This is a genomic window from Amycolatopsis taiwanensis DSM 45107 (genome assembly GCF_000519205.1).
Classification (GTDB): domain Bacteria; phylum Actinomycetota; class Actinomycetes; order Mycobacteriales; family Pseudonocardiaceae; genus Amycolatopsis_E; species Amycolatopsis_E taiwanensis.
In genome coordinates this window covers 1-57099 of record NZ_JAFB01000047.1, presented here as the reverse complement: position 1 = coordinate 57099, position 57099 = coordinate 1, and the positions used below count along the sequence as shown (strand labels likewise).

Genomic DNA, 57099 nt, shown 5'->3' with positions numbered 1-57099 from the left:
CCGAGGTCGGTCCCGCGCCCCGGGCCCGGCACGGTCACCTGACCAAGGTGACCCACGACGGCAGCGACCTGTTCGCCGGCCTGCCCGAGACGTTCACCGCGGTGCGCTACCACTCCCTGCGGGTCCCCGAGCCCCTGCCGGCCGGCCTGCTGGCCACGGCATGGGCGGAGGACGGCGTGGTGATGGGGCTGCGGCACCTCGAGCGCCCGTTGTGGGGCGTGCAGTTCCACCCCGAGTCCGTGGCCAGCGAGTTCGGGCGCGAGCTGCTGGCGAACTTCCGCGAGATCACCCTGCGGCGCCAGGGCGCACCGCGGACTCCCCCGGTCCGCGTGGCCTCCTCCGCGACAACGCGAGTACGGATCGCCGAGAAGTCCGCGCGCTACCGGCTCCAGGTGAGCGAACTCGACTTCGCCGTTGACACCGAATCGGCGTTCACGGCGCTCTTTTCCGGCTCAGGGCGGGCCTTCTGGCTGGACAGTGCGCACATCGAACCCGGGCTCGCGCGGTTTTCCCATCTGGGAGATGCTTCCGGCCCGCTGGGCGAGTCCGTGCGCTACCGCGTCGGCGACGGCCGCGTGACCGTCCAGCGGACCGGCGCTGCCCCACGCCACGAACCCGGCACGATCTTCGACTACCTTGGCCGCGAGCTGTCCCGCCGCGCTATCGACGCCCCATCGCTGCCGTCCGACTTCAAATGCGGCTACGCCGGCTACTTCGGTTACGAGCTCAAAGCCGACTGCGGCGCGGCGCCGGGACACGTCTCGGCTTACCCGGACGCACAGTGGATCTTCTCCGACAGGGCGCTGACGGTCGACCACGAGCAGCGCCGGACCTATCTACTCGCGTTGGACGACGGTTCCACGGAAACCGAGCACGCCGCCGCGGCCTGGTTACGGCGGGCGGAAGCGATCGTCAGAAACTTCGCCACCGCGACCACGGATGCGCGCTCGCTACACCGACTCCGGCCCGCCGCGGATCCGGGGATGCCCGAGCCGTGGCTGGTGCGCGACCGCGGCCAATACCTCGACGACGTCGAAGCCTGCAAACGGCAGTTGCTGGCCGGGGAGAGCTACGAGATCTGCCTGACCAACGCCGTTCGGATCCCCGCGGCCGGCGGTGGCTACGAGTTCTACCGTGAGCTGCGGCGCCGCAACCCCGCGCCATACGGCGCCTACCTCAGGTTCGGCGACATGCACGTCGCCTGCTCGTCCCCGGAGCGCTTCCTCCGGGTCGACCACGAACGAATGGTCGAGACCAAGCCGATCAAGGGCACCGTGCGCCACGGAGCGACCGTGGAGGAGGACGAGCGGCTACGCAACGAGCTCGCCACCAGCACCAAGACCTTCGCCGAGAATCTGATGATCGTCGACCTGCTGCGCAACGACCTCGGCCGCGTCTGCGAGGTGTCCAGCGTGCACGTACCGAGCCTCATGGCCATCGAGACCTACGCGACCGTGCACCAACTGGTGTCCACTGTGCGCGGTCGCCTGCGGCAGGACGCCACTGTCCTCGACTGCGTGCGCGCGTGCTTCCCGGGCGGCTCGATGACGGGGGCGCCGAAGCTGCGCACCATGGAGATCATCGACTCGCTGGAGAAGCAGGCGCGCGGGGTGTACTCCGGGTCCATCGGGTTTCTCGGCTGCGACGGCACGGCTGATTTGAACATCGTGATCCGCACGGCCGTGCTGTCCGCCGGGGTGTGGCACATCGGGGCGGGCGGCGCGATCGTGCTCGACTCCGACCCGGTCGAGGAATACGAGGAGATGCTGCTCAAGGCATCCTCCACACTGCGGGCGCACCCGCGCGCCGGGCAGCTTCCCGCCGAGAGAGGTGGTCACCTTGACGCATGACCTCAACACATCCACCGCGACACTCCACAATGGATCGGTTCACAATGGACGATACTGTTTCGCGGCCGGGCTCGAGGATCTCGCGTTCCGCAACGGCTGGGGCGACCACGCCGCGTACTTCACCGAAGACGGAACCTGGACCTACAGCCAGGTGCACGACACGGCGGCGCGCGCGGTCGCGGTCCTGAGGCTGTTGGGCGTGCGGCCGGGCGACCGGGTGCTGATCGCGCTGCCGGACGGGATCGGATGGGTGGTGGCTTTCCTCGCCGTCGCGCGCGCCGGGTGCACGGTCGTGCCGGTCAACCCGGAACTCACCGCGGACGACCATGCGTTCATGGCAGGCGATTGCGACGCGCGGCTTGTGATCACCACCCCGGAGCTTTCCCTCCGGTTCGGTTCGTGGCAGTGCCTGACCGTCGCGGAACTCATGGCCGGCGCGGCGGACGCGGACCGCTCGGTGCCGGTCGCCACCGACGTCCCCCTGTACGTGCACTACACGTCGGGAACCACCGGGCGGCCGAAGGGAGTCGTGCATCCGCAGAGAAATCCCGCCGCTTACCATCATTCGGTCGGCCGGGCGCTCGGGGTCCGCGCCGGCGACACGACGCTCTCGGTGTCCAAACTGTTCTTCACCTACGGTTTCTGCAACGCTCTGGTGTTCCCATTGTTCTCCGGTTCGGCCGCCGTGCTCATCGGCGGCAGGCCGACACCGGAGGTGGTCGGCGAGCTCGTTGCCCGCCACCGGGTTTCGCTGCTTTACGCGGTGCCATCGTGGTTCGGCAGAGTGGTCGCCGAAGGGGATCAGGGCAAGTTCGCCTCGGTGCGTGCCGCGGTGTCGGGCGGCGAGCGGTTCCCCCGTGACATGACCGAACGGGCCGCGGAGTTCCTGGAAGCCCCCGTACTCAACCAGTTGGGCGCCACCGAGGTGGGTTGCGCGGCCACGGCGAACACGTTGGCGCACAACGTGCCGGGCACCATCGGCCGGCCCGTCCCCGGGTACCGCGTCGAGGTGCGCGACAGCGAGCTCCGTGCGGTCGGGGACGAGGTCGAAGGGAGCCTGTGGGTGCGCGGCCCGGCGCTGATGTCCGGGTACCTCGACCGTCCCGAGGCAACCGCCGAGGTGCTGGTGGACGGCTGGCTGCACACCCGCGACCGGGTGGTCCGCCACGCCGACGGCACCTACACACACGTGGCCCGCAGTGACGACCTGGAGATGGTCGGCGGGATCACGATGTCACCGATGGATGTCGAGGACGTGCTGCGCACCCACCGCGAGGTCAGGGAGGTCGCCGTCGCGGCCGTCCCGGACCAGGTCGGTGCCACCAAGTTGCGCGCCTTCGTCGTGCCGGAGCCGGGGTACACCGAAGCCGGCCTCGAGGCCGAACTCCTCGTCCTCGCCCGGGAGAACCTCGCCCCCTACAAGGTGCCGCGGTCGGTCCGGTTCGTCAGTGCCCTGCCCCGCACTTCGACGGGCAAACTCCGCCGCTTCGCGTTACGGGCGGGAACCGCCGACCTCCAGCCAGCCCGATCCACAAAGGATGGAAGCCATGCCGAACGAGACCGCTGACAGAAGCTTCGAGATCGGCCGGATGTTCTCCGACGCGGCCAAGCGCAACGGCGGCGTCCGCATCTACCTTGACCAGCCGTTGCAGCTTGATCCCAGCCGTGGCACCGAAACGACCGTCGGGGAACTCGCGGACGTCGTCGGCGAACTGTCCGCGCGACTATGGGCGGCCGGGGTGCGCCCCAGCGAGCGGGTCGCGATCTACAAGACCAACAACTTCGACATCGTGCTGCTCGCCTGTGCGGCCGCGCGGATCGGTGCCGTGCCCGCGCTGCTTTCGCCGGCACTGCCCGCGCCCATCGCGACCGAGTTGCTGCGGCGGCTGGACCAGCCGTGGCTGCTCACCGACACCGACAAGATCGACTCGTCGTTCGGCGGGAAAGCCCCGGCCGAGGCCGCGCACCGGGTCCTGGTGACCGCGGGCCAAGAGATCGACGGCACCACTGCGTTGTCCGACTACGCCGGCGCCGCGCGCCGCGAGCCGGTGCGGCTGCACCCGCGGCAGCCCGCGTTGATCACGCACAGTTCGGGCACCACCGGGGTGCCCAAGCTCGCCGTACACTGCGGCGACTCACTCTGGCACCGGATGCTTCCGCAGAAGATCATGGCCTGGCCGATCCGCCGCACGGAGACCGCCGCGCTGTGCATGACCTTCGTGCATTCGCGGTTCTACAACGCGCTGCGCGTCTTCCTCGATTACGGCAACCCGATGGTGATCGCGACGGACCACGACCCCAAGCGGATCGCACGGCTGTTCGCCCACACCCGCCCCGGCTACGTCGAAACCCATCCCAACACCTACATCGACTGGGAGGAACTCACAGACGCGCCACTGGCGCCGCTGGCGAACGTGCGCTGCTTCGGCGGCACCTTCGACGCGATGCACCCGCGTACGATCCAGCGGATGCTGGGCGCGTCGCACCGGCGGTTCCCGATCTTCCTGCAGCTCTACGGCCAGTCCGAAACCGGACCGGTGTGCGTGCGCTTCTTCACCCGGCGCGGCGCCGCCAAGACAGCCGCCCGGTTCATCGGAATCCCGGTGCCGTGGTTCGTCCGGCTGCGCGTCACCGGCCACGACGGCAAACCCGTGCGGCGCAAGGAGATCGGCCATCTCGAGGTCAAGATCAGCAGCCGGATCCTCACCTATCTCGGCGAACAGGACCGGTATGCCGAGCAGTTGCGCGGCAAATGGTGGCGGATGGGCGACATGGGCTCCCGCGACCGCTGGGGCCGGGTCTATCTGATGGACCGTGAGGTGGACCAGATCGATTCGATGGACAGCAACCTCAAGACGGAGGACATCCTGATGTCCCGGCTGGAGGAACTGCGCGAGATCGCCATCGTGGCCGGTTCCTCAGGCGAGCCCGTCCCGGTGATCTGCACCAAGGGCGAGCAGCCGCTCGACATGCAACGCTGGCGGTTGGCCACCTCCGACCTGCCGCCGATGGCCGCGCCGGTTCAGTTGCCGTTCGACGAGGTGCCGCGGACCTCCACCTGGAAGGTCCAGCGGTCCGAGCTGACCCGCTTGCTCGGCCGGGCGAAATCCGGGCAGGCTTGACGGTTGTGGCCCCGGCGCCCGCCGGGGCTTCTCACTGGAACAATTGGGGAGCCACACATGTCGAACATCCGGATCAACCTCGGCAAGGCCTGGCCGGAGGGCAAGGCGCCGCTGCTCGCGCTCAACGCGGCCATTGCCGACTCCGGTCTGGACCGCGGCCTGGTCGATTTGATCAACATCCGCGCCTCCCAGATCAACCAGTGCGCGTTCTGCCTTGACATCCACACCAAGGACGCTCGCGCGGCCGGCGAAACCGAGCAGCGGATCTACGCGCTGAGCGCGTGGCGCGAGACGTCGTTCTTCACCGATGAGGAACGTGCCGTGCTGGCGCTGACCGAGGAGATCACCCTGGTCGCCGACGGTGGTGTCGACGACGAAGTGTTCGCCGAGGCGGCCAAACTCTTCGACGAGGCAACGCTGGGCAAGGTGATCATGGCGATCATCGCCATCAACGCCTGGAACCGGCTCGGCGTGACCCAACGGCTCCCGGTCGGCGGCTACCAGCCCGCCGCAGCCGCCGGCTGAACATGCCTGCCCGTCATCGCGGAGGGAGCGGCGAGACACCCCTTGTGTCAACCCGCGGCAATCACCGTGGGGTCGCGCGCAAACTCGCGGAGGACACAGCATGAGCCCGACGGAAATCCCCGTGGTCGTGGTCGGCGCCGGACCGGCCGGTTTCGCCGCCGCGCTGCAGCTGCGGGCGCGAGGACTGCCGGTCACACTGTTGGAGGCCGAGCCGGAGGACCGGGTCCGGCCGGGCAGCCGCGCGCTGTTCGTGCATCAGGAGTCCCTGCGGCTGCTGGACGAGACCAGCCCTGGGCTGGCCGAACGGATTGTCCGGCATGGCACGGTCTGGCCGACCAAGCGGACGTTCTACGGGGGCCGCCAGGTCTTCGCCAGGACGTACCCGCCGGCCAAGCCGGGCCGGCTGCCCCGGTTCACCAGCCTCAGGCAGATCGAGACGGAACGGCACCTGCACGCCGCGTGCCTGGCCGCCGGGGTGGACATCACCTGGGGAGCCAGGGTCGTGACCGCCGTGCCGGACGAGCACGGGGTCTCGCTGGGCGGCGCCGAAGGGCAGGCATGGCGTGCCCGGTACGTCGTGGCGGCGGACGGCGCGCACTCCGCTGTGCGCAAGGCGATCGGGATCCTTTGGCAGGGCAAGCGGTCCGAGGGGTTCCACGTCGTCGTCGACATCGCCGACCGCGGCCCCGGGGCCATGCCGCCGGAGCGGGTCTTCCACTACCGGCATCCGGCGCTGGGCGGCCGCAACGTCATGCGGGTGCCCTTCGCCGGCGGCTTCCAGGTCGACCTGCAGTGCGGTCAGGAGGACGACGTCGCGGAGTTCGCCGAGCCGGACGCCGTGCGGCAGTGGCTGCCGGAAGTGGTCGACGCCAAGTACGCCGACGCCGTGCTGTGGGTGTCCAAGTACCACTACCTGCACGTGGTCGCGGAGTCGTTGGTGGACACCCACCGCCGGGTGCTGCTGATCGGTGAGGCCGCCCACCTGTTCCCGCCCTTCGGGGCCCGCGGCATGAACAGCGGGTTCGCCGACGGCTCGGCGGCCGCGGAGGCGGTGGCCACGGCGCTGGCCACGGGCGGCGCGGCGGCCACCAAGGCGGTCGAAACCTTCGATCACGCCCGTGGGCTGGCAGCGCGGTACAACAGCGATGCGGCCCGGACCGCGCTGTCGCACATGCGCCCGACGTCCCCGCTGATGCGGTGGCGGCAGCGGGCGGCGGCGGCGTTGTCCCCGGTGATCCCCCGCATGGGGTCCTGGCTGGAGCACGCACCCTACGGCCCGCGCGCCGGCGCCACCCCCAGCGGCAAGTACTGACTCCGACGTCGTGCCGAAGGCCGCCGTGAGGATGCCCGCACGGCGGCCCGAGTGGTTCAGCGTGGGCTCAACGTGGACACCGCCGGTCGGCGGCCAGCACCAGGGCGGCACCGGCCAGCTGGCTCCCGGCGATCGCGATCAGCACGACCGTGAAGCCGTGCCCACCGAGCAGCGATACCAGCTGCGGGCCCAGACTGGCGCCGACCAGCAGGGCGAAGGTGTACAACGCGACACCCGCGCCCCTGGCAACGCCGGAGAGCTGGCCGACAAGCTCGGTCAGTCCCGGGGAGACCACTGCGACCTTCCCGACGAACAGGAACATCAGCGCGCCGACGACGAACGCCGACGACTGGCCCACCACTGCGAGCACCACCACGGTGCACGCCGCGCTGGCCAGTGCCAGTGCGGCCCGCAGGGCGGGCCGCACCCGGGCCAGAACCGGGGCGAGGAGCGGGATCGCCACCAGCGCGGGCAGCGAGCTGGCCCGCAGGGTGAGCATCGCGCCGGGATTACCGACCAGTTCCGGCGGCCCGAGCAGCTGCAACGCCGTGTAGATCGCGACGAACGCGCTCAGCACGCTCAGCGCTCCGAGGTAGATCAGGACGAGCACGGGGCTGGTGAGCGGCCCCTTCATGGCACGAAAGAAGGCGCCGGGCGAACTGCCCGCCTGCCGCTTCAGGTCGGGCAGCATCACCAGCCGCAGCACCACCACGAGCACCGCGACGAATCCGGCGTTGAACCCGAAGATCCCGCGCCAGCCCGCGACCGCATCGAGCGCCTGCGCGACCAGCTGCCCGGTGACCGTGGCCGCGACCATGGCGGTGACCAGGCAGCTCACCGCCACCGACCGCCGGGCGGGCGGGATCCGCTCACTGAGATAGGCCAGCGCGGCCGGGGAGAACCCGGCGGCGCCGATGCCCTGGACGATCCGGCAGGCGATGAGGACGGGCAGTGTGGGAGCGAAGGCCGCCGCGATGGTGGCCACCGCCAGCAGGCTCAGCCCGGTCACCACCACCCTGCGACGGCCCAGCAGGTCCGAGAGCGGCCCGGTAATCAGAAAGCCTGCGGCGTAGGCGAATCCGAACGACGTGGCCGTCCAGGTCACCGCCGTCGCCGAGGTGTGCCAATCCCTGGCCATCGCCGGCAGCAGCGGGAGAACCAGGTACATCTGCCCGACCACCAGCAACCCGGCGACCGTCATCACGAACACCGTGCGTGCCACGGGTGCGTCGGTCACCGGGTCGCTGCCGCGCAACGCGGGTTTGGTCATTGGGTGCCCTTGTTTACCCACACCACGAGCGACTCGTCGGCGAGGTTCGCCCCAAGGAGGTCGGTCTTGCCGTCGTTGTTGACGTCTGCGGCCTTGACCGCGGCGACGGTGCCAGCCATCGAGTAGAACGTGTTCGGTGCGAAGGTGCCGTTACCCTTGCCCAGTAGCACCGAGACACCCGCCCCCTTCGGGTCGCTGGGCGGCGGCGCGCTCGGGTCACGGTTCGAGTCGGGCGATACCGTGGTGACGACGTCCGGCACGCCGTCGTTGTTGAAGTCCGCCACGGTCAGCTCGTTGAGACCGGTGCCGGTGGCGTAGGTCTGCGGCGGGCCGAAGCCGCCATGGCGCCTGCCGAGCAGCACCGAGATGCGGTTGTTGACGAACTCGCCGACGACCACGTCGGGAATGCCGTCCCGGTTGAAGTCCGCGACGGCCACGTCGTTGACCGACTCCCCGGCCGCATAGCTGCGCTGGTCGGCGAAAGTGCCGTCGCCGCGGCCGATCAGCACGGTCAGCGAGTCCTCGATGCGGCCGAAGTTGCCGGTGAGGATGTCGGGGACGTGGTCGCCGTTCACGTCGGCGATGGCGATGCCCTGCGGGCCGGGGCCGACGGAAAAGCGCCGCTCCGGTCCGAAGGTGCCGTTCCCGTGCCCGAGCCGGACCGAGACGTTCGCGGCGAAGTTGTTGGCGGTGATGAGGTCCGCTTTGCCGTCGTGGTTGAGGTCAGCGGCCGCCACCTGGTTGGGACCATAGCCGACGGGGACCGGAAGCGGGTCCGCGAAGGTGCCGTCACCCTTGTTGAGGTAGATGCCGACGTTGCCGATCGGGTTGCCGCCGCTCACCGCGATGTCGGGCTTGCCGTCCCCGTTGAAGTCGGCGGTGGTGAGGTCGAAGGTGAGGAAATAGGGCATTTTCGGGGTGGCGTAGTCGGTCCGGGCGGTGAAGGTGCCGTCGCCGTTGCCCTTGAAGACCGACAGCGAGTTGCCGCCGTTGGCTGTGGCGGCGTCGATCTTGCCGTCCCCGTCGAAGTCGGCATAGGCCACCGACCAGGACCGCTTGCCCGCCTTGAACTCCACGGGGTCGGCGAAGTCGACCTTCGCGGGCGAGCCGATGACAGGGGCGCCTCCGCCCGCACTGCCGGTCTCGGTCGCCTGGGCACTGGTGATCACAGTGGCGGTCAACGCGGCCACCGTCAGTGGTGCCGACCATTTCCAGATGTCTCGTCTCTTGATCATGAACCTCTCCTCGTTTCCTTCCGCGGTCATTGCCGGATGTCGCTCTCTCAGTGCTTGTCCGGCGAACTCTCCACGGCACGTTCGCGCACTCACCTTGATCAGGAATCTCACGGTTCAAACGGCCTCGCAGGGGTTCTGGGCAGGGCCACCGCGGCGGCCGCCCACCACCGCTGCCAGTGCGGGGCACGGACGGAAGGTCCGGCTTCGACCGTGCTGCCGACCCAGCCGGACACCGGCCGGATGCCGTGCAAGGCGTTGGCCAACCACACTTCGCGGCCTGCCAGGTCGGCGAGCCGCCGCCGGCGGGCCGCCACGGTGATTCCCTGGCGGGCCGCGGTGCGCCGGATCAGCGCAACGGTGACGCTGGGCAGGACACGCAGGCGGGGGCCGGGCACGCATAGCGTGTCGTCCTCCCACCACAGCAGGCCGGACTGGGATGACTCGAGCACGAGACCGGATGGCGTGGTCAGCAGTGCCTCGCCGGCACCCACTTCCGCGGCCTCCCGCCTCAACCCACCGAGAAGGTCGAGGTCCGGCCCCTTCCGCTGGGGAACCGCACGCGGGTCACCGCGCCCCGCCCAAACCGCGACCTCGGTGGTGCGGGCCGGCGCGGGCCGTACGCGCAGCCGCAGGCGATGGCCGTCCGCGGCGGAAACAAGTTCCACCCGGGGAAACCAGTCCCCCCGCCGGGGCAGGAGACCGAGCATCGCGGACCAGAAACTGTCCACTTCGGACAATTTGGCCTCGCCCGTGCCGGCGCACCCAGCGGTGAACCGGGCGCGGTGCAGGTCCAGTCCGCGCGACGCGCCGTCCTGCACCAGCCACGAGTCCGCGACCAGAAGCCGGGCGGCCTCATCGCCATCCGGCCGCAGGCCGGATCCGCGCCGCCACGCGTAGAGTCCGGTGGCCGGGCCGGTCATGGTGCTCACGGCCGGGCCACGGGCCGGGCCTCGACGAGGCTGAAGGCGGTGTCGGTGGGCAGGACGCTGGTCAGTTCGTAGCCGCCCTTCTCGAACACCGTGGCGTACTGGGCTTCGGTGCGGATGTTGCCGTTCATGGTGATGGTCATGATCAGGTCGAAGTTCTTGACAAACCGCGATGCCTTGGTGTCCCGCACGAACTCGGCGGCCACGAACGTGGCCTCCGGCGAGGTTTCCCGGCACCGCCGCAGCAACCGGATTATCGAATCGTCATCCCAGCTATGCATAACCTGCTTGACAACATAAACATCGACCCCCGACGGGACCGCCTCGAAAAAGTCACCACCATGCAGGCCCAACCTGCCGCTCGCCAACAGTTCCGCCAACTCCGGGCTGGTCTCGGCCTGCTCGATCACCGCCGGCAGATCGGCCAGGACCCCCCGCTCAACACTGGGGTAGGTCCGCAGAATCGCACGCAGATAGGTACCGGTGCCGCCACCGAGATCGGCAACCACACCACCGTCGGTGAACGCCGGATACGACGAGGCCACCAGATCGCTCAACGCCTCGGAAAAATCGCGCATAGCATCGTTGAAGACCACGCCCGCCGCCGCATCACCCGCCAGATAGGCCCACAAAGCCATGCCGTGAGCAAGCTCGAAACCAGGCCTTCCACTGGCCAGACCTTCCGACAACTTCGACCACGAGTTCCACAACCACGGCTCACCGACCAGGGTCGCCATCGCATGCTGCGACCGCGGAAAACCCTTACGCAGCAAATGAGACAACCGCGAATTCGCGAAGACATCCGGCCCGACCTCCCGGAAGACACCCTCCTCGGCAAGCAACCGCAGCACCTTACCCAACTGCACCTCATCAGTACCGGTACGCTCAGCAAGCTGCCCGACCGAAAGACTGCCCTCCGCCAACACGTCGGCCAACCCATGCCGGGCCGCGACCGAAATACACACCGCGGTCGTCGGAAACATCAGCTGCGAGAGCGCGAATGCGTCCGCCGCGTCTGCCGCATGACTCTCGCTCATGCGTTCTACCCTGCTTTCTGTGCGGAACTTTTCGTTGCTGTCCGGCACACCAGCATTCAGCGTCATCGCCACCCAGTCGTGGGGCAGACGTCCCGGGACGGCTGGGATTCCGGAAGGCGCGGCCGGGACAAGCGGGGGTCCCCCACCCATTCGATCTGCCTCCCGAGTACCTCGCGCGCTTTGGCACCCTGGATCGACACTCGCCGATGACCGGCCGTGCCGGCGGCCTGAGGATCTCCGGACAGAGTCGTGCGGCCAAGACGATTCACACGCAGATCCAGCGCCGCCCCGGAAAGCTCCAACTCCTGGCAGCGGTCAAGGGGTGACGTTGGAAGGCTGCGCGTGGCGTCGGATGAAGTAGCGGCGTAGTTCGTCGGCGCCCCAGACGATGACGGGGTAGGGCAGGAGCAGGAGCAGATCAGACGGGGGCAAGGCAGCGGTGCCGAGCAGGTTCTGCAGTGGTGGTGTGTAGACGAAGAAGGCGGCGAGGGCGAGTTCGCCGGCGATACCGGCGAGGAGGTACCGGTTGGAGAACACGCCGATCGAGCGCAGGGACGCGCGCTGGGTCCGCACCGCGAAGGCCGTCCCGATCTGCCCGGCGATCATGCCGAGGAACGTCATGGTGGTGGCTTGCTGGTAGGCCTGGTGCAGTGGTTGTCCAGGGCCCACCGGGCTACCGGGGTGCCAGCCGGCCCGCACGAGAACGTAGAAGAAGCCGGCCATCTGGAGGATGGTGACCAGGACCCCGAGGAAGAGCCAGGCACGCGCGAGCATGGGGCCGCGAATGACGCCTTCGGTCCGGGGGCGGGGTGGGCGGTTCATGAGTCCGGGCTCGGCAGGTTCCCGGCTGAGGGCCAATGCCGGCAGGGTTTCGCTGCCGACGTCGAAGGCGAGCAGTTGCAGGATGGTCAGCGGCAGGGGGATCGCGCCGCCGCCGAGGGCGAAGACGAGGAACGGCACGGTTTCCGGGGTCGCGTGGGCGAAAATGTAGACGATGAATTTTCGGACGTTGTCATAAATTCGGCGGCCGGCGCGTACCGCGGCGACGATGGAGGCGAAGTTGTCGTCGGTGAGGATCATGGTGGCCGCTTCCCGGGCCACGTCGGTGCCGGATTTTCCCATCGCTACGCCGATGTCCGCGCGGTGTAGCGCGGGCGCGTCATTGACCCCGTCACCGGTCATGGCGACCACGTGACCGGCCTCGCGCAGAACCTCCGCGATGTGGAGTTTCGCTTCGGGTGAGGCGCGGGCGAAGATGATGTCGGGTTCGTCGCGGATCAACGTCGCCAGTTCCGTTTCGCGCATACGCTCGAACTCCGCGGCGGTGATGACCCTCGGGTGTTCACCGGTGATGCCGACCCGGCGGGCGACGGCGGCGGCGGTGAGGGGGTGGTCGCCGGTGATGACGATGATGCGGATCCCGGCGGCGCGGCAGTGCGCGACGGCCTCGGCGACTCCCGCGCGGGGTGGGTCGAGCATGGCGACCAGACCGGCGAAGCACAGATCGTGCTCGGCGTCGCCGCGCCGGTGCGGTGGCCGTTCGTCGGCAGGCAGCGCACGCTGGGCCAGGGCGAGCACACGCAGGCCCTCCGAGGCGAAGGTGTTGACCCCGGCGGTGATCCGGTCGCGCTGGGCGTCATCGAGCGGCGCCGGGTGTCCGTTCGCGTCCAGCAGCCGGGTGCAGCGGGGAAGGACCATTTCCGGAGCGCCCTTGGTGTGGACGTACCGGCCGCCGTCGTAATCGTCGATGGTCGACATCAGTTTGAGCTCGGGGTCGAAGTGGAACTGCCACCGGCGCCCTGCTTCGCGCGTAGCGGTGGCGGTGTCGGCACCCAGCCTCGATGCCGCGAGCAGCAAGGCGATTTCGGTCGGATCACCGGTGGCCTCGCTGTCCTCGTGCGGTAGCCGGGCGTTGTTGCAGGCCACGGCGACACGAGCCACCGCCCACAGGGATGGGCTGGGCTCCAGCGGCGTGCCGTCCAAGTCGGTGCGGCCGGCGGAGGTCCAGATCGCCGCGGGCCGCATCCGGTTCTCGGTCAACGTGCCGGTCTTGTCGGTGCAGATCACGTCGGTCGAGCCGAGAGTTTCCACCGCGGACAGGCGTTTCACCAGCGCACCCTGGGCGGCCAGCGCCCGCACGGCCAGGGCAAGGGCAAGGGTGATGACCGGCAGCAGGCCTTCGGGAACCATCCCGGCCAGCAGCCCCGCGGCGAACACCATCGCATCGATCAGCGACAGGTGCGCGGCGAAGGTGGCGATCGGGATGAACGCCAGCGCCAGCAGGACCGACACGAGGGCGATCAACCAGGCCACCCGCCGGACCTGCCGCTCCAGCGGGCTGGGCTCCTGCCTGACGCGCTGCGACAGCGCCGCGATCCGGCCGAGTTCGGTGTGCATGCCGGTGGCGAACACGACACCGCGCGCTTCGCCACCGGTGCAGTTCGTGCCACTGAACGCCAGATCATGCGCCCGCAGCAGGGGCACGTTCACATCCTGCATCGCCGCCGACCGCACCGTGGGGACGGATTCGCCGGTCAGCGCGGACATGTCCACCTCGATGGCCCCGGTCAGCAGCCGGACATCGGCGGCGATCCGGTCTCCCTCTTCGATCGCCACGACATCGCCCGGCATCAGATCGACAGCGTCGATCTCACCGGTACCGCCGTCACGGACCACCTTGGCCCGCTGGGGCAGATACTTCGCCAGCGCCTCCACCGCCCGCTCGGCCTCGATCTCCTGCACGAAGGCGAATGCGGCATTGAGCACGATGATGAGCACCACCGCCGCGGCCACAACCTGAGAACCGACGGCCAGCAGCAAGGCGGCAGCCAGCCACAACAACAACGCCAACGGATGAGTGAACTGGCGAACCAGCTCTCCAGGCCACCGTCGCCCACCCCGCCGCTGCAACTCGTTCGGCCCGTACTGCAAGAGCCGGCGTCGTGCTTCCCGATTCGACAGGCCGCGCGGCGATGTGTGCAGATCGCGCAGCAACGCGTCGGCCGCTTCCTCCGGGTCGAGCCCGGCCGGCCGGACCCACCCATCGTGTTGGCTCCGCACGCACCCATCGTCAGGTGCCAGGGTCAGCGCGGCGAGGATCGACGGAACTCCCCTGCCGGGACTTTGTGCCCGGGTTCGGGTTCATACCGTGAGTGCCGGCTACCCGGAGTACTTCACGTGGCTCCACCAGGAAGAAGACTCTGGCTCTCCATAGGCTCGCAGATCTCCACATGGAACACGAAACCGTCCACAGTAGAGGGAGTGAACAGGAGGTCGCTGCCACCGCGACCCGCACGAACCCGTGCCGATATAACGGGATCGTCAACCGTTCTCCTACCGTTCGGCGAGTTCTGGCAGCCGCCGGATTCGTTGGCGAGTCTGCGATCACGACCGGACCGGCAGGCAGAGCCGGCCGTCACCAAGGCGAAGGTCCTTGGTCCCACCGAAGATCGCCGCGCCGCCGGCGCGGATGCTCCCGAAGGTGCGAAGGCCGGTCCCCACGGTGAAGATGGATGGCATGGACGCGGGCGAGACCGCGGAGCGGTTCGATGCCTTTCGGGCGTCGGCCGACCGGTGTGGGCGCCCGGGTGTGGCGTTGTTGTCGGCTCTGGCCCGGGCCAGAGCCGCGACCGCCTCGGGACCGGCTTCGTGGGCGCCGCGAGTGGCCGGTGGTTTCGGGCTATCCGCGGCGGCCGGGCTCGGTCCGGCCGGCTTTTACGCCGATCTTGCCGCCCCACATGGGCGCCGGCATGTGCGGGTCTGCACGGCTGCGGCCTGCTTCGCGGCCCGGGCTGGCACCCATGTGTCCGAAGTGGAGGAGGCGTTGGGGGTCACCGTGGGCGCGGCCAGCGCGGACGGGGAGGTGTCGCTACAGGCCGTGCGCTGCCTGGGGTACTGCTACGCGGGTCCGGCCGGCCTCGACGGGTTGGCCGCCGGCACGGGCCCGTCGCTGGCCGACCAGCTCGCCCGGCGCGTCACCGCGCTCGCGCCGCCGATCCCGGCGGCGGACGGCACCGGCGACCCGGTGCTGCTGGGCGGGGTGCTGGCGGGCGAGTCTTCCTGGCAGCTGTGGCCGGAGGTGGCCACCCACGGCGGTGTGGAGCAGGTCCAGGCCGAGGTCGCGGCCTCGGGCCTGCGAGGACGCGGAGGTGCGGGGTTCCCGGTCGCGGCCAAGTGGGCGGCGGCCGGTGGCTCGCCCGCCACCGTCGTGGTGGCCAACGGGGACGAGGGCGACCCGGGATCGTATGCCGACCGGTTGCTGATGGAGGCCGATCCGGACCGGGTCCTGGAGGGTCTGGCCCTGGCCTGTTTCGCCTGCCGCGCCCGGCGGGCCGTGGTCCTGGTGCGCTCGGAGTATCCAGCGGCGCTGGCCCGGATGCGGGAGACGGTGCGGCAGGCGTACGAGGACGCGCACTTCGGCCGGTCCGTCCACGGCAGCAACACCGCACTGGACGTGGAAGTGGTCGAGGGGGCTGGGTCGTACGTCGCGGGCGAGGAGACGGCGTTGATCGCCGGCCTGGAGGGGGGCCGTGGCTGCGCCCAGCCGCGCCCGCCTTACCCCACGGAACGCGGCCTGTGGGCGGCGCCGACCGTGGTGAACAACGTGGAGACGCTGGCGGCGCTGCCGTGGATCGTTCGCCATGGTGGTGCCGCTTACGCCCGGCGCGGCACCCGGCCGGAGCCCGGGACGAAGCTGGTGTGCCTGTCCGAACGGTTCGCCCGGCCCCGCTGCTACGAGGTGGAACTCGGCACGCCGGTCGAACGCATCGTCAGTGAGTTCGGTGGGGGCCTACGGGACGGCGCGGAGTTGTCACTACTGCAGGTGGGTGGGCCGCTGGGCGGCTTCCTGCCGCCCGACCGGCTGGATGTGCCGCTGACCCAGGCCGGCCTGTCCGCGGCCGGCGCGGCCCTCGGTCACGCGGGCATGGTCGCCTTCGACTCCTCCGTGCCGCCGGCGGAGGTGTTGCGACACGTATGGGAGTTCGCCGCGGCCGAGAGCTGCGGTGCCTGTTCGCCCTGCCGGGTCGGCTCGCGGCGTGGCCTGGAGCTGGTGTCGGCCGGGAAACCGCCGGGGGAAGAGTACGGGCGGTTACTGCGACTGCTGAGCGAGGCCAGCCTCTGCGCCTTCGGACGGCGGATCCCGCCCGCGGTCACCAGTCTCGTCTCCGCTTGTGGCGGCCGCCTCGCGGGGTGGGAGCGGTGATCGGGCTGGAGGTCGACGGTACCGAGGTGGTCGTACCCGAGGGCGTGTCTCTGCTCGCCGCGGTCCGTGCGGCCGGGGTCGACCTACCCGCGCTGTGTCACGACGATCGGCTCAGTCCGGCCGGTTCCTGCCGGACCTGCCTCGTGCGGTCGCACGGCACGGTGGTGGCGGCGTGCGTCACTCCAGCCGCGACCGGCGCCCGGGTGGAGACGGCAGGTGACCTTGCCGGGCTGCGGCGCGATGCCGTGGCCGTCATCGCTTCCGCCCTGCCGCCCCGGGCGTTGGAGGCCGGCAGCGAGCTGGCACGAGCCTGCCGGTCGCTCGGCATCGGCCCGCAGGAGTTTCGGGGCGCCGTCGGGCGAGGTGACGACGAGTCCCATCCCTACGTCCACCTGGACCGCGACCTGTGCATCGCCTGCGGCCGGTGCGTGCGGATGTGCGCCGAAGTGCAGGGCACTTTCGCCCTCACCCTGACCGGCCGGGGCGCTGACACCGTCGTCGCGCCAGGCACCGGCGGCCCATGGGCGGAGTCCGCCTGCGTGGCCTGCGGCGGCTGCGTCGATACCTGTCCCACCGGGGCGATCGCCGAGCCCGGCCCGGGCCGCGGCCTCACCACCGCGACCCGGCCCGAGACCTCCGTTACCCGTACCACCTGCGGCTACTGCGGGGTCGGATGCTCGCTGGAAGCCGTGACCCGCGACGGAGCACTGGTTGCGGTTCTGCCGGACCGCCGTGGCCCGGTGAACCGGGGGCACGCTTGCGTCAAGGGCCGTTTCGCGCACGGCTTCCTCGATTCCCCGGACCGCCTCACCCAACCCCTGGTGCGCCGTGGCGCCTCGCTCGAACCGGCAACGTGGGAAGAGGCACTGGACCGAGCCGCGCGCGGCATCCAGGAGGCCATGGCCGCGGCCGGCCCCCAGGCGGTCGCCGCGATCTCGTCGGCACGTGCCACCAACGAGGAGAACTACCTGCTGCAGAAATTCCTTCGGGTCATCGGCAGCAACAACATCGACAACTGCTCGCGGCTGTGCCACTCGCCATCCGCATCCGGACTGACCGCCTCCTTCGGCCTGCCCGGCGGCACCGACAGCTTCGACGACGTCGAACAGGCCGACTGCTTCCTGGTCGTCGGCGCCAACCCGGTCGAGGCACACCCCGTGGTCGGCGCCCGGCTGCTGCAACGTGTCCTGCGCGGGGCCAGGCTGGTGGTCGCCGACCCCCGGGCGGTCGGGCTCGCCCGTCACGCCGACGTGCACCTGCGGCCCCGCCCCGGCACCAACGTCGCCCTGTTCCACGGTCTCGCCCACATCCTGCTCACCGAGAACTTCACCGATCCGGCCTTCCTGCGCGACCGCGCCGCCGGCCTGCCCGAACTCACCGCGCTGCTCACCGGTTACCCACCCGACATCGTGGCCGAGTTGACCGGTGTACCCGCCGCGGACCTGCTTGCCGCCGCTCGCCTCTACGGCCAGGCAGAGTGTCCCGCAATCGTCTACGGGCTCGGCGTCACCGAGCACCTGCACGGCACGGACGGCGTTCGAGCCCTGGCCAACCTCGCCATCCTGCGCGGCGCCGTCGGTACCGGCCGGGGTTACGGGGTCAACCCGCTGCGCGGCCAGAACAACGTCCAGGGCGCCTCCGACATGGGTGCGCTCCCGGACACCCTGCCCGGCTACGGCAAGGTCACCGACCCGGACGCGCGGGCGCGGGCGGAAGCGGTGTGGGGAGCACCCGTCCCGGACCGGCCCGGGCTGCGTATCCCGGAGATGTTCGCCGCGGCCCGCGCCGGGCGGCTGCGCGCGCTGTGGGTGGTCGGGGAAGACGTCTGCACCACCGACCCGGACAGCGACAAGGTGGCCGAGGCCCTCGACGCCTGTCCACTGGTCGTCTGCAGCGAACTCTTCCTCTCCGAGACAGCCCGCCGTGCCGACGTGGTGCTGCCCGCCGCCGCTTGGCTGGAAAAGAACGGGACCTTCGTCAACTTCGACCGCCGGTTCCAGCGGGTCCGCCCCGCCTTGCCACCGCCGGGACAGGCGCGCAGCGACTTCGACGCCATCCACGCCCTGGCCACCCGGCTCGGCACCGGCCTCGGCTGCCCCTCCCCCGCCGCGGCGCTCGCCGAATGCGCCCGGATCAGCCCGCTCTTCGCCGGCCTGTCCCACCACCGCCTCGACCGCGAAGGCGCCGTCCCCTGGCCCTGCCCCGATCCTGACCAGCCCGGCGAGGCCAAGCTCTACACCCGGCGGTTCGCCACGCCGGACGGGCGAGCGCACCTGTCCGCCACCCCCTACCTGCCACCCGGCGAACAACCCGACGACGACTACCCCCTGCTCCTGGTCACCGGGCGGCGGTGGGCCCACTACAACTCCGGCAGCATGACCCGGCACAGCCGCAACGCCGACCTCGCACCCCGGGATTTCCTCGACCTGCACCCCGTCGACGCGGCCCGCCACGGCCTGCGCGACGGCGATCTCCTCGGCGTGGCCAGCCGGCACGGGCGCGCTCGTCTCCTTGCCCGGATCAGCGAGGAAACAACCCCCGGACAGGCCTTCTGCGCCTTCCACTTCCCCTCCAGCGGGGTCAACCGCCTGACCTCCGACCACGCCGACACCACGACCTCCTGCCCCGAATACAAGGTCACCGCCATCCGCCTGACCCGCGACGACAGCCCATGAGACCCGAGCCCAGGTGACGCCGTAGGCCAAAGTGGACATTTCCTTCGGTGACGACCGCGCCGCGCATATTTGCGAATACTCCACCGTCGCCTCACGGGGAAGGAAGTGGCGCCATGCACGACGACTGGACCTGGAGTTACGAGAGTTACGATCCCGCCGAGGAGAGGCTGCGGGAATCGCTGTGCGCGGTCGGCAACGGCTACCTCGTCACTCGCGGTGCCGCACCGGAGTGCACCGCTGACGGGACGCATTACCCCGGCACCTATGCCGCCGGCGTGTACAACCGGCTGAGTACCGACATCGCGAACAGCCGTGTCGAAAACGAATGCCTGGTCAATTTGCCCAACTGGCTGGCGTTGACATTCCGCGTCGATCGAGGACCGTGGTTCGGACCGGACACCGCCGACCTCCTCGAATACCACCAGTACCTCGACCTGAGGCGGGCGCTGCTCGTCCGCCGGATCCGCTTCCGCGACCGCGACGGCCGCACGACGAGAGTCATCCAGCGCCGCTTCGCGCACATGCGACTCCCGAACGTGTGCGCGCTCGAGGTCACCGTGGTGGCCGAAGACTGGTCCGGCCGGCTGGAGTTCCGCTCGGGAATCGACGGCGGTGTCGACAACGGCCTGGTCGAGCGCTACCGCGACCTGCCAAGGAAACACCTCGATCTCCTCGGTGCCCGCGCGCTGTCCGACTGCTCCGTCCTGCTGGAAATGTGCACCAACCAGTCCCGGATCCCGGTGGCCATGGCGGCCAGAAACACCCTGTACCACGGCGAACACCCGGTCGAAGCCGAATACCTCCTCGTGGACGGGGGCTCCTGGATCGGGCACGACATCGCCATCGACATGCGCGAGGGACAGGTCGTGACCCTGGAAAAGACCGTGACCGTGTCCACCGGCCGTGACCGCGCCATTTCCGAGCCCGCTGTGGAGGCCGCCCGCTGGCTACCCCGTCTCGGCCGCTTCGACACCCTGTTGGAAAGCCACGTGCTGGCCTGGACCCAGCTGTGGGATCGGTTCCACATCGAATTGGAGCACAGGCCGGACGAGCTGCGTGTCCTGCGCCTGCACCTGCTGCACCTGCTACAGACCGTGTCTCCGAACACCACCGAACTCGACGCCGGTGTACCGGCCCGGGGACTGCACGGCGAGGCTTACCGAGGCCACATTCTCTGGGACGAACTGTTCGTCTTTCCGCTGTTGAACCTGCGTCTGCCCGCGCTGACCCGTTCGCTGTTGCGCTACCGGTACCGCAGGCTGCCGGAGGCAGTGCAGGCGGCACGGGAAGAAGGGCACCACGGTGCGATGTACCCCTGGCAGTCCGGCAGCGACGGTCGCGAAGAGAGTCAGCGGCTCCACCTCAATCCCCGCTCCGGCCGGTGGATTCCCGATCCGACCCGGCTCCAGCGCCACATCGGGCTCGCCATCGCGCACAACACGTGGCAGTACTACCAGGCCACCGGCGACCGGGAGTTCCTCACCCACTACGGAACCGAGATGCTGGTTCAGATCGCCCGGTTCTTCGCCGACCTCACCAGCTACGACCGGGCCCGCGACCGGTACGTCATCCGCGGCGTGATGGGACCCGACGAGTTCCACTCCCGCTACCCGGACACGCAAAGCGACGGAATCGACAACAACGCCTACACCAACGTGCTGACCGTCTGGACGGTGCTACGGGCAGCGGACGCAATGCGCGTCATGCCGGCCCTTGCCCGCACGGAGCTTATGGAACGGCTCCACCTGCGGCCCGAGGAACTGCATCGATGGGACGACATCAGCCGGAAGATGTTCGTGCCCTTCCACGCCGACGGCGTCATCAGCCAGTTCGAGGGCTACGCCCAGCTGGCCGAGCTGGACTGGGCCGCCTACCGAAAGCGCTACCGCAACATCCAGCGTCTCGACCGGATCCTCGAAGCCGAGGGAGACGACGTCAACCGTTACCAAGCCGCCAAGCAGGCCGACGTCCTGATGCTGTTCTACCTGCTCTCCGCCGACGAACTCGGGCCGCTGTTCAAGCGACTCGGCTACCAGCTGGAACACGACACCATCCCACGCACCATCGACTACTACCTCGCCCGCACCTCCCACGGCTCTACCCTGAGCGCCGTGGTGCACGCCTGGGTCCTGGCCCGCGCGAACCGGGACCGCGCACTGGAGTTCTTCCGCCGGGCACTGGAATCCGACGTCACCGACATCCAGGGCGGCACCACGCCCGAAGGCATCCACCTCGCCGCCATGGCAGGCAGCGTCGACCTGCTGCAACGCTGCTTCTCCGGCCTCGAGACCCGAGGCGACCGGCTATTGCTCAACCCGTACTGGCCACAGCCACTCGGCGTACTTGAACTCAGCCTCCGCTACCGCGAACACCCACTGGTGTTGCGAATCAGCGAGAACCGGGTCGACGTCGCCGCCGGCGCCGGCATGCAACGCGCGATCGAGATCGCCTGCCGAGGCCAACTCGCCCGGCTCCATCCCGGATCCACCGTCCACTTTCCCCTCTGACACCGAACCCGCCGCGCCCGTGGCCTCATTCATCCTGTGCCAGGCGCACTCATGGCGTGCGCGCACAACTCCCGGCACGGCCTCCGCCGCACGTGACGATTCCGATCACAGGCGTACCGTCCACAATAGGCATTGCGCGGATCCTCGAAGCCAGCAGGACCCGGGCCGGCTCCACCAGATCTGGAGTCGCTGCAGCGGTTGGGCGTCGGTGTGTCGCTCACGATCCGCACCCGAAAGTGAATTCCCCGCCTTCCATATGACGTTGTGCCTCACGTGCCGCGGGGTGGCCCGCCGGCGAGTGGACGTTGACCGCTTCAGAAGCGGAAGTCCCTCACATCAGTGGCTTCCTGCCCTGCTCGGCCGGTCGGCTGACTGACAGGTTCGAAGTGGACATGAATGGAAGGCGATTGCCATGGACCGCGGTTTCCCTGACGACCGCACCGTTCGTGCCGCGCTGGCCTTGGCGGTACGCGCGCCGTCGCTGCACAATTCGCAGCCGTGGCAGTGGCGGGTGGGCGGGCGAACGGTACACCTTTACGCCGATCGCGAACGGCAGCTGCCGGGAACCGACCCGGACGGCCGTGACCTGCTACTCGGTTGCGGCGCGGCACTGCACCACCTCCGTATCGGCTTCGCCGCGCTCGGCTGGCGTGCCGAGGTGCATCGCCTGCCCAATCCGGACGAGCCGGATCACCTTGCCGCGATCGAACCGCACCGGCGCGAACCCACCCCGGCCGGGATCGCCCTCGCCGCGGCGATCCCGCACCGGCGCACAGACCGGCGACGGTACAGCTCATGGCCGGTGCCGGGCGGATATCTGGAGGAAATGGCGGTGCGCGTCGCGGACGAGGGCGCGGTGTTGCGCACCGCCCAGGGACCCGCCCGCGACCACCTGGCGCGGGCTATTCGCGACGCCGTTCAAGTACACGCCGCGGACCCGGCGTACCGGACGGAGCTCGCGGCCTGGAGCGGACGTTATGAATCGTCCGACGGCGTGCCCGCGGCCAATGTGCCGCCCCCGGGCGAAGCCCCGGGCGCACTGCCCACCCGGCCCTTCGCGGAACCACACCTCGCTCAACCGGCCGGCGCGGAGCCGGAAGACGACGAAACCGTGCTCGCCGTGATCTCCACCGCCTCCGACGACCCGGTATCCCGGCTGCGCGCCGGCGAGGGGACCAGCGCCGCGCTGCTCACCGCGACCACCTTCGGGCTGGCCAGCTGCTCGCTCACCGAACCCCTCGAAGTCGCCGACACCCGCGAGTTCGTCCGAACCCACGTCACCGAGGACAACTTCCCGCAGATGGTGCTCCGGCTCGGCTGGGCCCCGGTCAACGCCGACCCGCTGCCCGCCACACCCCGCCGTTCTCTGGAAGACGTCGTGGAAAATCTCGCGGACACGAACCCGTGGCGACCTGGCCAATGACGGCGAGCGAGAAGTTGACGAGTTTTCTCGCAGTGCTGGCGTAACCCGGCAGGCCGTGACCTTCGGCCCTTTTCCGCCGGCCGGTCGTCGCAGCACGCTCGTAGACAGAGTTCGTCGACGGGGAGCACGACCATGACCGAGACGGGAACCTCGACCGAGTTGCTGGCCGACCAGTTCGCTCCGCACTTCGCGGCCATGCAGACCCAGCATCTGGTGGTCGACGCGCCGGTTACGCAGGCCTATGCGGCGCTGCGCGCGCTCGATTTCACCGACGTCGGCGGCGGTCTGGTCAGTGCCGCCTTCTGGGCCCGGAACCTGCCGGAGCGGTGGAAGAACCGGCATCACAAGATGCCCCGACACCGCACCCGGCTGACCTTTGACGATCTGGCCGCCGGGTGGGAGTGGACGATCCTGGGTGAGCGGCCGGGCACGGAGATCGCGATCGGCGTGGGCGGCAAATTCTGGAAACCGGTGGTCGAATGGCGCCGGATCGAACCGGAGAACTTCCTCGCCTTCGACGAGCCGGGCTACGGCAAGATCGTGCAGTCGCTGTCCGCCCGCCCTTACGGCACGTCACGGTCGCTGCTGACCTACGACGCGCGCGTTGTACTCCCCGACGCGGCGAGCCGGGCGAAATTCCGCGCCTACTGGACCGTGGCCGCACCGTTCGTCAAAACCGTTCAGGCAGCCACACTGCGCACGATCGCCCGGCACGCCGAAACAGCCGGGCAGGCATGACGGCGGTGGATGGCGCTCAGCCCTGGTCGACCCTGGCGGCGTAGCAGCGAGCGTGGACGACTCCGGGCACGCTTTCGGCGAGTATCGTCGCGACCTGACGGTCGCGCTCTATGTCGAACCGGTCGATGATGGTGGCTTCGCCGCCGCGTACGTCAACGGTCCACCGGTCCGGGCCGCCGAAGGACCCCAGCCGCTGTAGCAGGTCGGCGGCCACCAGGTGGTCCGGCCGAGTCAGCACGCGCAGGAAATCATGGCGGGTCACCACTCCGATGAGCTTGCCCCGATCGACCACGGGGAGGCTGCGCAGGCGGTGGTCCAGCATGATGCGGGCCAGCAGGGCGATCTCGATGTCCGCCTCGACCGACCGCACCGGCCTGCTCATCACGTCTTCAACCCTGCGCGCCGCCGGTTTCACCTCACCCGGGAAGCGATCGGCGATGAAGTCGGCCTCGGTCACTATGCCGACGAGATTCCCGTCGTGGTCCGTCACGGGCAGCGCGGTGAACCCCTGTTGGGCAAGCAGTTCTTCGGCAGTGGCCACCGGGGTGCTCGGCGTCACGGTGACCGGTGCCGCACTCATGATGTCCCGGACTTTCATCGCATTCTCCTCCCGTGCAGGGAGTGCCTCAGACACCGCAACCACCGTATCGGCGACGTGGCCCCCTTCGCCCGGAGGAAATCGTCACCCATCCAGCTTCGTCGCCGGCTGCCCTGGGCGCGAAGAGTCTTTGGTCCTCTTGGCGGGTGAAACCGATGTTGGGCGAATGTCCTTTCTGACGGTGACGCAGGTCCCTGGCCGCTGTTTCCGTGCCTTCCTACCGTTGGCATGTGCAAGCTCGTCGTCGTGAGGGGATCGAGTTACGGGCGTTGCTGAGAGGCCGGGTCCGCGAGAGTGCGATGACCAATGTGGCCAGGGCGTCGGCGACGGATCCGAAGAATCGCGATACGCAGTCCGCCCGTAGGTCGTGTTGGAGAGGTGATCAGCGATGCGCGCCCACCCCGGCGACTGGATTGTGATCAAGAGTCGCAGCACGGGAAAGCCCGAGCAGCGTGGGCGCATCATCGAGGTGCGTTCCGCCGACGGATCGCCGCCCTACGTGGTGCACTGGCTGACCGACGACCGGGTGTCGTTCTTCTTTCCCGGATCCGACGCGATCGGAGTGACCCCCGAGGAACTGGCCGCGGCCGACGCACGGGAGCGGGACCGGTTCACCACCATGCAACGGGCCATCACCGGCCGGTGAGGAAGTCGACGGGCATTTCGCAGCGGCACCAGGCATGAAGGGAGGAAAGTCCCCGAAACCGGAGAAGAACGTCCGCTGCTCACCGGCGGCGAGACGGACCACGATGAGGTCATGCTGAACGCGCGCGAAATCCTGCGGCGTTTTCGTCCGGCGGGCACACCCGGCGCGGCCGCGCCCGCCGGTGTTCCGGCAGATCGTCAGGCCGAGCGCGAACGAGAGTTGTTGCCGGTGCTGGCCTTGCTCGACGAGGCCGAGCAAGAGGCCGAGCGCATCCGCGGGAAAGGGCGGGTGGCGGCCGCGGCACGGCACCGGGCCGGCCAGGATCGTGCGGACGTGGTCGTGGCGAACGCACGGGCCCGCGCCGGCACGGTACGTGCCGCGGCCGCCGCTGCGGCGCGGGCCGACGTGGTCGCCGAACTGGACCATGCGGTTGCTGCCAGCCGGGAAGCGGCCGAGCGCGCGAAAGAGCGCGCACGCGCGCGGATGCCGAGGTTTGTCGATCAGGCCGTGGCGCTGGCCCTCGCCGCGCTGAACGATTCCCCGGACCAGCGGGCGGGGCGATGAGGGCCGCGTGGACGGCGGGCAGTGTGCGCGCTCAAGCGCTGCTCAACCGGCGGTTGGGGGTCGCGGGAACGGGTGGACTCGCGGGCTGCACCTCGTTTAGCGAGGCGCTCGCCCGGCTGGCGGCGTCACCGTACGGGCACGATGTCCGCCCAGACCAGACTGTGGACCAAGCCGAACACGCGCTGGCGGAGACGGTGCTGTGGCATCTGCGCGTGCTGGCGGGCTGGTTGCCTCGCTCCGCCGCCGAACTGATGCGAGCCTGCGCGGCGTGGTTCGAGATAGGTAACCTGCTGGACCACCTGCGCGCGTTGCACGGAGCCGATTCCCGGCCTCCCTACCAGCTCGGTGCGTTGGCCACCGCATGGCCAAGGCTCGCTGTCGCGGGCTCGCCCGGCGAACTCCGCGCGGCGTTGGCCGCTTCCCCGTGGGGAGATCCCGGCACCGACGAAACCGGCGCCGTCGCCGTGACGATGTGGGCCGGCTGGGCCGCCCGGATGGCTGCCGCATCGCCGCACATCCGGCCCTGGGCGGCCGCCGGCGCCGCGCTGCTGGCCGCGCGAGAACGCTTCCTGCTTCAACGCCCCGTCCCGGAACTGGCCGCGCGGCGGCTCGCCGGGCTGCTCGGCGCCCGACAGGGCGATATCGGCGATTTCACCGGGTTCGCCGCCAGCTTGCCGAGCGAGGCGCGCTGGGTGTTGCGGGCGGCCGAGAACCCGGGGGAATTGTGGCGGGCTGAAGAGGGCTGGTGGCATCGAGTGGACCAGGACGCGCGCGAGTTGCGACGACATCCGGGTCCGGCGTCCCAGCCCGTGGTCGCTTGTGTGGCGCTGCTGGCGGTCGACGCCCGGCGCTGCCGGACGGCCCTCGAACTCGCTGCTCGAGGGGGCGGCCGGTGGGAGGAGTTCGATGCGCTTGTCTGAGCGGCTGCGGCCAATCCGGATGCAACGGATCGCGATCGTCGGCCTCGCCGACCACTTGCGGGAGTCGCTGCTGATGGTCGGACGGATTGGCACGGTCGATTTGGACCGCGAGCGAGGCGCCACTGCCGAGGAGACTTACGACGGGAGCGGTGGGCATGATCCGGAGCGGAACCGGACGGCTCGTGAACTCGATCGGATAGCGGCCGACGCGGTGACCCGCGGCCATGCGGCCGCGGTGGTCGGCTGGTGCCCCGAACAACAGGTGCCGCCGCTGTCGGTTCGCCTCGCCGAAACCCGGGCGTCCGTGGTGAGGTTGCCCTCACCACGCGGTGTCGATCCGCCGACCGCACTGCGGCCGGGTAGTGCGACGCGGAAGTCGTTCAGCCGCTTGGTGAACACCTATGGCACCGTTGCCTACCCGGACGTGGACCCAACCTTGTTCGCCGGACTCGCCTACATGCTGATGTTCGGCATGATGTTCGGCGACGCGGGGCATGGGCTGTTGCTCGTGCTGATCGCGCTGCTGCTGCGCAGTGGCCGGGTGCGGGCCCTACGGCGCTGGCGCTCGAGCTGGCCGTTCGTGGCCGGCGCGGGCGCGGCCGGCACGGTGTTCGGGCTGCTCTACGGCGAGTTCTTCGGCCCGACCGGTGTGGTCCCGGTGCTCTGGATCGCGCCGATGGAGCAACCGGTACGGCTGCTCGCGGCCGGGGTCGGCGTTGGCGCGGTGCTGCTGGCCGGAGCCTACGTGATGGCCGTGGTCGACCGATGGCGTGAAGGCGGCCCCCAGCTCGCGGTGTATGCCGCGTCCGGAATCGCCGGGATCGCGGTCTTCGTCGGCCTTGGGCTGGCCTGCGCGGGGCTGTTCCTGCACCTGGGAGTGGTGGCGGCGATCGGCGGCGTAACGGCAGTGGTGGGACTTGTCCTCGCGGGTGCCGGGTTCAAGGCCGCCGCAGGCCCTGGCGCGGCCGGGGCCGCACAGGCCGTCGTGGAGCTGTTCGACGCGGTGCTGCGCATCGGCACCAACGTGGTCTCCTTTGCCCGGCTGGCCGCGTTCGGGCTCGTCCATGCCGCGCTGGCTTCGCTGGTCTGGACCGCCACGACGCGGTTGTTCGCGGCCGGTGGGTTTGTCGCGGCCGCGGGTGGCGTGCTGGTGTTCGTACTCGGCACGTCGTTCGTGTTCACGCTGGAAGCGGTGATCGCGGGTATCCAGGCGCTGCGATTGACGTTCTACGAGCTGTTTTCGCGGATGTTCCTCCAGCAGGGCCGCCCGTTCCAGCCATGGCGGCTCCCTGCGGAACCAGCTGACCGTCCGGTCGTCCGGGAGGCGTCATGATGGTCTGGATCGTCGGGCTTCCCGTAATTGCCGCGGCGTTCGCGGGGGCGCATTCGCTGGTCCGCCGGAGGGGACGTGCCGCGCTGCGGGCGTTGCTGGTGGTCGACGGCGCGCTGCTGGCCGGCGCACTCGTCGTGCTGTTGCTCGTCTTCACCGGGCACGCCGCCGCGGCGATACCGCCCGAGTCCGCCCAAGCCGCGGTCTCGGCGCCGGTCTCGAACGGGGCAGCTCTGATCGGTGCCGCGATCTCGGTCGCCGGCTCGTCGATCGGCGCGGCGATCGCCGTTGCCTACACGGGCGCGGCGGCGCTGGCCGCGATCAGCGAGCGACCCGAGTTGTTCGGCCGGGCGATGGTGGTCGTCGGCCTCGCCGAGGGAATCGCCATCTACGGGCTGGTGGTCGCGGTGATCCTGATCGGGAAGGCGTGATCGTGGGAACGGTGACGGTGATCGGAGACGCGACCGCCATCCAGGGCTGGGCGTTGGCCGGCGCCGCCGTCCGTGCGGCCGAGGAGCCGGCCGCGGTGCGGGACGCCTGGGCGGGCCTCGACGACACGGTCGACCTGGTGATCCTGACCCCCGAAGCAGCACGCGTCCTCGGGCCCGCGCTCGTTGAACGCAAGCGAGGCCTGGTGGCGGTGATACCCCCATGACCGATCTTGACGTACCGCGGGCCCGGGCCGATCTTGTGACCGTGCGCTCGGCACTGCTTGCCGCCGCCGAAGCCGAGGCGGCCGCCTGCGTTGCCGAGGCGGAGCGCGCCTCCGACGTAGTCCTCGGGCGGGCGCAGGTGCAAGCGAATCAGATCCACCGGGAAGCGGAGGCGGCCGGCCGGGCCGACGCTGAACTTCGCAACGCGATCGAACGCCGCCAGGCACGTCGCCAGGCACGGCGGACGGAACTGGCGACCCAGCGCGCGATCTACGACGAGTTGCACAGGCGAGTCCGCGACGCCCTGGCCCGGCTAGTGGTCGAAAGTGACCTGCGGACCCGGCTCGCCGCGCGGGCACGCCGCGTACTCGGGGCCGAGGCCGCGCTGGTGGACGTGCCCGGCGACGGCCTGGTGGGACGGGCGGGCGAGAAATATCTCGACCTGGGGCTCGACGCGATGACCGCCCGTGCAATAGAGGGGCTGGGCGAGCGCGTGCGGGAGTTGTGGGAGGCGTGAGTCAGGGACATGTCACCCGGGTCAACGGACCATTGGTCGAAGTGGCCGGTGTGGGTGCGGTGGCCATGAACGACCTCGTCGCGGTGGGTACCGGGCGTATGCCCGCCGAAGTGATGTCGGTCCGAGACGGCGTGGTCAGCCTGCAGGCGTACGACTACACCGGTGGTCTCGCGCCGGGCGCTCCCGCCGTGGCGTCCGGGGCCCCGCTGGCCGTGCGGCTCGGGCCGGGGCTGCTCGGTGGTGTCCACGATGGACTCCTGCGTCCGTTGACCACCGCCCCGGTCTTCCTGGCAGCGGGTGCCTACCCGCCACCGGAAGCACGGACGTGGCGGTTCGAGCCGAAGGTCCGGGCCGGGGACGAGGTGCGCCCGGGAGAGGTTATCGGCCTGGTTCCCGGCGTGGGCGCGGTGGAACACCGCGTGCTCGTGCCGCCGACCCTGCGCGGCACGGTGCGCGAGGTGGCTTCGGGTGCGGTCCCCGCCGACGGCACGGTCGCCACCGTTGCCGGCACGCGTGTCGGCTTGTTCACCGACTGGCCCGTGCGGCGGGCGCGGCCGTGCCGGGCCCGCCGCGACGAGGTGCGGCCGCTCGTCACCGGGCAGCGGGTGCTGGACCTGCTCTACCCCATCGCACGGGGCAGCACCGCCACGGTGCCGGGCGGATTCGGTACCGGCAAGACCATGCTGCTGCAGCAACTCGCGAAATGGTGCGACGCCGACGTAATCATCTACACCGGATGCGGCGAGCGCGGCAACGAGATGGCGGAGGTCGTGGGTGAGTTGTTCGCGCTCACCGATCCGCGGACCGGTGGCCGGCTCGCCGAGCGCACGGTGATCATCGCCAACACCTCCAACATGCCGATGATGGCGCGGGAGGCCAGTGTCTATACCGCGGCCACCGTCGCCGAGTACTACCGCGACATGGGTTACGACGCCGTGGTCATCGCCGACTCGACGTCACGGTGGGCGGAAGCCCTGCGTGAGTTCGCGTCAAGAAGGGGTGCGCTGCCGGCTGAGGAGGGCTACCCGGCCGACCTCGCCTCCTCGCTGGCCGCCTTCTACGAGCGGGCAGGCCCGGTGGAAACATTGGGCGGCGCAAGCGGGTCCGTTACCATCGTCGGCGCGGTGTCACCGCCGGGTGGGGACATGACTGAGCCGGTCACCGCCAACACCGAACGGTTCGTCCGCTGCCGGTGGACACTCGACCGGGATCTCGCCTATGCCAGGCAGTATCCGGCCGTGTCGTGGTCCGGATCATTTTCCCGCGACGCGGCGGCGATCGGCGACTACCGGACCCGCTCCGGGGACCCCCGGTGGCAGGTGCACCGGGCCAGGGTGCAGGAACTGCTCGCCGACGCCGACCGGCTCTCCGCGCTGGCCGAACTGGTTGGGGCCACGGCACTGTCGGGCCCGGAACGCGTGACCCTCCTCGCGGGCAGGTTGTTGCGCGAGGGACTCCTGCGACAGAGTGCGCTGTCCACAGTGGACGCCTCATCCACCCCGGGCAAGACCGGTGCGCTCGCCGACGCGATCTTGGCCGTCGTCGACCGCTGCGCCGAACTGGTCGCAGACGGCGTGTCGGCGAACACGATCGAGGAGTTCGACTTCGCGGCGTTGGTCCGGCTGCACGACGAAGCCGGACCCGACGACGAGGACAAGATCGCCGGCTGCCGGGATGCCATCCTCGCTCGGCTCGATGAGGTGGCCCGGTGAGTGCAGGCGTGCCGGTCGAGGTCATGGGCGTTCGGGAACTGCGTGGTCCGCTGATGGTCGTCAGCGGGGTGAGTGGTGTCACTTGGGATGAGTACGTCACGATCCGGCTGCCGGAGAACGAGCAACGGCACGGTCTGGTCCTTGATGCCGATCACGACGTGGCGGTAGTGGAGGTACTGGAGGGCACCGCCGGCATGAACCCCGCCACCACCAGGGTCGCGTTCACCGGCGAACCGCTGACCATCCCGGTCGGGCTTGGGTGGCTCGGCCGCGTCTGCAATGGCCGTGGCGCTCCGCTGGACGGCGGTCCCCCGGTCTTCGGGGATTCTCGCGCTGCGGTGAACGGAGCTCCGCTGAATCCGGTATGGCGAGATCCTCCGGCAGAACCCGTCCTCACCGGCGTGTCGGCGATTGACGCGCTCACGACGTTGGTCCGGGGTCAGAAGCTTCCGCTGTTCTCCCTTCCCGGCCTACCGCAACTGGAACTGGCCGCGCAGATCGCCGCCCAGGCCACCGCGAGTGGCGCTCCCTTCAGCGTGGTGTTCGCCGGGATCGGACTCACCAACGCCGACGCGGCCTTCGTCGAGGCGGCACTCGACGAGCGGTCGGCAGCGGGCGAACTGGCCCTGCTGATCAACACCGCGGACGACCCGGTGATCGAGCGAGTCCTCACGCCACGGCTGGCGCTGACCATTGCCGAGCACCTGGCCTTCACGCACGGGCGGCACGTGCTGGTGGTCATGACGGACATGACCAGCTACGCCGAAGCCCTGCGCGAGGTTTCCGCTGCCCGCGGCGAGATCCCCGCCCGCCGCTCCTACCCCGGGTACCTCTACAGCGACCTCGCCAGCCTCTACGAGCGGTGCGGGCGTATCAAGGGCAGGCCGGGATCGGTGACCCTGCTGCCGGCACTCACGATGCCGGGCGGGGACATCACCCATCCCGTACCGGACCTCACCGGCTACATCACCGAGGGACAGTTGGTGTTCTCCGCCGGCCTGCATGCCCTCGGCGTGTACCCGCCCATCGACCCGTTGCAGTCGCTGTCCCGTCTCATGCGCCACGGCGCGGGCCCCGGCCGGACCCGCGACGATCATCTCGACGTCGCCGCCCAACTTCTCGCGGCGCTGACCCGCGCACGCCAGGTCCAAGAACTGTCCGAACTGGTCGGTGCCACGGCGCTCACCGACACCGACCGGAGCTATCTCGAACTCGAGGGGGCATTTCGGGAAGAATTCGCGCGGCAGCGCTCCGACGAACATCGCTCGCTGGACGACACGATGGACCGGGCCTGGCAGGTGCTCCTGCGGTTGCCGCGCCGCGAACTGGGCATGATCCCCGCCGCCTTGCTGGCCGGCCGATGACCATTTCGCACGTGCCCGCGGGCCGGGCCGGAAGGCAGTGGCTCCGCCATCGCCTCGACGTCGCCCAGCACGGGGCCGACTTGCTGGAAAAGAAGCTCCGCGCCCTCACCGCCCACCAGGCCTCGCTGGCGGACCAGGCCGGCACCGCCGCGGCGGAGTGGGCTGAGCGTGTCCATGCGGCACAAACCTGGCAGGCGCGCGCGACGATGGCCGGAGGCCGGCGCGGAATCCGGCTTGCGGAACCAGCCGGCCACACCGTCGTGACGTTCGATTGGACAACCGTCATGGGCGTGCGATATCCACACAAGGCCACCGTGACCGACCCGCCATCCGGTGACACCAGGAGCGTGATCGGCAGCGCTGCTGTGGTGCACACGCGGGAGGCGTTTCGTCAGGCTCTCGACGCGGCGGCTATGTACGCAGCGCTCACCGCTGCCGTACGGATCGTTAATGCCGAGATCGCCACGACCAAGCAGCGCGTCCGCTCGCTGCGGCGGCGGTGGATTCCCCGCCTGCAAGCCGCGTTGGCCGAGCGAGAACTCCAGCTCGAAGAGCAGGAACGAGCCGAAGCGATCCGGCACCGGTGGGCCGATCAGAATGGCCGGTGACGCTCGGACCAGCTTGTAGGCGGTGTCCAGCGAGGGCGCGTCCGCGGAGACGACGGGCGCTCAGCCGCGCAGGTGCGCGTTCTTGTGGGTAATGGCCTCGATGTCACCCGCTGTGGCGTCGAGCAGCCGATGCGCGAGGTCCGACAGCGCCCGGGACACGGCGAGTTCGTCGCCGATCTCCGGAACGTTGCGGTCGGCCGGATTCAGCCGTGCGTCCCCGACACCGACCAAACCGACCCGGATTCCACGGACTTTGGCCATCCCGTGCGGTTACCTACAGCCCTGCCCGGGGAGGACGGGAATGGGGCATCGTCACCGGTATGGAGTGGGCGCCGATCCGCAAGTCGGCCGCCGCGCGGGCAGCCGCAAACCTCGGCGACTACGGCCGGGCGCGCGCCGAGTTCAGCTGGGATGCCGCACGCTTCGAGTTGTTCGGGCTGCCGGGCGGTGGCCTCAACATCGCCTACGAAGCGGTCGATCGGCACGCGTCCGGACCTCGCCGCAATCGCGGCGCGCTGCGGTGGATCGACCGGCACGGCGAGGTCTTCCAGCTCACCTACCGCGATCTGGCCGAGCTGAGCAGCAGGTTCGCCAACGTACTACGCGAGCTGGGTGTGCGGCGCGGCGAGCATGTGTTCACGTTGCTGGGGCGGGTCCCGGATCTGTATGTCGCGGTGCTTGGCGGGCTGAAGGCCGGGTGCGTGGTGTGCCCGCTGTTCTCCGCCTTCGGACCAGAGCCCATCCGCCAACGGCTCGCGCTGGGCGAGGCCACCGTCCTGGTGACCAGCCCAGAACTGCATCACCGCAAGGTGCGCGCGATCGCCGGTTCCATCCCGTCGCTGCGGCACGTGCTCGTCACCGGCGCCCAAGCCGAGCCCGGCACCCGCGCACTGGCCCCGGCCTTGGCCGGTGTGTCGCCGGAGTTCGAGATCTGCCCGACCCGGCCCGAAGACCCGGCGCTGCTTCATTTCACCAGCGGAACCACCGGCACCCCGAAAGGGGCCCTGCACGTCCATGAGGCCGTGCTGGCACACCACGTCACCGCCGGATTCGCGCTGGACCTCAAACCCGACGACGTGTTCTGGTGCACCGCCGATCCCGGTTGGGTGACCGGCACGTCCTACGGCGTCATCGCCCCGCTGAGCCACGGCGCGACACTAGTCAGCGATGAGGGGGACTTCGACGCGCGACGCTGGTACTCCGTCCTCGCCTCCCAGCGGGTCACCGTCTGGTACACCGCCCCCACCGCACTCCGGATGCTGATGCGCCAACGGCATGACCTGCCGGCGGAGTACGACCTGTCCGCGCTGCGGTTCATAGCCAGCGTCGGCGAACCGCTCAACCCGGAAGCCGTGGTATGGAGCCAGGAAACCCTCGGCCTGCCGGTGCATGACAACTGGTGGCAAACCGAAACCGGCGCCATCATGATCAACAACTTCGCCGCCCACGAGATCCGCCCCGGCTCGATGGGCAGACCGCTACCAGGCATCGACGTGGGCCTGCTCCAACGTGGCAAAAACGGACGCGCCCGCGTCCACGACGGCCGGGTCACCGAACTGACCGGCGCCGGACAGGAAGGCGAACTGGCCCTGCGACCCGGCTGGCCATCGATGTTCCGCACCTACTGGCACGACCCCGACCGCTACGCCCAGGCGTTCGCCGACGGCTGGTACCTCACCGGCGATATCGCACGCCGGGACCCCGACGGCTACTACTGGTTCGTCGGCCGGGCGGACGACGTCATCGAATCCGCCGGGCACCTGGTCGGCCCGTTCGAGGTGGAAAGCGCGTTGATGGCACACGCCGCCGTCGCCGAGGCCGGGGTGATCGGCACGCCCGACCCGGTGGCCGGGGAACGGGTCAAGGCGTTCGTGTCGCTGCGCGACGGCCATGGTCCTACCGAGGACCTGCGGCTGGAACTGCTGGCCTTCGGCCGGCGCGCGCTGGGTGCGGTCGCGCCCAAGGAGATCGAGTTCGACCAGCACCTGCCCCACACCCGCAGCGGCAAGGTGATGCGCCGGCTGCTCAAGGCGAGAGAACTCGGTCTCCCCGAAGGTGATCTGTCCACTGTGGAAGGATTCTCGTGAGTGTCCGGGCCAAGAAGCGCGCGGAGCTGCTGCGCCAGATGATCCGGATCCGGCGGTTCGAGGAACGCTGCGTCGAACTCTACAGCGCGACCGCGATCCGGGGGTTCATGCATCTCTACATCGGTGAGGAAGCCGTCGCGGCCGGAGTCCTGCAAGGGGTCGGGCCCGAGGACGCGGTCGTGTCGACCTACCGCGAGCACGGCCATGCGCTGGCGCGCGGGATCGGAATGGACGCGGTCCTCGCCGAGATGTACGGCAGAACGAACGGTTGCAGCCGCGGCCGGGGTGGCTCGATGCACCTGTTCGACGTCGGGCGGCGGTTCTACGGTGGAAACGCCATCGTGGGCGGTGGACTGCCGGTCGCGGTCGGGCTCGCGCTGGCAAGCGCGATGCGAAAGCAACCGCTGGTCACGGTGTGCCTGTTCGGCGATGGTGCGGTGGCCGAGGGCGAGTTCCACGAATGCATGAACCTGGCCGCGCTGTGGCGGCTGCCCATCTTGTTCTGCTGCGAGAACAACCTTTACGCGATGGGCACTCGGATCGACCGTGAGCATGCGGAGACGGACCTGGCGCTACGCGCAAGCTCCTACGGTATGCCCGCCTGGGCGGTGGACGGCATGGACGCGCTCGCCGTGGCCGATGCGGTCGACCGTGCGATGGAAGGCATCCGCGGCGGCTCCGGTCCGCACTTCGTGGAATTGCGGACCTACCGCTTCCGGGCGCACTCGATGTATGACCCCGACCGATATCGGGACAAGGCCGAAATCGAACGGTGGACCGAGCGCGACCCGATCCCCCGGCTGATCGCCACCATGCGCGCGGACGAAGAGTTGACCGACAACGACCTTGCCGATTTGGAGTCCGAAGTGGACACCGAGATCGCCGAGGCGGTGTCCACGGCCGAAGCGGGACCGGTGGAACCGGTCGACGAACTGACCCGGTTCGTCTATTCGCCGAGGGCGACATAATGACTACTACCTACCGGGAAGCACTGCGCGCCGGTATCCGGGACGCGCTGCGCCGCGACGACCGGACCTTTCTGATGGGCGAGGACGTCGGCGCCTACGGCGGGTCGTTCGGCGTCAGCCTGGGCCTGCTCGAGGAATTCGGGCCCGAACGTATCCGTGACACCCCGCTGTCGGAGTCCGCGTTCGTCGGCGCCGGCATCGGGGCGGCCATCGGCGGAATGCGGCCGATCGTGGAGATCATGACGGTCAACTTCAGCCTGCTCGCGCTGGACCAGATCCTCAACAACGCGGCCACGCTGCTGTACATGTCCGGCGGCCAGATCAATGTTCCGCTGGTAATCCGAATGACCACCGGCGCCGGACGCCAACTCGCCGCACAGCACTCGCACAGCCTCGAAGGCTGGTACGCGCACATCCCGGGACTGCGCGTGCTCGCACCCGCCACGCTCGAAGATGCGCGCGGCATGCTGTGGACCGCCCTGACCGACCCTGATCCAGCTTTGCTGTTCGAGCACGGCTCGCTCTACAACGTCTCCGGCGACCTCGCCGACGATGCTGGTGAGGTGGACATAGACCGGGCGAAAATCCGGCGCGCTGGCACCGACATCACGCTCGTCGCCTACGGCGGGACGCTGCGGACCGCGCTGGCAGCCGCCGACGACCTCGCCGACCGGAAGATCGACGCCGAGGTGGTGGACCTGCGCACGCTGCGGCCGCTGGACGAGGACACGATCGTCGAGTCGGTGTCGCGCACCCATCGGCTCGTCGTCGTCGATGAAGGATGGCGTAGCGGCAGCTTGTCCGCCGAAATCACGGCCCGGGTCGCCGAGAATGCCTTCTACCAACTGGACGCGCCCATTGAGCGGGTGTGCACGGCCGAAGTCCCGATGCCCTACGCCAAACACCTCGAAGACGCCGCCCTCCCCCAGCCCGGCGACGTCATCGACGCGGCCCTGCGGGCGGTGGGCTGAAGTGGCCCAGTTCGTCATGCCCTCTCTGGGCGCCGACATGGAGGAAGGCACCATTCTCGAATGGCTGGTCAAACCGGGCGACTCGGTGCGCAAGGGTGACGTCGTCGCGGTCGTCGACACCACCAAGGCCGCCGTGGACGTCGAATGCTTCACCGGCGGCACAATCGGCGAGATCCTGGTTCCGGAGGGCGACAAGGTGCCGGTCGGCACCCCACTGGCCGTGATCAACGAGCCCACGACCACAGCGCCGTCACCGGCGAAACCCGCACGAGCCGAGAAACCCCGCCGCGAAAAACCGCCCACCAAGCCGCCACCGGCTTCGCCACCGGTCCGGACATTCGCCGCCCAGCACGGCATCGATCTGGCGACCGTGCACGGCACCGGCCGCGACGGCGCGATCACCCGCAACGATGTCGCCCGGGCTCTCGCCGCGAAGCCACGACCCGCAGCCGCCGCACGACGCATCACGCCCTACGCTCGCACCGTTGCGGCCGAACTCGGCGTGGACCTGTCCGGGGTGGTGGCTGACCCGGTGCGCGCGCGCGACGTCCGGGCCGCAGCCGGCGCCCCGCGTCAACGCGCCGAGCGAGCCGAGCCACGCCGCCGCGAAGTTCGCGACGATGACGCCATGCGGCAGGCGATCGCCACCCTCATGACGCGCTCCAAGCGCGAAATCCCGCACTACTACCTGTCCACCACCATCGACCTGCACACCGCGTCCAAATGGCTGCGCGAACACAATCTGCAGGTGCCCGTGGCCGAACGTGTTGTGCCCGCTGCCTTGTTGCTCAAGGCCAGCGCGCTCGCCGCCAAGCAGGTACCGCAACTCAACGGCCGCTGGATCGACGGCGCCTTCCAGCCCGGCAACGGCATCCACCTCGGCGTCGCGATCTCCCTGCGCGGTGGTGGACTGGTCCCCCCGCCATCGCAGACGCCGACACACTAGGAATTCCCGGCCTGATGGCGCACCTGCGCGACCTGGCGGCGCGCACCCGGTCCGGACGGCTGAGATCCTCGGAACTGACCACAGCCACGATCACCGTCACCAACCTCGGCGATCTGGGCGTGGAATCGGTCCAGGGCGTGATCTACCCGCCTCAGGTCGCGCTGATCGGCTTCGGCGCCATTTCCGAGCGCCCATGGGCCGTCGATGGCATGCTCGCCGTCCACCCGGTGCTCACCGCGACCCTGGCCGCCGACCACCGCGCCAGCGACGGCGCGACGGGCGCGCGCCTGCTCAACACCATCGACGGACTCCTACAACGACCGGAGGAGCTATGACTTCCCAGGCCGCCGCCCGTGACCTCGCCCTCGCCGCAATCCACGAGGCCCTACGCGGTTTCGCCTCGGAAAACGAGTTGAACTCGCTGAGCCCCGACGAGAACCTGCGCGACGCACTGGAGCTGGACTCGATCGACTTTCTGTCCTTTGTGGAGCGTCTGTCCATCACGACGGGCCATCGGATCGAGGAGGACGACTACCCCTGGTTGGCCACGCTGAACTCCTGCATCGACTTCCTCACCGGACGCTGATGAGCGACGCTGGCCGCGGTCCGCGTCCTTGCGCAGGGGCCCAACGCGCCGACTCGCACGCGGCCGTCCACTGAAGCCAGGGAATCACCGCCCCGGGTAGCCGGCCGGCCTCGACCGCCGGTTCCGGGTCGGGGCCGGCCGGCTTGTCGCCGTGGGGTGACGGCATCGCAACGAAGGCGGCGCGAGCTGCCCGAATCGCAGCCCGATCAGGAATGATCTTGGCAGGCCATTGATGTCGCGAGCTGGACTGTGGGGGTGCGATGACTGAGCGCGAGGACGTGGACCTCAGCCTTCGGGCGACCGAACGCGCGCTGGCCGCGGCGGAGCGGGACGGGCTCGGCGAGTGGGAACGCACGTTCCCCGTGAACCAGCGTGACGACCAGAAGGGGAAGATCCACGCCGTCACCCTGTGGTTCGGCGGGCCCTGGGTGCTGATCGCTGTGGCGATCTTCGTGCCGCTGCCGTGGTATGTCCGGGTTCTGCTGATCGTCCTCGCGCTGGGGGCGATCGCCGGCATCGCGTTCGCCACGCGGAAGGCACGCCGGCGCGGTCGCTCGGGTGGAGCGCTGGTGCATCTGTTCGCGTCCGGCCTGGTCCTGGAGCGCACCCACAGTGAGCTCGCGGCGCTGCCTTACCCGGCGCCGATCGAGTTCGTGACCTGGGAGGAACCCGGCGAAGACACCAGTTTCACGTGGGTTCAACTATGGGTCACGCTTCCTGTCCTCAGCCATCGCCTCGCTCCCCGCCCTGGTGGCCATCGGAGAGCACGACGGCGGATTCCGGCACCGGGCCCAGCGCGAGCGGCGCGTGCCGCCGGGTGTCAACGGTGAGCTGGAAGATGTCGGCGCGGTTGTAGGTTCCGACGATGTCGTGAACCTGCTTGGCGATGATCTCCTCACGCAGGTCGACATCGGCATACAGAATGCCCTCACTGCCCAGCAAGGGGCCCGCGATCGCGCGCCCGTTCGGGTCGACAATCATCGAGGCGGTGGGGTTGGCGGTGAGTAGCTTCTCGATCCGGCTGTCACCGCCGGAAACCGTAGCGACCGCCTCGTCGTCCAACGCGGTCGCAGCGACCACGCTGAACACCTTGCCCTCGAAGGAATGCGCCGCGCTGCGTAGCCGGATCGCGTCCTGCAGGTCGTAATCGGTGCTCCCGGGCCGACCGTCGTAAGGCCAGGACGGCGGGTAGGTCGCGACGTGCAGGCGCTCTCCCTGGGCCAGCAGGGTGAACCGAGCGAGAGTGTTCGTGTTCTCCCCGCACACCAGTGCGCCGAGGTTCCAGCCGTCCAGCGGAACCGGCTTCAGGTCGTGGGCGTCGCCATGGGACCAGGTGAGCCGTTCGTACCAGGTCGCGACGAGTTTTCGGCGGTGGTTCACCAGCCGTCCGGTGCGGTCGAAGATCACGTTCGTGTTCCATACCTGGCCGAGGCTCGCGGGGTTGCGCTCGTTGATCCCCACCGACAGGACGACGTTGTGCCGTGCCGCGATCCGGCCGAGCCGTTCGGTTTCCGGGCCGGGCACGACCAGCGACTCCTCAACCAGGCGCCGGTGCAACTCGTGCTGGTCGACCGGCGGGAGCACGCCGTTCCAGATCGGGAACCCAGCGAGGAAGGTTTCGCCGAAGACCACCAACTCGGCGCCGTGGTCGGCCGCTTCCGTGACCAGGCCCTCCAACTTGTCCAGGGTGGCCGCCAGATCCAGGAACACCGGCGCGGCCTGCACGGCGGCCACCGACACGGTGGGCAGTTCGATTCGTGACATCGCGTCTCCTCACGCGCACCCGTGTCGACCGATCTCGACAACAAAGAACGTCGGCCCGATTGAATGCAGATACGGTACAGATGCGAAAAACACCGGTCAATGCGGAAAACTGGTGATTGCATGCCATCCTTGTTGTCGACCATTCTCGACAACAAGGCGCGCCGCCGGGGCGGCCGTGACCGGGTTGCCGGTCAACGTCGGGCGAAGTCCTCGGCGATGTCGTTGAAAGTCGTCCAGCGGACACCGGAATGGGAGTTGATGTATTCAATGAGCCGTTCGTGCATGAGCAGCACCTGAGGCCGTCCCGATACGTCGGGGTGAATCGTCATGGTGAACACCGCATAGTCGTGCTCCCGGTAGATCCAGTCGAACTGGTCGCGCCAGAGTTGTTCGATGCTGCGCGGGTTGACGAAGCCGTGACTGTTCGGGCTGGCCTTGATGAACATCATTGGGGGCAGGTCGTCGAGGTACCAGTTCGCCGGGATCTCGATCAGTTTCGTCGGGGTGCCGCGGACAAGCGGCTTCATCCAGTCCCGCGCCGGTTTCGTGTAGTCGATCTTGGTCCAGGCGTCACCGGTACGTACGTAGTAGGGCTGGCAGTCGTGGTGCATGAGCGAGTGGTCATAGGTGATACCGCGGCCAAGCAGTAGGTCGTTGGTGATCGCACTGAACTCCCACCACGGCGCGACGTAGCCGGTCGCCGAGCGGCCGGTTCGGCTCCGGATGAGTTCGATGCAGTGGTCGAGCACGTCGATCTCCTGCTGCTCGCTCATCGCGATGGGGTTCTCGTGACTGTAGCCATGCAACCCGATCTCGTGCCCGGCGCCGGCACAGGCGTCGAACTGCGCGCCGAAGGTCTCGATCGAATGACCCGGCCAGAAGAACGTCTGGGTCAGGCCGTAACGGCGAAACAACTCGACCAGTCTCGGTACACCGACCTCGCCGGCGAACATGCCGCGAGAGATGTCGTCAGGCGAGTCCGCACCGCCGTACGAGCCGAGCCAACCTCCTACCGCGTCCACGTCGACGCCGTAAGCGACCAGAATTTCCTTAGCCATGACCCTCCTTCAGGTGAGCTGATGACGCATCCAGCCACCAGCGCAGCCGCCCGAGCCGTCACGGTCGGCCAGACCGTCAGTAAAGCGTAGTTGCGGCGCCGCAGCCTGGCCAGCCAAACGCGCGCACCGGCGGTGTCCACTTTGGTCAATCCCGGTCGGGCACATGTTCCCGGCAAAAGCGGGAGAAACGCCATTCGTAAAGTTGGTCCGCGTGTCCGACCTGCGGTGATTGGTATGCGGCAGCCAGGGGCGTGACTCGCCACAGGGTCAGTCGTCGGCGGTAGCGGGCGCTGACGGTCCCGAGGTGGGTGTCGCGTGCTGGATGTCGGGGATGCCCACCGTGATGTGGCTCCGGCTCGGCGCCCGGGTCAGCAGGCTGACGACAACCAGTACCACGGTGTTGACCAGCATGGCCACGAAGCCCACCTCAGTGGTGGAAATGTGCCGCCACCACGTGGAAACCTGCGGAATGCCAACCAGGAGCAGACCAACGATCGACCCTGCCGCCACTCCCCACGCGGTGGTGCGTCGCCAGGCGAGTGACGCGATGATCCCGGGCCCGATCTGCGCGATACCGCTGTATGCGGTCAACAGCAGGTTCACGATCGTCTGGTTGGAACCGAGAGTGAGAAACGTGGCCGCGAGTACGCCGAGCAGAGTGGCCACGCGGCCGACCCAGAGACGGTGCCGGTCGTCCAGCCGTGCGGCTGGACGGTAAATGTTGCGCGCCACGCTGGTGCCCAGCGTCAACAGCATCACGACGGACGGCACGAGAGCGACCAGGACGCCGGTCGCCCCGAGCAATCCGACGAACCATTGTGGATAGTACGTCGCGACGACCGAGACCAGCGCGTCGTTGGAACTGGTCAGGTGCGGCAAGGTCAGCAGCGCCGCGAAACCGATCACGAAGATGAAGAAATACGACAGCGTGTACAGCGGCTGGAACACCGCATTGCGGCGCACGGTGTCGACGTCCTTCGCGGAGAGGTTGGCCTGGAAGCTGTGTGGCCACATCCAGTAGCCGATGTTGGTCAGCAGCAGGGCCGACATGAACCAGACCGCGGTGTGGCCACTGGCCGGCTGCATGCCGGGAAGGTTGGCATAGCTGGGATGCAGGCTGTTCATGCGGTGGAAGATGTCGGCGATGCCGCCCAGCCCGGTGGCCGCGCCGATGGTCACGAAGACCACGACGACGGTGCCGAGCACCAGGACGTCTTTGACGATCGACGCGAGCGCCGAGGAACGCAACCCCGCGGTGAAGGTGAACACCACCAGCAGCGCGGCCCCGATCCAGACCGCGACGGGACTGCTCGCCTCACCCCTGAACAGCACCTTGACGATGGTTGCGAGGCCGGTGAGTTGCACCTGCACGTAGGGGATCAGGGCCAGCACCCCGATGATCGCGACCACGGTCGCCAGCCACCGGCTGCCGAACCGTGCGCGGAGGTAGTCGCCCTGGGACAACACGCCGTGATCCTTGCCGGCGCGCCAGATCCTGGGCAGCAACCAGTAGCCGAGGACATAGCCCAGCGGAGCGTTGGCGATCACATAAAAGCCGGGCGCCCCATGTTGGTAGGCCCAGCCGGCCGCGCCCAGAAACGCGAATGTCGTGTAGATCTCGCCAGCGGACAAAAACCACAGCAGGAAACTGCCGAAGTTGCGCCCGCCGACCGCCCACTCGGTCAAGTCGAGTCGGCGGCGCCGCCGGGACAGGGCGGTGGTCGCGCCGGTGGTCGCGGCGACGACGAACAAAGCGATCGCGATGGCGGTGCTCACCGGCTTTCTCCTTCCGCGTACACGGTTTCCCTGGCGCGGTCGAGCCGCCAGACCACGCCGAGGCACACCGAGGTCACCAGCACGCCGGCCAACGCCCACCACAGCAGCAAGGGAATCCCGAGTGGGCTGGCGTGCACGGTGTTGATCACGGGAATGGCGGCCACCGACCACAGGTACGGCACGACCAGCAGCAACCGGTACGAACGACGGCGTGCCGGCGCCGGGTTCGAGTGGCCGTCCGATGCAATCATGCGAACCTCCCCGCGGAGAAGTTCCCGGTAGTGCCGGTGCGCAGCACGTGCTCCAACACGGCTACGGCCACTGGAAGCGCGGCCTCGTCGATGTCGAACCGGCTGGCGTGGTGCGGCGCCGGGCTGTCCGCGCCAATGCCGAAGTAGCAGGCGACTCCGCCGTGGTCCTGGACGCGGCGCATGAATGCGGTGGCGTCGTCGCTGCCGATCCCGGCGCCCGGCCCGGTCACCTCGGCCCCGGCGGCCCGGCTCGCCTCCTCGATCATGTTGACCAGCAACGGATCATTGGTGGCGGTGGTGACCGCCCCGACGAGCGTCACAGTCAGTTCCAGGCCGTACATGTTCGCCGCTCCGGCGAGCACGGCACGCACCCGCCGCTCCAGATCCTCGTTGACGGTTCCATCGTCGGCTCGTGTCTCCAGCAACATCACCGCCGTGTCCGGCACGATGTTGCTGGACGTGCCCGAGGTCAGCATGCCCACGTTCACTCTGGTTTCGTGGCCGGAGAAACGCGGCATGGTGTGCACACCCAGCGTGGCAGCGGCCGCGCCCAGCAGTGCGTGCCGACCCTGTTCCGGTGCCATCGAGGCATGCGATGCGCTGCCCTGGAACGTGGCACGCAGCTTGGAGTTGGCCAGCAGGTCCGGGATCGCCGGGCAGACCGTGCCGGTCGGCAAGCCCATGCCCAGATGTGCCGTGAGGAAGATGTCCACATCGTCGGCCACCCCCGCCGCAACCATCCCGGCTGCACCGCGCCCGCCCTCCTCGGCGGGTTGCAACACCAGCCGTACCGTACCGGGAAAGTCCTGATCGGACAGACGCCGGGCGAGTTCCAGCGCCACCGCCACATGTCCGTCGTGACCGCATGCATGCATGGCGCCCGGCCAGCGGGAACGAAACCCGTCTCGGGTAGGAATATGTGCCGGATCGTCCGACTCGCTCAGCGGCAGCGCGTCCAGATCCGCGCGTAGCGCGACCACCGGGCCGGGGCGCTTACCGCGCAACGTGGCCACCACACCGGTAAGGCCTCCCCGCATCGCGGGCAGAAACCGGTCGTCGCCGTCCGCGTCAGCCGCCCGCCGGTAAGCGGCGTCGAGCACCTCCGGTGCCGGCATGCCCAACCGGGTGTTTGGATCCAGCACATCTGCTCCGGCCCCGACGTCCCAGCCGAGGTCCGCCAGCACGCCCGCCGCGCGGCTGGCGGTGCGGAACTCGCAAAATCCCACTTCCGGATGCTGGTGGAAGTCACGACGCAGTTCGGTCACGGTCATCGACGATGTCATCGATCCTCCAGTTCGGGGCCGGCAACTGTATTGCAGATGAAGTGTCAACCGTGCCCAAAAGAGTGGTCAATGGTCTGACCGCCTGCAGGCGCAAGACGCCTAACCCCAGCGCGATAGGTATCGGACGGCGGCGGCCCCTCTCTCAAGCCCGTGATCGTCGCGTTCAATGGCTCGGCGGTGAACATCGGATGGCAACCCGCTTGCCGACGTCGTGGTGCTCGCGCGCCCGGAGCAGCATCTGAAGGTTGTCCTCAGCGCCCCGCAAGTGGTTTCGTGACGGAGATCCCTCGGGTGACAGGCTCGGGGGCGTCGTGGCGAAAAGGAGCGGATGGTGGCCGACGACGATCTGCAGTCCATCGTGGACGAACTCACCGAGCGGTTGGAGCAGTCGGTGGCCATCGACGATCCGGCGGTCCGCCTGCTGGCCGCCAGCAGGCACTTCGGCGACGACGACCCGGTACGGGTCAGCTCGGTGCTCAACCGCGCGATTCCGGCGGAGATTTCCGACCCGCACCGCGTCCGCTGCTGCCGCGCGGGTTCGGGTTCAGCACCGCGTACCCGCGCGACACCAGCAGCGGCACCCAGGGGTAGTTCATCGACCACGAGTCCTGAAAGGACCATACTTGTCCACCGTGGACGTTGACCACCAACGGGAACGGCCCCGGACCGTCCGGAAAGCACAGGACGCCTTCGATCTCCCAGCCGTCCGGTGCGCTCCAGGACACCGGGGAGGCCGTGCCCGCGACGGCAAGCAGCTGCTCAGTCCCGTCGTGCGCGACCGAAGCCAGCACCGTGTCCGCGTCCGGTCCGGAAAGGACGACCTGCGGCGGCAAGCGGTAAGCGTGCTGGACGGTGACGAGCCGACCGTCCGAAGTGAACGTCCCGTCCGGGTACCAGCCTCTGCTGCAGGCGTGTCCGACCGAGAACAGTTCGCGCGCTGAACCCTCCGTGACGATCCCGGCGGCCGTCCGGCGATCCGGCCGGCACGCCGAGCTGCACGTCGCTGCGGTAGAGCTCGCGGGTAGCGCCGGCAGACGTACACCGGCTTTGCGTCAAGGACATCACCCACCTGGAGCTGGCGGACTTGCTCCTGATCCCGGCGTCGGAGCGCGGGCGTGCTACCGGCCCGGCGGCAAGGTCGCCCCGCAACGGACGATGGACCTGCTGAACGCGTTCATCCGCGGCCATTTCGACGCAATCTTCCTCGGCGCGGAGAACGACTTCCCCCGCAAGCAGCTCGCCGAGTTCCCGGAGGTCACCCCGATGGACCCGTCCCCCGTCCGCGACAGGGCCCTCACTCTTCCCTGATGAGGACGGGCTTGATCGCCCCGTCCGCCGCCACTGGTCCACGAGTTCCTCGCCGCGGGGTGACGGCCGGGAAGATGCCGAACGGTTCCTGCGCACCCGTCCGCTCCGAATGCACGGACCAGCTCCTGAGCTACAACCAGCGACACGCGCGAGTGAAACGGTCGAAGTTGCCGCCGACCTACTCGTGGAATCGGGTCAGACGCTCGCTCAGGACCCGGTCGAGCGCCGCCCGGCCCGCCGGACCCCACGCCGGCTTGCCGCCGGGCAGGCCGCGGTCCCCGTTCTGGCCCATCAGCATCAAAAAGAGGCTCTTCAGCGCGGCCAGCCCACGGGCGCGCCGGACCGTCGCCTCGTCAGCCTCCGCGTACGCGGCGAAGAAGCGTGCGGCCGCGCCCGCTGGCAGCAGCACCCAGGCGGCCGCCAGGTCCGACGCCGGGTCGCCGACGAACAGGTCACCGAAGTCGACAACGCCCGCCAGCGTCCCGTCCGCGACGATGACGTTCGCGGGATGCAGGTCGCCGTGCACCCACACCGGCGGACCCTCCCATACGGGGGCCGCGACGGCATCGTCCCAGACAGCCCGGACGTCGGCGGCGTCCGAGCCGATCGCGTCAGCGTCGATGGAGTCGAAGAAATGGTCGAAGCCGTCCGTGCAGTCCTTGGGATGCGCGCCGCGGCCCGTATCAGCCGGTGCGTCGGCGGGCGCTGCCACATGCAGCGCCCGGAGGAACGCCGCCAGGGTGTCGGCCGCGTGCTCGCCGCGGGTGATCGACCCGTGGTCCAGCGGCAGGCCCGGCACCCACGTCACGACCGTCCAAATCTTGGGGAAACGCTCGGAGGGCGCACCACTTCGCACCGGGACGGGGATTGGCAGCGGCAGGCGTGGGGCGAGCAGCGGCAGCCACCGGCGCTCCTTGAGCTGGTGATCGGGGTCGGTGTCCATGCGCTGAATCCGCACGGCCAGCTCGTCCCCGAGGCGCCACATCTGGTTGCCCCAGCCGCCCTCCACCTCGCGGAGGGACAGCTCGGCCAGGTCCGGATGCTGGTCCCGCAGCAGGTCGCGGATGAGACCGGCGGTGATCTCGGTCTCGATCTCGGTCATGCGGAGGAACCATACTGGGTTCAGTGAGGTCGCTGGAGTCCGCCGGCAGGTGGCCAGCCGCCTTACCCGGTTCCCGCGGCGCGCCCGGCGCGACGGGACAGCTCCGCGAACGCCGCACGCAACTCCGGCGGTCCGATCACCTCGATCTCGGTGTCGAAGCGGGCCAACGCCGCCGCGAGGGCGGTCCAGGACCAGGACCCCGTCGTCAGCCTGGTCCGAGCGTCGCCGAGTTCCTCGGCGACGCCGTCGCCGGCGAACGGAGCCACCTCCGCTGCGGGCAGGTCGAGGATCACTTCGCCACGGCAGGGCCAGGCGTCCGTGCTCTCGGAGCCCTTGAATCGGGCCGACAGGAACGCGGCTACGTCGCCGCCCGGCACTTCCCGGGGCACGAACCGCGGGCCGTTCGGGACCCGCGGTGTCATCCGGTCGGCGCGGAAAGTCCGCCAGTCGCCGCGGTCGGGGTCCCAGCCGACGACGTACCAGCGCCCGGCCCGCACCACCAGATGCTGGGGCTGCACCCGGCGGGGCGGGCGCGGCTCGGCGTTCTCGGGTTGTCCCGGCGAGCGGTAGTCGAACCGCAACTCCTCGCCCGCTCGGACCGCAGCGCTCAGCGTGAGCAGGATCCCGGTGTCGACCTGGGGATCGGTGCCGTGCCCGGCCGCCCTGATCTCGAGGGCGTCGACACGCTGCCGCAACCGCGACGGCAGCACCTGCCGCACCGTGGCCAAGGCCCGCGCGGCCGCCTCCTCGATGCCGGCGCCCGTGCCGACGGCGATCCGCAGCGCCACGGCCAGCGCGACCGCCTGTTCCTCGTCGAACAGCAGTGGCGGCATCTGACTGCCCGCTTCGAGCCGGTAGCCGCCGTCGGGGCCCTTGATCGCCTGGACGGGATAACCCAGCTCGCGCAGCCGGTCGACGTCGCGGCGCACGGTCCGCTCGCTGACTCCCAGCCGCTCGGCGAGCAGGCCGCCCGGCCAGTCCCGGCGGGCCTGCAGCAGGGACAACAGCGACAGCAGCCGGCTGGAAGTCGTCGTCGAGGAGGCAATCGGCATGGTTTTCACCCTGCCACAAATAGCGGACGTTCTCTGTCCGGTACTGCCGACATCATCGTTCTTGTCGCCGGAAGCCTCCGGCGCCAGAACCACTCGCGAAGGACCGCCAACACCATGTCGCTCAACGCTGTCGCCCACCTGAACTTCCACGGCCAGGCCCGCGAAGCCCTGGAGTTCTACCAGTCGGTGTTCGGCGGGCAGCTCACCGTCGTCACCTACGCCGACTTCGGGATGCCCGCCGAGCTGCCCGGCGCCGCCCACGTCGTATTCGGCCAGGTCGTCGCCGACAACGGCTTCCGGGTCATGGCCTACGACGTGCCCGGCGAGCACACGCCGGCCGCGCCGGGCGCGCCGACCACGCATCGCGAAAACGGCACCACGATCACCAAGGAGCCGTTCTTCCTCTCCGTCCGCGGCGAGAGCATCGACGAAGTCAACCCGGTATGGGAAGGCCTTGCCAAGGGCGCGACCGTGATCGAGGCGTTCGGCCCCGCCCAGTGGGCGCCCGCCTTCGGGATGCTCGCCGACCGCTTCGGCGTGACCTGGATCGTCGACGTCGCAGCCGAATACACCCAGGCTTGACCGTCCCCACGAGGAGTGCGGCCGATCCCGGCCGCACTCCTCCATCCTCGCAGGAGAAACCCATGGAAACCCGTCCGCTCGGCCGGACCGGCATCCAGGTCAGCGTCTACACCCTGGGCACGATGATGTTCGGACCCTACGGCAACCCCGACCCCGACGACTGCGTGCGCATCGTCCACCGCGCCCTCGACGGCGGCGTCAACGTCATCGACACCGCCGACGTCTACGGCGGCGACGGCGAATCCGAGAAGATCGTCGGGAAGGCCCTGCGCGGCCGCCGCGACGACGTCGTCCTGGCCACGAAGTTCAACGGCTCGATGGGAGCCGACCCCAACCAGCGCGGCAACTCCCGCCGGTGGATCGTTTCCGCGGTCGAAGGGTCCCTGCGCCGCCTGGGTGTCGACCACATCGATCTTTACCAGGCCCACCACCCTGAACCCGGCACCGACATCGAGGAAACCCTCGGCGCGCTGACCGACCTGCTGCGCGCGGGCAAGGTACGCGCGATCGGCCACTCCAACCTGCCCGCGTCGGACATCGTCGAAGCCCAGTGGGTGGCCGAACGGCGCGGGACGGCACGCTTCCGCTCCGAACAGCCGCACTACTCGATCCTCAACCGCGGGATCGAACGCGAGATCCTGCCGGTCTGCGAGCGTTACGGGCTGGGTGTCCTGGTGTGGAGCCCGCTGGCGATGGGTCTGCTCGCCGGTCGCCTCCGTAAGGGCCGCGCGGAAACGGCGTCGGCGGGGCGTCTGCACTGGGCGCGGCAGCACATGACCGACGAACGCAAGCTCGACGCCGTCGAAGCACTTGCCCGGATCGCCGAGCAGGCCGGGCTGTCGCTGCCCCACCTCGCGCTGGCGTTCGTGACCGCCCACCCGGCGGTCACCTCGGCGATCATCGGTCCGCGCACGCCCGAGCAGCTCGACGACCTGCTTGCGGGAGCCGGCACGCCCCTCGACGACGACCTGCTCGACCGCATCGACGAGATCGTGCCGCCAGGAACCGACGTCGGACCGGTCGACGTCGCCTATGTCCCACCGGCGCTCGCGCAGCCGGAGCTCCGCCGGCGCACTACCGAAACCCGGGCAGTACGCCGACAGTAGCCACAACGGGCAAGACATCCCGTTGCTCTCGCTTGGGCGTCAGTCCGTTTCCGCTGAACGGGGTTGGCGGAGGGCGGAGCCAGGGCTCACGATCGTGGGGATGCCGAGGTCGACTGCACCACGGCTCGAGGGGCGCCGTTCGAGTTGGGCCAGTTTGGCTTCGGCGCCGGCGAGGCTGACGCGGAGGGTTCGATACTCGTCGCTGGGCAGGGTGGCTTGTGGAGCGCGGTTCTCCTTGGTCAGACCGACGATCCCGGCTTTGGCAGCCGCGTAGTTGGTCTGGCCCACCATCTCGACCTGGCCGACAGGGAGGAGATGTTGACAAGGACGCCCGACTTTTTGCTGCCGCATGATGGGCACGGCCTTGCTGGTGCCGTTCCAGTCCCCTTGAGGTGCACGTTGATCACTCGGTCGAACTGCGCCTCGGTCATCGTGCGCATGGTGGCGTCGCGGGTGCTGCCGGCATTGTTGACCATCACGTCGAGGGAGCCGAAGGTCTCAACCATGCGTGTCAGCAGGGTGTCCACTTCGGACGCTTCGGTCACGTCGCACCGCACCGCGGAGACCACGTACCTCAGGTGGCCACCGGGATGCGGCCGTTCAGCAAAGCCATGGTGTTCCTGCTCGTTTTGGGGCGGTCAGCGATGCGCTGCCTTCTGGGAACGGACGAGGGAGCCGCCGATGATCAGGCGCTGGATCTCGCTGGTGCCCTCGTAGAGGCGCAGCAGGCGAACCTCGCGGTAGATCCGCTCGACCGGGACCTCACGCATGTAGCCGGTGCCGCCGTGCACCTGCACCGCCAGATCCGCCACGTGACCGGCCATCTCGGTGCAGAACAGTTTCGCGGCCGCCGGCGCGACTCGACGGTCGGTGCCGCTGTCGTAGGCCGTCGCTGCATCGCGGACGAGGGCACGTCCCGCCGCGACGCCGGTGTACTGGTCGGCGAGCATCGCCTGCACGAGTTGGGGGTCTCCGATCGGAACCCCGCCCTGCGTGTTCGCCGCCGCGTAAGCGACGGATTCGTCGAGGAGACGCTGCGCGCTGCCGACCGCCAGGGCCGCGATGTGGACACGACCGCGGGCCAGCGAGGTCATCGCCGCCTGGTAGCCAACCTCCTCGGCACCGCCGACCAGCGCGGACCCCGGCACCCGCACCGAGTCGAAGTGGACGTCGGCGGTCCAGGCACCCTCCTGGCCCATCTTCGCGTCCTTGGGGCCCACGGCTACGCCCGCCCGCGCAGATCGTCGGGAATGCGATCCGCGGCCATGATCTCGTTCTCCCACGGCACCACATCCTCGCGGACAAAACGCCGTACCTGGGCAAGGATGTCCGCAAAGACGTCGTCACTGACCCGGTCGCTCATCACGTCGATTCTCACTCCCCCTCTGATGCATGTCCAATACCAATACCTCACTCATTGTTTCTGTTCCAGATATAGTCGTGCGGTGGATTTCATCCAGCTCGAGGTTTTTCGCGCGGTCGCCGAGGAACTGCACTTCGGCCGCGCCGCCGAGCGCCTTCACCTCGCCCAGCCCTACCTCAGCCGCACCATCCGGGCACTCGAGACCGACCTGGGCACCCCGCTGTTCGATCGCACAACCCGGCGCGTCGAGCTCACACCGGCTGGACGCGCCCTGCTGGAACCGGCTGAGGCGATTCTCCGGATGGGCGAACGGGCCCGTTCCGACGTCGAGGCGGCACATCGTGGCGACAGCGGGCGCGTGCGGTTCAGCTTCGCCGGCCCGTCCTCCCAAGTCATGGTCGGAACGCTCGCGCAGGCGGTGCGTGAGCGCTACCGGCGCATCGATCTCGCCGCCCGGCCCGGCCGCTACGGCCCCATGGCGGTGCGTGAACTGCTGGAACACACCACAGACCTGGCCATCGCACGCTTCGAGCACGCACCGCCTGGGGTGCAGAGCCGCCCACTGGCCAGGGAACGCGGCGTTCTCGCCGTCCCCTCGGACCACCCGGTCGCGCGGAGGGAGTCGGTGTCGTTCGCCGAACTGCGCGACGAACCCTTCATCATGCTGCCCGAGACCTCCGGCTCAGCCGTCCGAGCGCAGTTCGTCTCCCGTTGCCACACGGCGGGCTTCGCTCCCGATATCGTGCACAGCGCACCGGACTCATGGACCTGTATCGCGCTCGTCGCAGCCGGTGTCGGTCTGCACTTCACCATCGACTCGGCGCTGAACCAGATGCCGCTGAACGGCGTGCGGATCGTGTCCCTCACCGACGAGATCCCGCCGATCTTCAGCTATCTCCTGTGGCGAACCGACGACCGGGACCCCGCGCTGGCGAAGGTGCTGAAGGTCTCCGAACAGGCGCTGCCTACCGCGGCTACATCCGTTGATGCAGATAGGCAAACAATAAAGAGGTAACTGGTATTGGACTTGCCACAGCCGGCCACCGAGGACCGAGCCATGCGTGAGATCCAGCAACTCATCGTCAGCGACGGTCCCCGCCCGGCCCTCGTCACGTCGTGAGCGCCTCAACGCTGCCGCTGGCCGGCATCACCGTGGTCGCCCTCGAACAGGCCGTGGCCGGACCGCTCGCGACCCGTCACCTCGCCGATCTCGGTGCCCGCGTCGTCAAGATCGAGCGCCCCGGCGAGGGCGACTTCGCCCGCAACTACGACCACGCGGTTCGCGGCCTCGCGACGCACTTCGTATGGCTCAACCGGGGCAAGGAGTCCCTCGCGGTCGACCTCAAATCCGCACGCGGGCGCCGGATAGCCGGCGAGCTGATCGCCCGGGCCGACGTGTTCCTGCACAACACCGCGCCCGGTGTCGTCGAGCACCTCGGCCTGGACGCGGACACGCTACGGGCCGCCGACCCGAGCTCGTCGTGGTCAACATCTCCGGCTACGGAAGCAGCGGCCCTCGCGGCCCAGGATCGCCGCAGGCGGACAAATCTTCAAAAGATTCCGCGAAAGATCAGCGCCGCACAATAGGCCATCAGCGTTAACCAACTTGGGCTCACGGCGACTCGAGTGCGCAATTTTCTAACTCGACTCCGGCAGATCTCCGACGAGCCCATGCCTGTTCGGTAGCCGCCGCGCGCACGACGGTGTCGACAGCCATGCCGCCGGTGCCGGGACTCAAACGTTGCCCGGTCAAGGCTCCCTAGCGCGAGCGCTCCCCATGCAAGAGGCAGCGGGAACGAGGCATACCGAGCGAGCGAACGTGAGAAAAATCATGTAACAAAAACCAAAACCGCATGCCATCGGCCGGGGCCGGCACAGAAACCACGCCTGATCTGGCCACCTGAACGCGATCGGGCCAATCCAGGGTATAGCCAAGCTGATCATCGGCCAGCTATCGTGCCAAACGCTTTCTACGCCACTGCCGCGATCACGAGACGGGAGACATGGCGATATGACCGTGGTTGTGACGACGCACCCTATTCATCAGCCAGTCAAGATTCGCCGATCCTGCCCTCACCCCCGATCTGGGTAGACAAGCAAGACAAGCCTGCTGTCGCCACCCAGTGCCTTGCCGCTTGCCCACACCCGTAGCTGTCGCATTCCAAAGCCAGAGCAGGTTGATCTAGATAGGACCATCGTGAATCTGAAGCTGATCGCCGCGGCAACTCTCGCCGCAATCACCGTGACTTTGATCGGTGCCGTGCCCTCCGACGCGGCCACCCCGACCCCGGCCTGGTGCACCAGCCACCACAACGTCGCCATCATCGGCACCTCAGCCGACACCGGCTACGGCACCACCGGATACCCTTCGAACGCCGAGACCTACCAGCCAACCCGCTACGGCTGGACCTTCCGCTTCAGCCAAAACCTCTACGCCGAATGGCAAACCGCCGTCCAAAACTACGCGCACAACGGCGCACTCGCCACCGACTACCTGCCCGGCGGACGATGGAGCGACACCACCAGCGCCACGAACGACATCGCCGCCAAACAGCCCGAACTCGTCATCATCGACCTCGGCGGCAACGAATACATCTCCCAAGTCCCGCCAGCCACATTCGGCGCCAACCTCAAGACCGTGGTGGACAACGTCAAAGCCGCCCGGCCCAACGTCACCATCCTCATGTCCATCTACACCGAACTGCTCTGGACACCCAACCCCTGGGCCTCCACCAAGAAATACAACTGGGAATCCTACAGTGCCCAGATCTTCAACACCGCCGTACAAGAAGGCGTCGCCCTCGTCGACATGCGGCAATACATCCCGGCCGCCGGAAGCGCCGATCTCCCCAACCCCAGCCCCTGGAACTCCGACAACGCCCACCTCAACGACGCCGGAAACCTCGCCGAATACGGTGGCTTCTGGGGCTGGGCATCCGCCCTCGCCTCCATCTGCTGAAACCAAACCCAGTGGAAACACGAACGTCCACCACGCACCCTGTAACCCGCATACCGTGCCGCAACGAATCGTAGCAAGGGGAATACAGCACTTGAGGAATAAGGCCCCTCCGCCAATCAATGGTGTCACCGACGGCGGATTCAGCTGCCCCGGGCTGACCGCCGCTTACACCGCACAACGGCGGGGCGGTGTCGTCCAAGGGCACGATGTTGTGGTGGCTGGCGATTTTCCGAACTAAAAATTGTCCATTTTGGCGGTATCGTTCCCTCGTAAGGGTGGGACATCGGGGCGCGATCGAGGAGACAGCCGGACCCAACATCGACTATCCGTCCGTGATGATCGGCAGTCCGAGGTTCACGGGGCCGTTGTGCCGACCGCGTTTCTGGGTGCGGTCGAGGCTGACGAGCTTCTCCTTCGCCTTCGTGAGGCTGGCTTCGAGTCCTTGGACTTCTCCGAGCCAGCCGTTGGCGCGGGCCTCGGTGATCCGGTCGGCGAGGTTGCGGATGATCTCGAGGAGGCGGGGCCGCTGGCTCGGCGAGACCCGGAGCATGGGGCACCGGACACAGCTGTGTTCATGCTGGCAGGGTGTCCCGTACGGGCGTGCGCAGTCTCCCAATGCGACCTTGCGGGCATGGAAGTGCTGTTGGAATTCCTGCCATTCCTGTTCGGTGGGTTCGCGGTATTCGGCTTCGGGTCGGGCTGCGCGTCGCTTGTCGAGGAAGGCTCGGTAGGTGCGGATCAGTTCGTCTTGGAAGACGGCGAGGTAGGACTCGACGGTGTCGATGCTGTGGTGACCAAGCAGTTTGGCGGCGATGTGCACGGGCAGGCCCCCGGTGACGGCGTCAGTGGTGAACATTCGGCGGAAGTCGTGGGGGGTGTAGCGCAGTGGTTGGCCGGTCGCGTCGAATAGTCCGGCGCGGGCGATGGCCTCGTTGAGCAACCGGTGGACCTGGGTTGCGCTGATGACCGAGGAGCGCCAACCGATCTTGCGTTGGAAAAGATGCGGAAGTGGCGGACTGGTCGTCTTCTCCTGCGCATCGTAGCGGGGCTCGAGCGGAATGCTGCCGTTGTTGTTGTCGCGGAGCCGATTGATGATCGATGCGAGGACGCTGGCCAGCTCGGGGCTCACGAGAAGCAGGCGTTCCTCGTTGGTCTTCGATGGCACGATCTGCAGCAGGGGAACGATTTCGCCGCTGTCGGGTAGGCGGTAGGAGACCAGCGCGAGGTGGGTGATTTCCAGCAGCTCCTCGGCACGGACGCCGGTGTGGCGGAGTGTTTCGATGATGGCCCAGGCCCAGAACGCTTCGTCCTCGGTGGCGGCCAGATCGGTCGTTGTGCCGGTGGCGACGTTCTCGACGAGCACGCGGTTGGCTTTCTGCCGAGACGGGTTCTTGGCGTAGGACTTGTGAATGGTGCGCAGATAGGTCACGCCGTCGTGCTCGAAGGTCTGTCCTACCGGGACAGCTTTGGCGTAGGCCAGCAGTTGGTGCTGTTCTGTCCGGTGCCGTTCTGCGGACTCGACCAGTGTGGACAGGTGCGGTAGACGTTCGCGGACACGTTGGTGCATCTCGGAGACGGTTTGCTTGCGGGCTTTCTCCATGCCGAGCAGCTCTCTGCGGCGGACAGGGCTCGGCGCGGCCCACGTTGCCCAGGACGGGTCTTCCATCGCCCATTCCTGGATGTCGAGATAGAAGCTCCGCACCTTGCCGAGAATGACGAGATAGTTCTTGCGGGGTCTGCTCATCCCGTCAGCGGCGGGGACGTGGCGCAGTCGCTCCTTCCAGGCCGTCACGACCTCCTGCGGGAGATCGAGCGAATCCAACCCGGGGTGGTGGCGCTCGATGTCAGCCCAGAACAGGCCGGCCAGGCTCTGGGCGAGCGCCCTGAGCGTGGTGTAGTCGATCGCCGGTCGGCGTTCGTTGAGGTAGCGCACCAGCAGATCACGGACAGGTTGCGACCGGATCTGGTAGGTGTCCACCAGTTGCTCGGTCGTGCGTTGGCCGGTGGTCAGGGTGGCGCGCAGTGACTTGTCCGGGGGCAGCACGCCGATGCCTTGCAGGAGTTCCCAGGCGGCGTGCACGCTGCGATCGCCTGTGCGCAGGCCTCGGTAGAACCGCTCGCGATATTGGTAGATGTCCTCGGCGTTGAGCTGATCGACGTCCCGGCCGGTGTGAAGCACGATCTTGGTGATCGCTCTGATCCCGTCCTGGATCTGCGAGGTATGCATGCCCCGCCCAGGACCGGCTTTCTCCAACTCGGCAAACAAGTCCGGGCGGAAGACTTCGCGGGCCCGAGCAAAAAGCGCCGATGCTTTGTACTGGGCGAGGAAGTCGTGGCCGGGCAGGACAACGCGACAGAGCAACAGGCAGCCAAGCCCGTTGATCATCTCGTTCCGCTTGGTCACGACAGCACGAGGATCGTCTTCGACGATCTTGTCCAGGCAGTGGGTGTCGCGGTCGGCCCCAGCGGCCAGCCAGCGGTCTTGCCAGCCGTCTCCCGGATGGGTCTGCAGCCACTGCAGGATGGTCTCGGCGCCGCGCAGCCGTTTTCCTTGCTCGCGCTCGGGGATGGCGTTCCAGACAGGCAGTGTGGGGATCAGCGCCAGGATGTCCTCGGCTGGCAGAAGGTCGACCGGCCCGATCCGCGGTCGAACCGCGGCGGCGGGAGTGACGAGGTAGCGGGTTCGGCGTTGGTGCCCGGCCTGTCCGGTCGTGGTCGTTGTCGGCGTCATCGCGGCGTCTCCCCGAACAAGACGCCCAGGTCCCCGGCGTCGTAGCCGACCGCCACTGCGGGAGCCGATTCCGGTTGCCGGGCTTCCCGGTCGGCCAGATGCTGGGCCACCCGTCGAATGACTGCCGCCTCCTCCTCAAGGAGGTAGACGTCCGCGGTCGTGCTCAGGTGCGCGTGGCCGAGGATGGTCTGCACGTCACGCAGGGGGTGAGTAGCCGGACGGGATTGCACCGTCCGGCTCTCCGAGAACCGTGCGTGACACTCTCGCGTCACACGGCTCCTATTGCCCGATCGGATGTGGTTTTGCTCCCCAGCGCCAGTGCCTGAACATGCCCGGATAGGTCTGACTGACCTTGTAGAGCAGTGCGAAGGCTTTCCGATAGCTGCGGCGCAGTCGTTTATATTTACGTATGAGCCACCGCGCTAAATGTTCGTTGACGCGGCGGAGGGTCTCATATAACTCGAAGCCGTA

The 57099-nt window shown here is 68.8% G+C and carries 52 protein-coding genes and 2 pseudogenes (1 of these 54 only partly in view); 33 read left to right on the top strand and 21 right to left on the bottom strand.

Going from position 1 to position 57099, the window contains the following annotated elements; translation table 11 throughout:
- The 5 genes from pabB to A3CU_RS0131040 form a co-directional block, all read left to right on the top strand.
- On the top strand, positions 1 to 1850 hold the 3' portion of the coding sequence (pabB, locus tag A3CU_RS0131060) for an aminodeoxychorismate synthase component I (protein ID WP_027945551.1). 280 nt of this gene lie to the left of the window's left edge; 1850 of the gene's 2130 nt are visible here — the last part of the coding sequence; its start codon lies off the left edge, out of view; it ends in the stop codon at positions 1848 to 1850.
- The gene (locus A3CU_RS47585; protein WP_425388291.1) at positions 1831 to 3417 is read left to right on the top strand and encodes a class I adenylate-forming enzyme family protein; all 1587 of its coding nucleotides are present in this window, start codon (positions 1831 to 1833) and stop codon (positions 3415 to 3417) included. The genes pabB and A3CU_RS47585 overlap by 20 nt, the downstream gene beginning before the upstream one ends.
- Positions 3398 to 4972 carry a class I adenylate-forming enzyme family protein gene (locus A3CU_RS0131050; protein WP_027945550.1) on the top strand — a complete coding sequence of 525 codons (1575 nt, stop codon included), beginning with the start codon at positions 3398 to 3400 and terminating at the stop codon, positions 4970 to 4972. The genes A3CU_RS47585 and A3CU_RS0131050 overlap by 20 nt, the downstream gene beginning before the upstream one ends.
- Before the next feature lie 57 nt (positions 4973 to 5029).
- A complete protein-coding gene (locus A3CU_RS0131045; RefSeq protein ID WP_027945549.1) occupies positions 5030 to 5497 on the top strand; it encodes a carboxymuconolactone decarboxylase family protein in 468 nt (155 codons plus the stop codon).
- A gap of 100 nt (positions 5498 to 5597) precedes the next feature.
- Positions 5598 to 6809 (top strand): FAD-dependent monooxygenase, encoded by a 1212-nt coding sequence (locus A3CU_RS0131040; RefSeq protein WP_027945548.1) that lies wholly within the window; start codon positions 5598 to 5600, stop codon positions 6807 to 6809.
- Positions 6810 to 6876: 67 nt separating this feature from the next.
- On the opposite strand, the gene A3CU_RS0131035 is transcribed toward A3CU_RS0131040, so the two are convergent.
- The 5 genes from A3CU_RS0131035 to A3CU_RS0131015 all read right to left on the bottom strand — a co-directional run bounded on the left by A3CU_RS0131035 (position 6877) and on the right by A3CU_RS0131015 (position 14337).
- On the bottom strand, positions 6877 to 8079 hold the full coding sequence (locus tag A3CU_RS0131035; protein WP_027945547.1) for an MFS transporter: 1203 nt from the start codon (positions 8077 to 8079) through the stop codon (positions 6877 to 6879).
- Entirely contained in the window at positions 8076 to 9314 is a 1239-nt protein-coding gene (locus A3CU_RS0131030; RefSeq protein WP_169739718.1) for an FG-GAP repeat domain-containing protein, read from the bottom strand. Before A3CU_RS0131030 ends, A3CU_RS0131035 begins: the two co-directional genes overlap by 4 nt.
- Positions 9315 to 9421: 107 nt before the next feature.
- On the bottom strand, positions 9422 to 10234 hold the full coding sequence (locus tag A3CU_RS47580) for an aminotransferase class IV (RefSeq protein WP_052372480.1): 813 nt from the start codon (positions 10232 to 10234) through the stop codon (positions 9422 to 9424).
- Between the two features lie 5 nt (positions 10235 to 10239).
- On the bottom strand, positions 10240 to 11343 hold the full coding sequence (locus tag A3CU_RS0131020) for a methyltransferase (protein WP_245617437.1): 1104 nt from the start codon (positions 11341 to 11343) through the stop codon (positions 10240 to 10242).
- 249 nt (positions 11344 to 11592) lie between these two features.
- Positions 11593 to 14337, bottom strand: coding sequence for a cation-translocating P-type ATPase (locus tag A3CU_RS0131015; RefSeq protein WP_052372477.1), 2745 nt, complete (start codon positions 14335 to 14337; stop codon positions 11593 to 11595).
- Between the two features lie 373 nt (positions 14338 to 14710).
- On the opposite strand from A3CU_RS0131015, the gene A3CU_RS54070 reads away from it, so the two are divergent.
- The 5 genes from A3CU_RS54070 (at position 14711) to A3CU_RS0130985 (ending at position 23823) form a co-directional block, all read left to right on the top strand.
- Positions 14711 to 16480: an NAD(P)H-dependent oxidoreductase subunit E gene (locus A3CU_RS54070; RefSeq protein WP_084144015.1), complete on the top strand. Its 1770-nt coding sequence runs from the start codon at positions 14711 to 14713 to the stop codon at positions 16478 to 16480.
- Positions 16477 to 19155, top strand: a complete 2679-nt coding sequence (fdhF, locus tag A3CU_RS0131000) for a formate dehydrogenase subunit alpha (RefSeq protein ID WP_245617436.1) — start codon at positions 16477 to 16479, stop codon at positions 19153 to 19155. The genes A3CU_RS54070 and fdhF overlap by 4 nt, the downstream gene beginning before the upstream one ends.
- A gap of 113 nt (positions 19156 to 19268) precedes the next feature.
- Entirely contained in the window at positions 19269 to 21662 is a 2394-nt protein-coding gene (locus A3CU_RS0130995; protein ID WP_027945541.1) for a glycoside hydrolase family 65 protein, read from the top strand.
- 412 nt (positions 21663 to 22074) lie between these two features.
- A complete protein-coding gene (locus tag A3CU_RS0130990; protein ID WP_027945540.1) occupies positions 22075 to 23085 on the top strand; it encodes an Acg family FMN-binding oxidoreductase in 1011 nt (336 codons plus the stop codon).
- A 132-nt stretch (positions 23086 to 23217) separates the two neighbouring features.
- Complete coding sequence (locus A3CU_RS0130985; protein WP_027945539.1) at positions 23218 to 23823, top strand: hypothetical protein; 606 nt, start codon at positions 23218 to 23220, stop codon at positions 23821 to 23823.
- Positions 23824 to 23839: 16 nt separating this feature from the next.
- On the opposite strand, the gene A3CU_RS0130980 is transcribed toward A3CU_RS0130985, so the two are convergent.
- Complete coding sequence (locus A3CU_RS0130980) at positions 23840 to 24421, bottom strand: CBS domain-containing protein (RefSeq protein WP_027945538.1); 582 nt, start codon at positions 24419 to 24421, stop codon at positions 23840 to 23842.
- 388 nt (positions 24422 to 24809) lie between these two features.
- On the opposite strand from A3CU_RS0130980, the gene A3CU_RS0130975 reads away from it, so the two are divergent.
- From A3CU_RS0130975 to A3CU_RS47575, 10 genes are all read left to right on the top strand, one after another.
- The gene (locus A3CU_RS0130975; protein WP_027945537.1) at positions 24810 to 25067 is read left to right on the top strand and encodes a DUF1918 domain-containing protein; all 258 of its coding nucleotides are present in this window, start codon (positions 24810 to 24812) and stop codon (positions 25065 to 25067) included.
- A gap of 111 nt (positions 25068 to 25178) precedes the next feature.
- Positions 25179 to 25631 carry a hypothetical protein gene (locus tag A3CU_RS0130970; RefSeq protein WP_027945536.1) on the top strand — a complete coding sequence of 151 codons (453 nt, stop codon included), beginning with the start codon at positions 25179 to 25181 and terminating at the stop codon, positions 25629 to 25631.
- Entirely contained in the window at positions 25628 to 26551 is a 924-nt protein-coding gene (locus tag A3CU_RS0130965; protein WP_027945535.1) for a V-type ATPase subunit, read from the top strand. Before A3CU_RS0130970 ends, A3CU_RS0130965 begins: the two co-directional genes overlap by 4 nt.
- Positions 26538 to 27884, top strand: a complete 1347-nt coding sequence (locus A3CU_RS0130960) for a V-type ATPase 116kDa subunit family protein (protein ID WP_027945534.1) — start codon at positions 26538 to 26540, stop codon at positions 27882 to 27884. Before A3CU_RS0130965 ends, A3CU_RS0130960 begins: the two co-directional genes overlap by 14 nt.
- On the top strand, positions 27881 to 28312 hold the full coding sequence (locus A3CU_RS0130955) for an ATP synthase subunit C (protein ID WP_027945533.1): 432 nt from the start codon (positions 27881 to 27883) through the stop codon (positions 28310 to 28312). The genes A3CU_RS0130960 and A3CU_RS0130955 overlap by 4 nt, the downstream gene beginning before the upstream one ends.
- Positions 28313 to 28323: 11 nt before the next feature.
- Positions 28324 to 28536 carry a hypothetical protein gene (locus tag A3CU_RS0130950; RefSeq protein WP_211246559.1) on the top strand — a complete coding sequence of 71 codons (213 nt, stop codon included), beginning with the start codon at positions 28324 to 28326 and terminating at the stop codon, positions 28534 to 28536.
- Positions 28533 to 29051 carry a hypothetical protein gene (locus tag A3CU_RS0130945; RefSeq protein ID WP_027945531.1) on the top strand — a complete coding sequence of 173 codons (519 nt, stop codon included), beginning with the start codon at positions 28533 to 28535 and terminating at the stop codon, positions 29049 to 29051. The genes A3CU_RS0130950 and A3CU_RS0130945 overlap by 4 nt, the downstream gene beginning before the upstream one ends.
- Positions 29048 to 30763 (top strand): V-type ATP synthase subunit A, encoded by a 1716-nt coding sequence (locus A3CU_RS0130940; protein WP_027945530.1) that lies wholly within the window; start codon positions 29048 to 29050, stop codon positions 30761 to 30763. Before A3CU_RS0130945 ends, A3CU_RS0130940 begins: the two co-directional genes overlap by 4 nt.
- Entirely contained in the window at positions 30760 to 32127 is a 1368-nt protein-coding gene (locus tag A3CU_RS0130935; protein WP_027945529.1) for a V-type ATP synthase subunit B, read from the top strand. Before A3CU_RS0130940 ends, A3CU_RS0130935 begins: the two co-directional genes overlap by 4 nt.
- Positions 32124 to 32735, top strand: coding sequence for a V-type ATP synthase subunit D (locus A3CU_RS47575; protein WP_027945528.1), 612 nt, complete (start codon positions 32124 to 32126; stop codon positions 32733 to 32735). The genes A3CU_RS0130935 and A3CU_RS47575 overlap by 4 nt, the downstream gene beginning before the upstream one ends.
- A 60-nt stretch (positions 32736 to 32795) precedes the next feature.
- Here A3CU_RS47575 and A3CU_RS47570 read toward each other — a convergent pair whose 3' ends face one another.
- Positions 32796 to 32996 (bottom strand): dsRBD fold-containing protein, encoded by a 201-nt coding sequence (locus A3CU_RS47570; RefSeq protein ID WP_052372474.1) that lies wholly within the window; start codon positions 32994 to 32996, stop codon positions 32796 to 32798.
- Positions 32997 to 33055: 59 nt separating this feature from the next.
- Between A3CU_RS47570 and acsA the strand changes: the two genes are divergently transcribed.
- The 7 genes from acsA to A3CU_RS0130895 all read left to right on the top strand — a co-directional run bounded on the left by acsA (position 33056) and on the right by A3CU_RS0130895 (position 39123).
- Positions 33056 to 34822: an acetate--CoA ligase gene (acsA, locus tag A3CU_RS0130920; protein ID WP_027945527.1), complete on the top strand. Its 1767-nt coding sequence runs from the start codon at positions 33056 to 33058 to the stop codon at positions 34820 to 34822.
- Positions 34819 to 35790 carry a pyruvate dehydrogenase (acetyl-transferring) E1 component subunit alpha gene (gene pdhA, locus A3CU_RS0130915; protein WP_245617435.1) on the top strand — a complete coding sequence of 324 codons (972 nt, stop codon included), beginning with the start codon at positions 34819 to 34821 and terminating at the stop codon, positions 35788 to 35790. Before acsA ends, pdhA begins: the two co-directional genes overlap by 4 nt.
- Positions 35790 to 36761 carry an alpha-ketoacid dehydrogenase subunit beta gene (locus A3CU_RS0130910; protein WP_027945525.1) on the top strand — a complete coding sequence of 324 codons (972 nt, stop codon included), beginning with the start codon at positions 35790 to 35792 and terminating at the stop codon, positions 36759 to 36761. Before pdhA ends, A3CU_RS0130910 begins: the two co-directional genes overlap by 1 nt.
- Before the next feature lies 1 nt (position 36762).
- Positions 36763 to 37707: a biotin/lipoyl-containing protein gene (locus tag A3CU_RS47565; RefSeq protein ID WP_245617434.1), complete on the top strand. Its 945-nt coding sequence runs from the start codon at positions 36763 to 36765 to the stop codon at positions 37705 to 37707.
- A gap of 14 nt (positions 37708 to 37721) precedes the next feature.
- A complete protein-coding gene (locus A3CU_RS54790) occupies positions 37722 to 38042 on the top strand; it encodes a 2-oxo acid dehydrogenase subunit E2 (protein WP_245617433.1) in 321 nt (106 codons plus the stop codon).
- Entirely contained in the window at positions 38039 to 38293 is a 255-nt protein-coding gene (locus A3CU_RS0130900; RefSeq protein ID WP_027945524.1) for a phosphopantetheine-binding protein, read from the top strand. Before A3CU_RS54790 ends, A3CU_RS0130900 begins: the two co-directional genes overlap by 4 nt.
- 260 nt (positions 38294 to 38553) lie before the next feature.
- Positions 38554 to 39123, top strand: coding sequence for a hypothetical protein (locus tag A3CU_RS0130895; protein WP_027945523.1), 570 nt, complete (start codon positions 38554 to 38556; stop codon positions 39121 to 39123).
- Here A3CU_RS0130895 and A3CU_RS0130890 read toward each other — a convergent pair.
- The 6 genes from A3CU_RS0130890 to A3CU_RS52910 all read right to left on the bottom strand — a co-directional run bounded on the left by A3CU_RS0130890 (position 39017) and on the right by A3CU_RS52910 (position 45258).
- Positions 39017 to 40057 (bottom strand): carbon-nitrogen hydrolase family protein, encoded by a 1041-nt coding sequence (locus tag A3CU_RS0130890; protein ID WP_027945522.1) that lies wholly within the window; start codon positions 40055 to 40057, stop codon positions 39017 to 39019. The two genes, A3CU_RS0130895 and A3CU_RS0130890, sit on opposite strands and share 107 nt — an antisense overlap.
- A gap of 191 nt (positions 40058 to 40248) precedes the next feature.
- A complete protein-coding gene (locus tag A3CU_RS0130885; protein ID WP_027945521.1) occupies positions 40249 to 41115 on the bottom strand; it encodes a polysaccharide deacetylase family protein in 867 nt (288 codons plus the stop codon).
- Between the two features lie 267 nt (positions 41116 to 41382).
- The gene (locus A3CU_RS47560) at positions 41383 to 42891 is read right to left on the bottom strand and encodes a sodium:solute symporter family protein (RefSeq protein WP_052372471.1); all 1509 of its coding nucleotides are present in this window, start codon (positions 42889 to 42891) and stop codon (positions 41383 to 41385) included.
- Positions 42888 to 43142, bottom strand: coding sequence for a DUF3311 domain-containing protein (locus A3CU_RS47555; RefSeq protein ID WP_052372469.1), 255 nt, complete (start codon positions 43140 to 43142; stop codon positions 42888 to 42890). The genes A3CU_RS47560 and A3CU_RS47555 overlap by 4 nt, the downstream gene beginning before the upstream one ends.
- Positions 43139 to 44425: an amidohydrolase gene (locus A3CU_RS47550; RefSeq protein WP_245617432.1), complete on the bottom strand. Its 1287-nt coding sequence runs from the start codon at positions 44423 to 44425 to the stop codon at positions 43139 to 43141. Before A3CU_RS47550 ends, A3CU_RS47555 begins: the two co-directional genes overlap by 4 nt.
- Positions 44426 to 44901: 476 nt before the next feature.
- Complete coding sequence (locus A3CU_RS52910; protein ID WP_027945519.1) at positions 44902 to 45258, bottom strand: alpha/beta hydrolase family protein; 357 nt, start codon at positions 45256 to 45258, stop codon at positions 44902 to 44904.
- A gap of 115 nt (positions 45259 to 45373) precedes the next feature.
- Here A3CU_RS52910 and A3CU_RS52905 point away from each other — a divergent pair, with 115 nt between their 5' ends.
- Positions 45374 to 45733 (top strand): hypothetical protein, encoded by a 360-nt coding sequence (locus A3CU_RS52905; RefSeq protein WP_156960651.1) that lies wholly within the window; start codon positions 45374 to 45376, stop codon positions 45731 to 45733.
- A gap of 178 nt (positions 45734 to 45911) precedes the next feature.
- On the opposite strand, the gene A3CU_RS0130850 is transcribed toward A3CU_RS52905, so the two are convergent.
- Together A3CU_RS0130850 and A3CU_RS0130845 are read right to left on the bottom strand one after the other, a co-directional pair.
- Complete coding sequence (locus tag A3CU_RS0130850) at positions 45912 to 46835, bottom strand: phosphotransferase (RefSeq protein ID WP_027945518.1); 924 nt, start codon at positions 46833 to 46835, stop codon at positions 45912 to 45914.
- Positions 46836 to 46897: 62 nt separating this feature from the next.
- Positions 46898 to 47887 carry a helix-turn-helix transcriptional regulator gene (locus A3CU_RS0130845; RefSeq protein ID WP_027945517.1) on the bottom strand — a complete coding sequence of 330 codons (990 nt, stop codon included), beginning with the start codon at positions 47885 to 47887 and terminating at the stop codon, positions 46898 to 46900.
- 114 nt (positions 47888 to 48001) lie between these two features.
- On the opposite strand from A3CU_RS0130845, the gene A3CU_RS0130840 reads away from it, so the two are divergent.
- Entirely contained in the window at positions 48002 to 48469 is a 468-nt protein-coding gene (locus A3CU_RS0130840; RefSeq protein ID WP_027945516.1) for a VOC family protein, read from the top strand.
- A gap of 62 nt (positions 48470 to 48531) precedes the next feature.
- Complete coding sequence (locus A3CU_RS0130835; protein ID WP_027945515.1) at positions 48532 to 49575, top strand: aldo/keto reductase; 1044 nt, start codon at positions 48532 to 48534, stop codon at positions 49573 to 49575.
- A 239-nt stretch (positions 49576 to 49814) separates the two neighbouring features.
- Here the strand turns inward: A3CU_RS0130835 and A3CU_RS54785 are convergent, their stop codons facing one another.
- The 3 genes from A3CU_RS54785 to A3CU_RS52900 all read right to left on the bottom strand — a co-directional run bounded on the left by A3CU_RS54785 (position 49815) and on the right by A3CU_RS52900 (position 50938).
- On the bottom strand, positions 49815 to 50120 hold the full coding sequence (locus tag A3CU_RS54785) for an SDR family NAD(P)-dependent oxidoreductase (RefSeq protein ID WP_245617431.1): 306 nt from the start codon (positions 50118 to 50120) through the stop codon (positions 49815 to 49817).
- 93 nt (positions 50121 to 50213) lie between these two features.
- Entirely contained in the window at positions 50214 to 50774 is a 561-nt protein-coding gene (locus A3CU_RS47545; protein WP_425388289.1) for an acyl-CoA dehydrogenase family protein, read from the bottom strand.
- A 23-nt stretch (positions 50775 to 50797) separates the two neighbouring features.
- Positions 50798 to 50938 carry an acyl-CoA dehydrogenase N-terminal domain-containing protein gene (locus tag A3CU_RS52900; protein WP_156960650.1) on the bottom strand — a complete coding sequence of 47 codons (141 nt, stop codon included), beginning with the start codon at positions 50936 to 50938 and terminating at the stop codon, positions 50798 to 50800.
- Positions 50939 to 51020: 82 nt separating this feature from the next.
- Here A3CU_RS52900 and A3CU_RS47540 point away from each other — a divergent pair, with 82 nt between their 5' ends.
- The 3 genes and pseudogenes from A3CU_RS47540 to A3CU_RS0130805 all read left to right on the top strand — a co-directional run bounded on the left by A3CU_RS47540 (position 51021) and on the right by A3CU_RS0130805 (position 53897).
- Entirely contained in the window at positions 51021 to 51953 is a 933-nt protein-coding gene (locus A3CU_RS47540) for a LysR substrate-binding domain-containing protein (RefSeq protein WP_052372465.1), read from the top strand.
- Positions 51954 to 52054: 101 nt separating this feature from the next.
- Positions 52055 to 52455 (top strand): annotated as a pseudogene (locus A3CU_RS0130810) (CoA transferase); the annotation flags it as partial.
- 680 nt (positions 52456 to 53135) lie between these two features.
- Positions 53136 to 53897: an SGNH/GDSL hydrolase family protein gene (locus tag A3CU_RS0130805; protein WP_156960649.1), complete on the top strand. Its 762-nt coding sequence runs from the start codon at positions 53136 to 53138 to the stop codon at positions 53895 to 53897.
- Between the two features lie 322 nt (positions 53898 to 54219).
- Here the strand turns inward: A3CU_RS0130805 and A3CU_RS0130800 are convergent, their stop codons facing one another.
- The 3 genes and pseudogenes from A3CU_RS0130800 to A3CU_RS54065 form a co-directional block, all read right to left on the bottom strand.
- On the bottom strand, positions 54220 to 56628 hold the full coding sequence (locus A3CU_RS0130800; protein WP_027945511.1) for a tyrosine-type recombinase/integrase: 2409 nt from the start codon (positions 56626 to 56628) through the stop codon (positions 54220 to 54222).
- Complete coding sequence (locus A3CU_RS0130795) at positions 56625 to 56822, bottom strand: hypothetical protein (protein ID WP_027945510.1); 198 nt, start codon at positions 56820 to 56822, stop codon at positions 56625 to 56627. Before A3CU_RS0130795 ends, A3CU_RS0130800 begins: the two co-directional genes overlap by 4 nt.
- Positions 56823 to 56907: 85 nt before the next feature.
- A pseudogene (locus A3CU_RS54065) lies at positions 56908 to 57099 on the bottom strand (hypothetical protein); the annotation flags it as partial.

Coding starts and splice junctions, on each gene's coding strand:
- A3CU_RS0131050 (WP_027945550.1), top strand. CDS start 3,398: ATGCCGAACGAGACCGCTGACAGAAGCTTCGAGATCGGCCGGATGTTC.
- A3CU_RS0131045 (WP_027945549.1), top strand. CDS start 5,030: ATGTCGAACATCCGGATCAACCTCGGCAAGGCCTGGCCGGAGGGCAAG.
- A3CU_RS0131040 (WP_027945548.1), top strand. CDS start 5,598: ATGAGCCCGACGGAAATCCCCGTGGTCGTGGTCGGCGCCGGACCGGCC.
- A3CU_RS0131035 (WP_027945547.1), bottom strand. CDS start 8,079: ATGACCAAACCCGCGTTGCGCGGCAGCGACCCGGTGACCGACGCACCC.
- A3CU_RS0131030 (WP_169739718.1), bottom strand. CDS start 9,314: ATGATCAAGAGACGAGACATCTGGAAATGGTCGGCACCACTGACGGTG.
- A3CU_RS47580 (WP_052372480.1), bottom strand. CDS start 10,234: ATGACCGGCCCGGCCACCGGACTCTACGCGTGGCGGCGCGGATCCGGC.
- A3CU_RS0131020 (WP_245617437.1), bottom strand. CDS start 11,343: ATGACGCTGAATGCTGGTGTGCCGGACAGCAACGAAAAGTTCCGCACA.
- A3CU_RS0130995 (WP_027945541.1), top strand. CDS start 19,269: ATGCACGACGACTGGACCTGGAGTTACGAGAGTTACGATCCCGCCGAG.
- A3CU_RS0130990 (WP_027945540.1), top strand. CDS start 22,075: ATGGACCGCGGTTTCCCTGACGACCGCACCGTTCGTGCCGCGCTGGCC.
- A3CU_RS0130985 (WP_027945539.1), top strand. CDS start 23,218: ATGACCGAGACGGGAACCTCGACCGAGTTGCTGGCCGACCAGTTCGCT.
- A3CU_RS0130980 (WP_027945538.1), bottom strand. CDS start 24,421: ATGAAAGTCCGGGACATCATGAGTGCGGCACCGGTCACCGTGACGCCG.
- A3CU_RS0130975 (WP_027945537.1), top strand. CDS start 24,810: ATGCGCGCCCACCCCGGCGACTGGATTGTGATCAAGAGTCGCAGCACG.
- A3CU_RS0130970 (WP_027945536.1), top strand. CDS start 25,179: ATGCTGAACGCGCGCGAAATCCTGCGGCGTTTTCGTCCGGCGGGCACA.
- A3CU_RS0130965 (WP_027945535.1), top strand. CDS start 25,628: ATGAGGGCCGCGTGGACGGCGGGCAGTGTGCGCGCTCAAGCGCTGCTC.
- A3CU_RS0130960 (WP_027945534.1), top strand. CDS start 26,538: ATGCGCTTGTCTGAGCGGCTGCGGCCAATCCGGATGCAACGGATCGCG.
- A3CU_RS0130955 (WP_027945533.1), top strand. CDS start 27,881: ATGATGGTCTGGATCGTCGGGCTTCCCGTAATTGCCGCGGCGTTCGCG.
- A3CU_RS0130945 (WP_027945531.1), top strand. CDS start 28,533: ATGACCGATCTTGACGTACCGCGGGCCCGGGCCGATCTTGTGACCGTG.
- A3CU_RS47575 (WP_027945528.1), top strand. CDS start 32,124: ATGACCATTTCGCACGTGCCCGCGGGCCGGGCCGGAAGGCAGTGGCTC.
- A3CU_RS47570 (WP_052372474.1), bottom strand. CDS start 32,996: ATGGCCAAAGTCCGTGGAATCCGGGTCGGTTTGGTCGGTGTCGGGGAC.
- acsA (WP_027945527.1), top strand. CDS start 33,056: ATGGAGTGGGCGCCGATCCGCAAGTCGGCCGCCGCGCGGGCAGCCGCA.
- A3CU_RS0130910 (WP_027945525.1), top strand. CDS start 35,790: ATGACTACTACCTACCGGGAAGCACTGCGCGCCGGTATCCGGGACGCG.
- A3CU_RS54790 (WP_245617433.1), top strand. CDS start 37,722: ATGGCGCACCTGCGCGACCTGGCGGCGCGCACCCGGTCCGGACGGCTG.
- A3CU_RS0130900 (WP_027945524.1), top strand. CDS start 38,039: ATGACTTCCCAGGCCGCCGCCCGTGACCTCGCCCTCGCCGCAATCCAC.
- A3CU_RS0130895 (WP_027945523.1), top strand. CDS start 38,554: ATGACTGAGCGCGAGGACGTGGACCTCAGCCTTCGGGCGACCGAACGC.
- A3CU_RS0130890 (WP_027945522.1), bottom strand. CDS start 40,057: ATGTCACGAATCGAACTGCCCACCGTGTCGGTGGCCGCCGTGCAGGCC.
- A3CU_RS0130885 (WP_027945521.1), bottom strand. CDS start 41,115: ATGGCTAAGGAAATTCTGGTCGCTTACGGCGTCGACGTGGACGCGGTA.
- A3CU_RS47555 (WP_052372469.1), bottom strand. CDS start 43,142: ATGATTGCATCGGACGGCCACTCGAACCCGGCGCCGGCACGCCGTCGT.
- A3CU_RS47550 (WP_245617432.1), bottom strand. CDS start 44,425: ATGACATCGTCGATGACCGTGACCGAACTGCGTCGTGACTTCCACCAG.
- A3CU_RS0130850 (WP_027945518.1), bottom strand. CDS start 46,835: ATGACCGAGATCGAGACCGAGATCACCGCCGGTCTCATCCGCGACCTG.
- A3CU_RS0130845 (WP_027945517.1), bottom strand. CDS start 47,887: ATGCCGATTGCCTCCTCGACGACGACTTCCAGCCGGCTGCTGTCGCTG.
- A3CU_RS0130840 (WP_027945516.1), top strand. CDS start 48,002: ATGTCGCTCAACGCTGTCGCCCACCTGAACTTCCACGGCCAGGCCCGC.
- A3CU_RS0130835 (WP_027945515.1), top strand. CDS start 48,532: ATGGAAACCCGTCCGCTCGGCCGGACCGGCATCCAGGTCAGCGTCTAC.
- A3CU_RS47545 (WP_425388289.1), bottom strand. CDS start 50,774: ATGGGCCAGGAGGGTGCCTGGACCGCCGACGTCCACTTCGACTCGGTG.
- A3CU_RS52900 (WP_156960650.1), bottom strand. CDS start 50,938: ATGAGCGACCGGGTCAGTGACGACGTCTTTGCGGACATCCTTGCCCAG.
- A3CU_RS0130800 (WP_027945511.1), bottom strand. CDS start 56,628: ATGACGCCGACAACGACCACGACCGGACAGGCCGGGCACCAACGCCGA.